Origin of the sequence: Arthrobacter sp. HMSC06H05 (assembly GCF_001807395.1) — a bacterium.
GTDB lineage: Bacteria > Actinomycetota > Actinomycetes > Actinomycetales > Micrococcaceae > Pseudoglutamicibacter > Pseudoglutamicibacter albus.
Window position 1 is genome coordinate 1 of sequence record NZ_KV788988.1, and the last position, 49,238, is coordinate 49,238.

At 60.7% G+C, this 49,238-nt stretch carries 52 protein-coding genes and 7 pseudogenes; 15 read left to right on the forward strand and 44 right to left on the reverse strand.

From position 1 onward, the window contains the following. Nucleotides 1–142: 142 nt before the first annotated feature. The 3 genes from HMPREF3160_RS06730 to HMPREF3160_RS06740 all read right to left on the reverse strand — a co-directional run bounded on the left by HMPREF3160_RS06730 (nucleotide 143) and on the right by HMPREF3160_RS06740 (nucleotide 5,668). The gene (locus HMPREF3160_RS06730) at nucleotides 143–1,975 is read right to left on the reverse strand and encodes an ABC transporter family substrate-binding protein (RefSeq protein ID WP_035755580.1); all 1,833 of its coding nucleotides are present in this window, start codon (nucleotides 1,973–1,975) and stop codon (nucleotides 143–145) included. A 243-nt stretch (nucleotides 1,976–2,218) separates the two neighbouring features. Further along, on the reverse strand, nucleotides 2,219–3,124 hold the full coding sequence (locus HMPREF3160_RS06735) for an alpha/beta fold hydrolase (protein WP_052048349.1): 906 nt from the start codon (nucleotides 3,122–3,124) through the stop codon (nucleotides 2,219–2,221). Between the two features lie 81 nt (nucleotides 3,125–3,205). Further along, nucleotides 3,206–5,668, reverse strand: coding sequence for a hypothetical protein (locus tag HMPREF3160_RS06740; protein WP_176744716.1), 2,463 nt, complete (start codon nucleotides 5,666–5,668; stop codon nucleotides 3,206–3,208). 445 nt (nucleotides 5,669–6,113) lie between these two features. Here HMPREF3160_RS06740 and HMPREF3160_RS06745 point away from each other — a divergent pair, with 445 nt between their 5' ends. Further along, a complete protein-coding gene (locus HMPREF3160_RS06745) occupies nucleotides 6,114–7,091 on the forward strand; it encodes a potassium channel beta subunit family protein (protein ID WP_232219256.1) in 978 nt (325 codons plus the stop codon). A 110-nt stretch (nucleotides 7,092–7,201) separates the two neighbouring features. After that, on the forward strand, nucleotides 7,202–8,872 hold the full coding sequence (locus HMPREF3160_RS06750; RefSeq protein WP_070507717.1) for an APC family permease: 1,671 nt from the start codon (nucleotides 7,202–7,204) through the stop codon (nucleotides 8,870–8,872). Nucleotides 8,873–8,935: 63 nt separating this feature from the next. Here the strand turns inward: HMPREF3160_RS06750 and HMPREF3160_RS06755 are convergent, their stop codons facing one another. Then, a complete protein-coding gene (locus HMPREF3160_RS06755) occupies nucleotides 8,936–9,739 on the reverse strand; it encodes a patatin-like phospholipase family protein (RefSeq protein ID WP_035755469.1) in 804 nt (267 codons plus the stop codon). 289 nt (nucleotides 9,740–10,028) lie between these two features. Between HMPREF3160_RS06755 and HMPREF3160_RS06760 the strand changes: the two genes are divergently transcribed. Further along, nucleotides 10,029–10,223 carry a ZIP family metal transporter gene (locus HMPREF3160_RS06760; RefSeq protein ID WP_141739867.1) on the forward strand — a complete coding sequence of 65 codons (195 nt, stop codon included), beginning with the start codon at nucleotides 10,029–10,031 and terminating at the stop codon, nucleotides 10,221–10,223. A gap of 46 nt (nucleotides 10,224–10,269) precedes the next feature. On the opposite strand, the gene HMPREF3160_RS06765 is transcribed toward HMPREF3160_RS06760, so the two are convergent. The 13 genes from HMPREF3160_RS06765 to HMPREF3160_RS06825 form a co-directional block, all read right to left on the reverse strand. Continuing rightward, a complete protein-coding gene (locus HMPREF3160_RS06765; protein WP_083285516.1) occupies nucleotides 10,270–11,484 on the reverse strand; it encodes a multidrug effflux MFS transporter in 1,215 nt (404 codons plus the stop codon). Nucleotides 11,485–11,553: 69 nt separating this feature from the next. Further along, the gene (locus HMPREF3160_RS06770) at nucleotides 11,554–12,558 is read right to left on the reverse strand and encodes a sensor histidine kinase (protein ID WP_083285517.1); all 1,005 of its coding nucleotides are present in this window, start codon (nucleotides 12,556–12,558) and stop codon (nucleotides 11,554–11,556) included. Continuing rightward, a complete protein-coding gene (locus HMPREF3160_RS06775) occupies nucleotides 12,555–13,277 on the reverse strand; it encodes a response regulator transcription factor (RefSeq protein WP_070507718.1) in 723 nt (240 codons plus the stop codon). The genes HMPREF3160_RS06770 and HMPREF3160_RS06775 overlap by 4 nt, the downstream gene beginning before the upstream one ends. 75 nt (nucleotides 13,278–13,352) lie before the next feature. Then, nucleotides 13,353–13,898 (reverse strand): OmpA family protein, encoded by a 546-nt coding sequence (locus HMPREF3160_RS06780; protein WP_070507721.1) that lies wholly within the window; start codon nucleotides 13,896–13,898, stop codon nucleotides 13,353–13,355. Then, nucleotides 13,895–14,572: a hypothetical protein gene (locus HMPREF3160_RS06785; protein WP_070507723.1), complete on the reverse strand. Its 678-nt coding sequence runs from the start codon at nucleotides 14,570–14,572 to the stop codon at nucleotides 13,895–13,897. The genes HMPREF3160_RS06780 and HMPREF3160_RS06785 overlap by 4 nt, the downstream gene beginning before the upstream one ends. 200 nt (nucleotides 14,573–14,772) lie before the next feature. Then, complete coding sequence (locus tag HMPREF3160_RS06790) at nucleotides 14,773–16,110, reverse strand: NAD(P)/FAD-dependent oxidoreductase (RefSeq protein WP_070507725.1); 1,338 nt, start codon at nucleotides 16,108–16,110, stop codon at nucleotides 14,773–14,775. Further along, nucleotides 16,110–16,454, reverse strand: a complete 345-nt coding sequence (locus HMPREF3160_RS06795; protein ID WP_070492347.1) for a bifunctional 3-phenylpropionate/cinnamic acid dioxygenase ferredoxin subunit — start codon at nucleotides 16,452–16,454, stop codon at nucleotides 16,110–16,112. The genes HMPREF3160_RS06790 and HMPREF3160_RS06795 overlap by 1 nt, the downstream gene beginning before the upstream one ends. A 139-nt stretch (nucleotides 16,455–16,593) precedes the next feature. Next, on the reverse strand, nucleotides 16,594–17,232 hold the full coding sequence (locus tag HMPREF3160_RS06800; RefSeq protein WP_070507727.1) for an ATP-binding cassette domain-containing protein: 639 nt from the start codon (nucleotides 17,230–17,232) through the stop codon (nucleotides 16,594–16,596). Nucleotides 17,233–17,240: 8 nt separating this feature from the next. Beyond that, complete coding sequence (locus tag HMPREF3160_RS06805; RefSeq protein ID WP_256174136.1) at nucleotides 17,241–18,545, reverse strand: ABC transporter permease; 1,305 nt, start codon at nucleotides 18,543–18,545, stop codon at nucleotides 17,241–17,243. Then, complete coding sequence (locus HMPREF3160_RS06810) at nucleotides 18,542–19,855, reverse strand: ABC transporter permease (RefSeq protein ID WP_256174137.1); 1,314 nt, start codon at nucleotides 19,853–19,855, stop codon at nucleotides 18,542–18,544. Before HMPREF3160_RS06810 ends, HMPREF3160_RS06805 begins: the two co-directional genes overlap by 4 nt. A 265-nt stretch (nucleotides 19,856–20,120) precedes the next feature. Further along, the gene (locus HMPREF3160_RS06815; RefSeq protein ID WP_070507730.1) at nucleotides 20,121–20,627 is read right to left on the reverse strand and encodes a 2'-5' RNA ligase family protein; all 507 of its coding nucleotides are present in this window, start codon (nucleotides 20,625–20,627) and stop codon (nucleotides 20,121–20,123) included. 102 nt (nucleotides 20,628–20,729) lie between these two features. Next, nucleotides 20,730–21,128: a GNAT family N-acetyltransferase gene (locus HMPREF3160_RS06820; RefSeq protein WP_070507732.1), complete on the reverse strand. Its 399-nt coding sequence runs from the start codon at nucleotides 21,126–21,128 to the stop codon at nucleotides 20,730–20,732. A 36-nt stretch (nucleotides 21,129–21,164) separates the two neighbouring features. Beyond that, a complete protein-coding gene (locus tag HMPREF3160_RS06825; RefSeq protein ID WP_035755491.1) occupies nucleotides 21,165–21,533 on the reverse strand; it encodes a DUF488 domain-containing protein in 369 nt (122 codons plus the stop codon). A 255-nt stretch (nucleotides 21,534–21,788) separates the two neighbouring features. Here HMPREF3160_RS06825 and HMPREF3160_RS06830 point away from each other — a divergent pair, with 255 nt between their 5' ends. Both HMPREF3160_RS06830 and HMPREF3160_RS06835 read left to right on the forward strand, forming a co-directional pair. Further along, nucleotides 21,789–22,145, forward strand: a complete 357-nt coding sequence (locus HMPREF3160_RS06830; RefSeq protein ID WP_070507733.1) for a hypothetical protein — start codon at nucleotides 21,789–21,791, stop codon at nucleotides 22,143–22,145. After that, nucleotides 22,129–22,425, forward strand: a complete 297-nt coding sequence (locus HMPREF3160_RS06835; RefSeq protein WP_070507735.1) for an aspartate dehydrogenase domain-containing protein — start codon at nucleotides 22,129–22,131, stop codon at nucleotides 22,423–22,425. Before HMPREF3160_RS06830 ends, HMPREF3160_RS06835 begins: the two co-directional genes overlap by 17 nt. Before the next feature lie 25 nt (nucleotides 22,426–22,450). On the opposite strand, the gene HMPREF3160_RS06840 is transcribed toward HMPREF3160_RS06835, so the two are convergent. From HMPREF3160_RS06840 to HMPREF3160_RS06885, 12 genes and pseudogenes are all read right to left on the reverse strand, one after another. Further along, complete coding sequence (locus HMPREF3160_RS06840) at nucleotides 22,451–24,412, reverse strand: heavy metal translocating P-type ATPase (protein WP_070507739.1); 1,962 nt, start codon at nucleotides 24,410–24,412, stop codon at nucleotides 22,451–22,453. A 249-nt stretch (nucleotides 24,413–24,661) separates the two neighbouring features. Next, nucleotides 24,662–24,928, reverse strand: a complete 267-nt coding sequence (locus tag HMPREF3160_RS06845) for a Txe/YoeB family addiction module toxin (protein WP_035755496.1) — start codon at nucleotides 24,926–24,928, stop codon at nucleotides 24,662–24,664. Continuing rightward, complete coding sequence (locus HMPREF3160_RS06850; protein WP_035755498.1) at nucleotides 24,925–25,167, reverse strand: type II toxin-antitoxin system Phd/YefM family antitoxin; 243 nt, start codon at nucleotides 25,165–25,167, stop codon at nucleotides 24,925–24,927. The genes HMPREF3160_RS06845 and HMPREF3160_RS06850 overlap by 4 nt, the downstream gene beginning before the upstream one ends. Before the next feature lie 366 nt (nucleotides 25,168–25,533). Beyond that, entirely contained in the window at nucleotides 25,534–26,076 is a 543-nt protein-coding gene (locus tag HMPREF3160_RS06855) for a hypothetical protein (protein WP_035755505.1), read from the reverse strand. Nucleotides 26,077–26,262: 186 nt separating this feature from the next. Further along, a pseudogene (locus HMPREF3160_RS10330) lies at nucleotides 26,263–26,436 on the reverse strand (transposase); the annotation flags it as partial. A gap of 39 nt (nucleotides 26,437–26,475) precedes the next feature. Then, nucleotides 26,476–26,625 (reverse strand): annotated as a pseudogene (locus HMPREF3160_RS10335) (transposase); the annotation flags it as partial. Beyond that, a complete protein-coding gene (locus HMPREF3160_RS09880) occupies nucleotides 26,626–26,778 on the reverse strand; it encodes a transposase (protein WP_141739868.1) in 153 nt (50 codons plus the stop codon). A 480-nt stretch (nucleotides 26,779–27,258) separates the two neighbouring features. Continuing rightward, entirely contained in the window at nucleotides 27,259–27,513 is a 255-nt protein-coding gene (locus tag HMPREF3160_RS06865; RefSeq protein WP_035755506.1) for a Txe/YoeB family addiction module toxin, read from the reverse strand. Next, entirely contained in the window at nucleotides 27,514–27,774 is a 261-nt protein-coding gene (locus tag HMPREF3160_RS06870) for a type II toxin-antitoxin system Phd/YefM family antitoxin (RefSeq protein ID WP_035755507.1), read from the reverse strand. It lies immediately after the preceding gene. 244 nt (nucleotides 27,775–28,018) lie between these two features. Next, a complete protein-coding gene (locus tag HMPREF3160_RS06875; protein WP_070507741.1) occupies nucleotides 28,019–28,336 on the reverse strand; it encodes an Abi family protein in 318 nt (105 codons plus the stop codon). Nucleotides 28,337–28,755: 419 nt separating this feature from the next. Next, nucleotides 28,756–29,307 (reverse strand): GNAT family N-acetyltransferase, encoded by a 552-nt coding sequence (locus HMPREF3160_RS06880; protein ID WP_070507743.1) that lies wholly within the window; start codon nucleotides 29,305–29,307, stop codon nucleotides 28,756–28,758. 49 nt (nucleotides 29,308–29,356) lie between these two features. Continuing rightward, nucleotides 29,357–29,590 (reverse strand): FitA-like ribbon-helix-helix domain-containing protein, encoded by a 234-nt coding sequence (locus HMPREF3160_RS06885; RefSeq protein ID WP_070507745.1) that lies wholly within the window; start codon nucleotides 29,588–29,590, stop codon nucleotides 29,357–29,359. 135 nt (nucleotides 29,591–29,725) lie between these two features. On the opposite strand from HMPREF3160_RS06885, the gene HMPREF3160_RS06890 reads away from it, so the two are divergent. After that, entirely contained in the window at nucleotides 29,726–29,971 is a 246-nt protein-coding gene (locus HMPREF3160_RS06890) for a ribbon-helix-helix domain-containing protein (protein ID WP_035755593.1), read from the forward strand. Nucleotides 29,972–30,076: 105 nt separating this feature from the next. Here the strand turns inward: HMPREF3160_RS06890 and HMPREF3160_RS06895 are convergent, their stop codons facing one another. The 8 genes and pseudogenes from HMPREF3160_RS06895 to HMPREF3160_RS06940 all read right to left on the reverse strand — a co-directional run bounded on the left by HMPREF3160_RS06895 (nucleotide 30,077) and on the right by HMPREF3160_RS06940 (nucleotide 36,313). Beyond that, nucleotides 30,077–30,364 carry a HigA family addiction module antitoxin gene (locus tag HMPREF3160_RS06895; RefSeq protein WP_070507747.1) on the reverse strand — a complete coding sequence of 96 codons (288 nt, stop codon included), beginning with the start codon at nucleotides 30,362–30,364 and terminating at the stop codon, nucleotides 30,077–30,079. Continuing rightward, nucleotides 30,361–30,660, reverse strand: a complete 300-nt coding sequence (locus HMPREF3160_RS06900; protein ID WP_070490990.1) for a HigA family addiction module antitoxin — start codon at nucleotides 30,658–30,660, stop codon at nucleotides 30,361–30,363. Before HMPREF3160_RS06900 ends, HMPREF3160_RS06895 begins: the two co-directional genes overlap by 4 nt. Nucleotides 30,661–30,668: 8 nt before the next feature. Continuing rightward, nucleotides 30,669–30,950: a type II toxin-antitoxin system RelE/ParE family toxin gene (locus HMPREF3160_RS06905; RefSeq protein WP_070490992.1), complete on the reverse strand. Its 282-nt coding sequence runs from the start codon at nucleotides 30,948–30,950 to the stop codon at nucleotides 30,669–30,671. A gap of 507 nt (nucleotides 30,951–31,457) precedes the next feature. Continuing rightward, nucleotides 31,458–32,111 (reverse strand): annotated as a pseudogene (locus HMPREF3160_RS09705) (DUF305 domain-containing protein). Nucleotides 32,112–32,158: 47 nt separating this feature from the next. Beyond that, entirely contained in the window at nucleotides 32,159–34,393 is a 2,235-nt protein-coding gene (locus tag HMPREF3160_RS06920; protein ID WP_083285521.1) for a copper-translocating P-type ATPase, read from the reverse strand. A gap of 51 nt (nucleotides 34,394–34,444) precedes the next feature. Next, nucleotides 34,445–34,771, reverse strand: coding sequence for a heavy-metal-associated domain-containing protein (locus tag HMPREF3160_RS06930; RefSeq protein WP_070507752.1), 327 nt, complete (start codon nucleotides 34,769–34,771; stop codon nucleotides 34,445–34,447). A gap of 114 nt (nucleotides 34,772–34,885) precedes the next feature. Continuing rightward, a pseudogene (locus tag HMPREF3160_RS06935) lies at nucleotides 34,886–35,595 on the reverse strand (sensor histidine kinase). Then, nucleotides 35,592–36,313, reverse strand: a pseudogene (locus tag HMPREF3160_RS06940) (response regulator transcription factor). Before HMPREF3160_RS06940 ends, HMPREF3160_RS06935 begins: the two co-directional pseudogenes overlap by 4 nt. Nucleotides 36,314–36,716: 403 nt before the next feature. Here HMPREF3160_RS06940 and HMPREF3160_RS06945 point away from each other — a divergent pair. The 3 genes and pseudogenes from HMPREF3160_RS06945 (at nucleotide 36,717) to HMPREF3160_RS10095 (ending at nucleotide 39,166) form a co-directional block, all read left to right on the forward strand. Then, nucleotides 36,717–37,292 carry a CueP family metal-binding protein gene (locus tag HMPREF3160_RS06945; RefSeq protein WP_070507754.1) on the forward strand — a complete coding sequence of 192 codons (576 nt, stop codon included), beginning with the start codon at nucleotides 36,717–36,719 and terminating at the stop codon, nucleotides 37,290–37,292. A gap of 31 nt (nucleotides 37,293–37,323) precedes the next feature. Then, nucleotides 37,324–38,394 (forward strand): annotated as a pseudogene (locus HMPREF3160_RS06950) (multicopper oxidase family protein); the annotation flags it as partial. A 397-nt stretch (nucleotides 38,395–38,791) separates the two neighbouring features. Continuing rightward, entirely contained in the window at nucleotides 38,792–39,166 is a 375-nt protein-coding gene (locus tag HMPREF3160_RS10095) for a type IIL restriction-modification enzyme MmeI (RefSeq protein ID WP_332253768.1), read from the forward strand. 102 nt (nucleotides 39,167–39,268) lie between these two features. Here HMPREF3160_RS10095 and erm read toward each other — a convergent pair whose 3' ends face one another. Together erm and HMPREF3160_RS10215 are read right to left on the reverse strand one after the other, a co-directional pair. Further along, nucleotides 39,269–40,123 carry a 23S ribosomal RNA methyltransferase Erm gene (gene erm, locus HMPREF3160_RS06960; RefSeq protein ID WP_065422277.1) on the reverse strand — a complete coding sequence of 285 codons (855 nt, stop codon included), beginning with the start codon at nucleotides 40,121–40,123 and terminating at the stop codon, nucleotides 39,269–39,271. A 349-nt stretch (nucleotides 40,124–40,472) separates the two neighbouring features. Continuing rightward, a complete protein-coding gene (locus tag HMPREF3160_RS10215; RefSeq protein ID WP_232219261.1) occupies nucleotides 40,473–40,685 on the reverse strand; it encodes a recombinase family protein in 213 nt (70 codons plus the stop codon). Nucleotides 40,686–41,029: 344 nt separating this feature from the next. On the opposite strand from HMPREF3160_RS10215, the gene HMPREF3160_RS06965 reads away from it, so the two are divergent. Both HMPREF3160_RS06965 and HMPREF3160_RS06970 read left to right on the forward strand, forming a co-directional pair. Further along, a complete protein-coding gene (locus HMPREF3160_RS06965; protein WP_070507756.1) occupies nucleotides 41,030–41,389 on the forward strand; it encodes a Cd(II)/Pb(II)-sensing metalloregulatory transcriptional regulator CmtR in 360 nt (119 codons plus the stop codon). Beyond that, nucleotides 41,386–43,278 carry a heavy metal translocating P-type ATPase gene (locus HMPREF3160_RS06970; protein WP_070507757.1) on the forward strand — a complete coding sequence of 631 codons (1,893 nt, stop codon included), beginning with the start codon at nucleotides 41,386–41,388 and terminating at the stop codon, nucleotides 43,276–43,278. Before HMPREF3160_RS06965 ends, HMPREF3160_RS06970 begins: the two co-directional genes overlap by 4 nt. Before the next feature lie 350 nt (nucleotides 43,279–43,628). On the opposite strand, the gene HMPREF3160_RS06975 is transcribed toward HMPREF3160_RS06970, so the two are convergent. Then, nucleotides 43,629–44,117, reverse strand: a complete 489-nt coding sequence (locus HMPREF3160_RS06975) for an HXXEE domain-containing protein (RefSeq protein ID WP_052048356.1) — start codon at nucleotides 44,115–44,117, stop codon at nucleotides 43,629–43,631. A 128-nt stretch (nucleotides 44,118–44,245) separates the two neighbouring features. Continuing rightward, nucleotides 44,246–44,695 (reverse strand): annotated as a pseudogene (locus tag HMPREF3160_RS06980) (DUF933 domain-containing protein); the annotation flags it as partial. 69 nt (nucleotides 44,696–44,764) lie between these two features. On the opposite strand from HMPREF3160_RS06980, the gene HMPREF3160_RS10340 reads away from it, so the two are divergent. Further along, entirely contained in the window at nucleotides 44,765–44,893 is a 129-nt protein-coding gene (locus HMPREF3160_RS10340; protein ID WP_232219314.1) for a monooxygenase, read from the forward strand. A gap of 42 nt (nucleotides 44,894–44,935) precedes the next feature. Here HMPREF3160_RS10340 and HMPREF3160_RS06985 read toward each other — a convergent pair whose 3' ends face one another. Further along, nucleotides 44,936–45,325 carry a heavy metal-responsive transcriptional regulator gene (locus HMPREF3160_RS06985; protein WP_070507759.1) on the reverse strand — a complete coding sequence of 130 codons (390 nt, stop codon included), beginning with the start codon at nucleotides 45,323–45,325 and terminating at the stop codon, nucleotides 44,936–44,938. A 98-nt stretch (nucleotides 45,326–45,423) separates the two neighbouring features. On the opposite strand from HMPREF3160_RS06985, the gene merA reads away from it, so the two are divergent. Then, a complete protein-coding gene (gene merA / locus HMPREF3160_RS06990) occupies nucleotides 45,424–46,845 on the forward strand; it encodes a mercury(II) reductase (RefSeq protein WP_070507762.1) in 1,422 nt (473 codons plus the stop codon). Then, entirely contained in the window at nucleotides 46,842–47,192 is a 351-nt protein-coding gene (locus HMPREF3160_RS06995) for a hypothetical protein (RefSeq protein WP_070507789.1), read from the forward strand. The genes merA and HMPREF3160_RS06995 overlap by 4 nt, the downstream gene beginning before the upstream one ends. Before the next feature lie 87 nt (nucleotides 47,193–47,279). On the opposite strand, the gene HMPREF3160_RS10220 is transcribed toward HMPREF3160_RS06995, so the two are convergent. Continuing rightward, the gene (locus HMPREF3160_RS10220; RefSeq protein ID WP_256174142.1) at nucleotides 47,280–47,594 is read right to left on the reverse strand and encodes a hypothetical protein; all 315 of its coding nucleotides are present in this window, start codon (nucleotides 47,592–47,594) and stop codon (nucleotides 47,280–47,282) included. A 401-nt stretch (nucleotides 47,595–47,995) separates the two neighbouring features. Further along, a complete protein-coding gene (locus HMPREF3160_RS07005; protein WP_141739869.1) occupies nucleotides 47,996–48,751 on the reverse strand; it encodes a TIGR02391 family protein in 756 nt (251 codons plus the stop codon). Nucleotides 48,752–48,835: 84 nt separating this feature from the next. On the opposite strand from HMPREF3160_RS07005, the gene HMPREF3160_RS07010 reads away from it, so the two are divergent. Beyond that, nucleotides 48,836–49,186, forward strand: a complete 351-nt coding sequence (locus HMPREF3160_RS07010) for a VOC family protein (RefSeq protein ID WP_035757359.1) — start codon at nucleotides 48,836–48,838, stop codon at nucleotides 49,184–49,186. The last annotated feature ends 52 nt before the right edge of the window (nucleotides 49,187–49,238 follow it).

Genomic DNA, 49,238 nt, shown 5'->3' on the forward strand with positions numbered 1-49,238 from the left:
CGGGCCCGGAGTCTTCCGACTCCGGGCCCGCTTACCCTTGGCTACACGTTACGCCATTCAAGTGCCGAGCGTGCGCTCAGCGTTCATCTTGAGTTATGGGTCGGGCACAACGCGTTGCGATGTAGTTATAGAAGCCAGTGACTTACTTAACGTACTGCCACTGGTCAGCGTTCCAGGTAATACCGGACTGGGTCACAGTGTGCGCGATGTTAGCGATCTTTGGATCAGCTGCACGCATGCCTGGATGCTGGAAGATCGGGATGCCGTAGAGGTTATCCCACAGAGCCTTCTCTGCTTCCTTGACTGCTTCAAGGTGTGCATCGTCAGCCGTCGCCTTCTTCATCTTGTCGAATGCGGCGTCAACATCGGCGTTCTTGAACTTACCGTAGTTCTGTGCACCCTTCGAGTGGTAGATGTTCCAGCCGGAGGTCTTCTGGCCGGAGCCTGCCCATGCGAAGAGTGCTACCTCGTACTTACCGGTATCTAGGGTGCCGCCTGGATCGAAGAAGTCCTTGGAGGAGACGTCTTCAACCTTGAAGCCGGCCTTCTCGCAGGAGTTCTTGATCAGCTGGAACTGCTGGCTACGGCGTGGGTTTGGTGCGGAGTAACCGATACGTACGGTTGCGCCTTCCTTGCCCTTGTCCTTCAGGAGCTTCTTGGCGCCTTCGATGTCGACCTCGTCGTATTCGCCCTTATATGCCTCAGAGACAACATTCTCGTAGTTCTCGTCATCGCTGAAGATCTCACGTGCGTTGAGCACGGTCGCGTCTGGGTTGATGGACTTGACCAGCTTGTCAACGATTTCCTGACGTGGAACACACATGGCGAACGCCTTGCGGACGTCAAGGTCCTCCATCACGTTGCCCTTGCGGAAGTTGAAGTCCAGGTGCTCCCAGGTGAGCTGGTTACCCGAGTAGAGCTTGGCCTCGTTGGAGCCTTCGAGGCCCTTGAGCTGGTCGGCGATGTCCGGGGTGATCTGAGGTGAGATGACCTGAAGGTCCTTGTTCTTCAAGCCCTGAACCATGGCGGAGTCATCGATAAAGCGGAAGGTGAGCTTCTCAACGCCTGGCTTCTCGCCCCAGTACTTAGGGTTGGCCTTGACGGTGACGGACTCTCCCTGCTGCCAAGAGTCGAGGATGTATGGGCCGCCGGAGACGTTATCTTCTTCCTTCGGCAACTTGCCTGCGCCGCGGTTCCAGCCCTTGTTCCAGAACTCTGCAGCCTTCTCGAGCTTCTTGCCGTCCTGGTCCTGGAGAGCCTTGATGTACTCTTCCTTGGACAAGCCGCCGTTCTTAGCGATGACGTGTGCTGGGAAGGACAACCAGGTCTGCAGCTCCCAGTCTGGGTTTGGTTCCTTGAAGGTCACAGTGAACTTCTTGCCCTTAGGGTCGCCCTGCGGGCCGTCTGGAACCTGGTCGACGAGGTCGTTAGAGACGTTGTCGAACAGCGGTGGGGCGTTACCGTCACCATCCTTCTCTGCGTCTGGGGAGGACAAGGTGGTCTGGGTACCCCATGCGGAGATTGCGTCAGCTACGGTGATCGGCGTGCCGTCGGACCATACAGCATCCTCGTGGATGGTGTATTCGACCTTCATCGGGTCCTCGGAGATGAGCTTGTAGGAGCCCATGTCCTTGTTCTGGTAGACCTTGCCATCCGTGCCGTAGTACCTGAAGCCTGGCATGTAGGTATCGGCAACAGCGGAGGTGTAAGTGGAGTAGGTATCTGGAGTCAGACCGTTGTAGCCACCGTATTCAATGGAACCTACCGTGATCTTGATTTCCTTGTTCTGGGTCTCTACGTCGCTGAGTTCAAAACGGCCCGAGCCTTCGAACTGCTTAGCATCGCCAACGGTCTGGCTATCGCCGCCCTTGTCGTCCTTCTTTTTATCCTGGCTACCGCCCGGGGAGCAAGCGGTCAGTGCCAGAGATGCAGCTGCGGTTGCCGCAACTGCCATGGAGATACGCTTCAGACGCATGTCCACTCCTGTCATTCTCAAATGGTGCATACAACTCGGCGGCGCCGGTTGCCGTGAGGATTCATGATCGTTGTTAGCTAGATCACGTGCTCAATACTATACAACCTGTTTTCAAAATGAATATCAAGGTAAATTTTCAGATTCTCCATGGTTACGCCCAGATGATGATTGAACGCGCGAATTGTGGTAAGACCACATGGATTTTTCTACGCCGCTGTGCCTTCTCATCGGCAGGAATCGCTTCTACTCAGCGGCTTCCTGTATGAGTCGCGACAGGATCTGTATAACCACGTCGGGGCGGTCCGCATGCACCCAGTGTCCGGCTCCTTTGACCATGACCTTGCGCATGCCCGGGAACAGTTCCCGCATCACTGGGGCATCCTCGTCCGTGATGTATCCGGAGTCGGAACCACCAACCCACACAACGGGACCCTCAAACGGGAGGTCCTCAGATGTGAGTGGGAAGTCACCGACCTTACTCAGCCAGCTGCGCAGGCTCGCTACGTTGGGCTGCCAGGACCAGCCATCGCCATCACGCTGAAGGTTCTGCAACAGGAAAGCCCGCACCCCAGGCTCCTCGACCTCTGATGCCAATGCCGCATCGGCATCAGTGCGCCTCTCAATACACGCAAAGTCTAAATCAAGCACGCTATCCAGCAGATGCTTGAAGGGTGCTTTGTTGGCTTCATAGTCCGCAGGGCGCGGCGATATATCGATGACCGCGAGCGCACGCACAAAAGGCGTGCCATCAGTGGCGGAAGCCCGGCCGCCCGATTCGCCGCCGTCTGCCGCACAGCTACCGTGACGCAACGCGACCTTCATGGCGACCTTGCCGCCCATCGAGTGCCCCACAACCACGGCAGAGTCAACGTCGCGGGCTTTGAGGGTTGCGACCACCGAATCAGCCATCTGGTCGTAGGAAAAATCCTCAGTCCATTCGGCAGCGCCGTGGTTCGGCAGATCAACTAGATAGGACGTCGCAACCTCAGATAGAGCTCTCGCAATCGAGATGAAGTTACGGCCCCGCCCCATCAGACCGTGCAGGAACACGACCGGGACGGGCCCCTCCCCCACAACCTGGACCGGGAGGTTAGCGTCAGGCAGGTTGGTATCGGTTAACTTCGCATCGGGTGCTTCAGACTCAGCCATAATGTCACCCTAGCTAACGCGGCTACCCTCCGGGCTCTGTTAGTGCCAGCGGCGCAACTGTGTTATAGCCTGCGGGCCCTATTAGAGCCCGCGGCGCATCACCATGAGGCCTACGCCGCCGAGCATCCCCAAACCGACCACAGCTACTACAACACCTGCAGTCTGGGTTCCACGGTGAACCCATGGGATACCCACGGCTTCTTCCGCATCCCATGCTTCGGCCTGCTCCTTGGTGCGCGGGGTCACCTTACCCAGCGGCCCTTGTGGGCGGTTTTGCTGGCCGTGATGTTCAACCCAGCCGAAGTCACTTGCAGCCGGAGGCTCGATGGGATTGCCGTGTTCGTCCAGGACGGGCGCTGGGCGTTCGCCATCACCAGCGGAGCCGTCACGGGACTCGGGGCTGCTGCCGTCCTGCCCCTGGCTTCCAGGGAAGAACGGTTCAAAGATGCTTGGCACATCGGAGCCTGTTGGATCGTTAGGCGATCCTGGAACGATGACGCCTTCCCCTGCACCCTGGTCAGTGCCGCGTTCGCCAGGCTGTTCACCTGGAAGAGGAGCCTCACCACTTGGCTGTGCATCCCCTGCACCGCCGCCGTTCTCCGTAGAGTCCTCCGGCGTTTGATCTTCCTGAGACGGTGCAGGAGCTTCCGATGGCTGTGGAGCCTCCGGTTCTCCAGGAGAAACATCTGCCGGACCCGGGGCGGCCGATGGTGCCGGCGCGACTGGTGGCGCCAATGGGACAGCTGGCAGAGGATCCAGTGGCCGGCCTGGCGCAGTTTCAGGCAATGGCATAGGAGCCGGTTCGGCCGGGAACCCTGGTGCTAGCGGAATCTGAATCTGTGGTGCAGACGGAACACGGCCCAGGGGTGCGGACGGGCGGTTACCCAGAGGCGCAGACGGGCGGTGGCCCTGCTGCACGTTTGGACGGTTGCCCAGAGGCGCCGAAGGGCGGTGGCCTTGCGGCACTGAAGGGCGGGCACCCCACGGGCCGGAGGAATGCGGAGGATCAAACAGTCCTGGCCTGAACCATTCAGGTACGTCCAGCAGATCTGGCGAGAGCCGTGGCGGCCGCTGGAAACCACCTGGCGAGAAAGGCTGCGGCGGATCGATCGGCCGCATTTCCGTCTCATCCACTGGCTCGTTTGCGTCCGATTCTTCCGGGAACGGGTCAGTTGGTGCTGGGAATGGTTCTGGTTCAGCTGGAGCTTCCTCGCCCGGTGCAGGCTCAGATGGAGCTTCCTCAGTTGGGTCTGCTTCGCTTGGAGCTGGCTCGGATGGAGCCGTTTCTTCGCTTGGCTCGTCCTCTGATGGCGATGGCTCAGCGGACTCAGACGTTGCAGGCTCGGTCGGCTCGGGGGTAGGCGCAACCTCGTCTGGCGTTTCCTCGGTTGTTTCTGCCTCGCCTGGTGCTTCCTCGGCCGTCTCAGGCTCGCTTGGAGCGAGTTCTTCGCCTGGCTCGTTCTCTCCCGGTGCTGCCTCACCTGGTTCAGGTACGCCAGATGGTTCAGCGATCGGGGCAGGCTCTTCCGCTGGCTGTTCAGGAGCAGGGAGTGTGAAATCTACCGTGTAGGAGCCATATGCGCCCCATGCAACGTTGGTCAACCCTGGGTTAGGGAGATCGTACTGCGGCAAGAGTGCTGGGCTAGACCACGTCAAGTTGGTGTTCTCTGCCTGCCCAACAAAAACCATCGAGTACTTGAAGTTGACGTGCTTGCGGCGCTCTTTGACCTTGCAGATGGAGTTACCCAACGCGCTCGTGAAGCAACCGTCATTGGCGCTCTCTGCGATCTCACCGATAAGTTTGTCTTCGGACGGCTTCTTATTAAACGTGCCGTTGAATGCCAAAACGTATTGCCCCTGGTCGTCAGTCCAGGTCATCTTGGTTTCAGCGAGGCCAGATTTGCCCGTGATCTCTTCATACTGCTTGAGCAGACGCACCTGCTCAGCTAGCGCGGCCTCGCGCCCAACACCAGGGTTGCGTAGCATGAAGCGGTCCATGCCCTTGGCAACCCAGTCATTGACATAGGCGCCAACCACCGTGACGCCGGCAGCAGGTGCCGCGTCCTGTTCAGAGACATCCCCTGAAGCCGGTTGAGTCACAACGCCCCTGAAGGTTCCTTGCACACGCTTATCAAACCTGCGCAACTGAACCCACTCGGTTGGCATGGAAGCCACCTGCTCAGACCAGTCTGCGTTATTAAACAACTGAGCAATGTAGGCAGAGTTTTCATCCAACCCGTCAAGCGGGATGGGGGTCAGCGCCGGCTTGACCGCTGGCTTAGCTGCAGACTGATATGCAGGAGCGACACCTGCCCTATCTGCACCCATTCCAGGAGCAGCATGTGCCGATTCGGAGCCGAAAGCCGGAGCAAAAGCCATGCCGGCAGCCAAAGCGAAAGCTGCAGACCCAACGGTGAACCGCTTGATGCGGCCAGCCGCCTTCCCCTCGCGCTGTAATTTAGTACCAGTCGCTTGCACACGGAGTTCTTCCTGGCCCGAATGCGAGCAAGGTCCTAGGGGCAACAACGGATGACTTTCACGCATACCCTTACCTCCTCGCCTCAGTCATTGGTGCGCAGACCAGTGTCACACATAGATCCTCTGTCAGTCATGAATCTTCGCGGTTTCGAGCACCACGAACCACACAGATCTCACACAGAGTTTCGCTTGGTAGTCAGGTTCTTCAGGCGCGCTTCGTTCATTTCTCTACAAGATTGCGTAGCGGCGCCTGAACTCGAACTGTGAAGTAACACCAGGTCTACTTCTATTGTACCGCGTCTATGGGGTCAAAAATAATTCGTCACAACACTGAGTTATTCGCATATCCGCATAATTAGCCACCATTGCCCCACAGATCGAATGTAAATGAGACATCATCCCGTAGGGGCGTATGTTTACTATGCATTTACGTACATATACGGCCATACAGTAGTTCTATAGCGGAGCCTGTGGGGGCATATATTTTCTCTGCTAAGAGTAGGCTTAAAACATGAGCGAGAACAGTATGGAATACAACCGTCTTGGACGTGCAGGCCTCAAAGTTTCCGAGCTTTCCTTCGGCTCATGGGTCACTTTCGGAGACACCATCGACACCGGGCTTGCTAAGGAATGCATGCAGGCAGCCGCCGATGCCGGCGTCAACTTCTTCGATAACGCTGAAGTGTATGCGGGCGGAAAGTCCGAAGAGATCATGGGGCAGGCCATCGAAGAACTTGGCTGGAGGCGCTCCGAGTACATCATCTCCACCAAACTGTTCTGGGGAATCTCAGATGGCAAGGTCAATCTGACCAACACCCTGAACCGCAAGTACCTCATGCAGGGTATCGACGGCTCACTCGAACGCCTAGGCCTGGATTTCGTGGACCTCATCTATTGCCACCGCCCCGACCCGGAAACCACGATTGAGGAAACCGTGTGGGCGATGAGCGACATCGTCGCTAGCGGCAAGGCACTGTATTGGGGCACATCGGAATGGTCAGCCGATGAGATTCGCGCGGCCTACGAGATCGCCGAACGCCACCATCTGCATAAGCCCTACATGGAGCAGCCCCAGTACAACCTCTTGGAACGTACCAAGGTCGAGAAAGAATACGCGCGCCTATATAAGGACATTGGCCTGGGCCTGACCACGTGGTCACCGTTGGCTGGCGGCATCCTGACTGGTAAATACCTAAACGACATCCCGGAAGGCTCCCGCGCCGCTGGCCGGTATGGGAAGATCCTCGAATCCGCTATCGCAGATGAGACGCAGAAGGATCGAGTGCGCAAACTCGTTGAGATGGCCGCGCAGCTCGATGTGACTCCCGCTCAGCTCTCGCTGGCATGGCTTTTGAAGAACCCGAACGTCTCCACCGTCATCACCGGCGCAACCTCGCTTGCTCAGCTCAACGAAAACCTCGGAGCGCTCGATGCGAAAGCCGCCCTCACCGAGGAGGCTAAAGCGGAACTCGACCAGATTTTCGCCTAGCCGCGTTGTCCGGTAACTCGCAAACCCTGCCCAACTCCTGTAGGGTGAATCACATTTTCATAAGAGAATGATGTCAACGCATGCTTTCAACGCATGTCTGAGGATTTGAGATGAGTACCGAAACTCACGGTGGCGCTGCCACCGCGGCGAGTGCAAATGCCCCGCAAGAAGGCGAACTTAAAAAGACGCAGAAACCTGCTTGGGTTTTCGCGGTAGCTGTTGGTTCCGCAGTTGGTTGGGGCGCGTTCGTGCTCCCCGTCGATTGGCTCCATCAAGGTGGTGTGGTCGGCGCGGCACTCGGTATGGCTATCGGCGGTAGCCTTATCGCGCTCATTGCGTTGAGCTACGGCATCGTTATCAAGGCCCTGCCTGTCACAGGTGGCGAGGTCGCTTATGCCCTGGTTGCTTTCGGACGGCGTCACGCGTTCATTGTCGGCTGGTTCCTCACCCTCGGTTACCTCTGTATCGTTGCGCTGAACGCCTCTGCGATGGCGCTTGTCGCCAGGCGTCTAGCGCCCGGGATCATGGAGCAAGTCCACTTGTGGACTATCGCAGAGTTCAACGTGTATCTGCCTGAGGTCATCTTCGCGTCCGCGTGCCTCATCCTGTTTGGCTGGCTCAACATTCGTGGTGCGGCTTTCGGTGGCCGTGTTCAGTTCGTCGCGGTTGTCGTGATGCTGATTGCTGTTGTGCTCATCGTGATCGGTGTAGTCGCTATGGCTGGCCGCAACGAGCTGAGCTTTGGCCCGGCTTTCCCAACCGATGTTCCTCCGATGGCCGCGATCATCACGCTCGTTGCGATCGCCCCGTGGGCGTTCATCGGTTTCGATAACGTCCCGCAGGTTGCAGGTGAGTTCAACTTCTCCCCACGTAAGGCCTTGGGGCTGATCATGTTCGCGATCTTCGCGGCTGTTGCGATCTACGTCCTCATGATCATGGCGGTATCGCTCTCTGCCGGTCCAGGCATCGAAAATATCGGTGACGACACGTGGGCACCTGCCGATGTGATCGCCGGTGTGCTCGGCCAGTTCGGCGTGGTCCTGCTGGTCATCGGTGTCTCTATGGGTATCTTCACCGGCCTCAACGGCTTCACGATGTCCGCATCCCGTGTAGTGCTTGCCCTCGGCCGCGCACGCATGCTGCCGGAAGCCACAGCAAAGATCAGCCCACGCTTCCACACCCCGCACGTTGCGCTCATCGTGGTGGTTGCGCTGTGCCTGATCACCCCATGGTTCGGGCGTGCCGCGCTCAGCTGGGTTGTGGACATGAGCTCGGTGGGTGTCACCATCGCGTACTTCTATACGTGCTTGTGCGCGTTCAAGGTCATGCACCGCGACCGCTCCCTCATGCGCGCTGCCGGGGAACGCGTACCTTTCTTGATTACGCTTTCCGGCCCGGTCGCACTACTGGGTGCCGCGATTTCCGTGGTGTTCCTCCTGCTGCTGTTCTTGCCGTTCTCCCCTGGCGCGCTCAGCACGCCATCGCTCATTGCGCTGATCGTGTGGCTCATTCTGGGTGTCGGGTTCTTCCTGGTGCGCCGGCCACGCTTCGAAGCCCTCACAGAAGAAGAAACCCGCGAGGTCATGCTGGGTGAACACCAGGACGTCTACCTGGACCAGGACCACATTGACGAAGAGGTAGAGCGCATCACCGGCGCCATCCCGATTGTGCCGATGCCTGGCGCGGACACCTCCAACATGGCTCCCCACACTGCAGCGGCTGCCGAGACACTGGCCGAGCAAGAACCGGATGACCCAGACCCTGCCAAGCCGATGAAGTAGCCGATGCATTAGCCTGCCACACACTACAACGTGGCAGGCTAATGCATGTGTCAACCTGTGGGACTATGGCGCGGGCTTAGAGACGAGCGCTTTCAGTTGTTCGGCTAGTTCCCGTGTTGCTTTCTCCCCCGCTTCAGCGGCACGCTGGAACTTGTTGAACGAGGTGAAGCCCACATCGTCCATTTGCGGGTCAATCAGCACATCCGGAGGGAACAGAGACAACCGAACTTTGATCAGTTGCGCCTGCATGATCTCGATGCCGCGCACCGCCTCCTTGAATGTGCCATTGATGAACCTGCCGGTCGGTACAGGCTGAGATTCCTTAGTCATATCGACCGCTTCCAGTGCGGTCGCATTCACCGCGACCACGTTCTTGGCGCCGAAGAAATGCGCCGCATCCACCGGAAGCTGGTTCAGCATCCCGCCATCCATCAACAGGTCACTACCGACCCGGACCGGCTCCAAGACCCCAGGGAACGCGGCCGAAGCGTGCACTGCAGCAAGCAGGTTCCCCGAATGCAGATAACGGGTGGTTCCGCTAGCGACATCCGTGGCCACAACAACCAGTGGAGTCTCGAGCTCCTCGAAGGTTTCGGGCAAATACTGGCCTAAGAAAGACCGCAGACGCTTAGTTGAGAGCACGCGGCCGCTGAGACCCCAGTTCAACACCTTCCACCAGTCCACGCTCTCACTGATCTCGCGGATCTTCGCCGCATCATGACCAGCGGCGATCAACGCGCCGATGATCCCGCCCATGCTCGTCCCGGCGATCACCTCCGGGCGCACTTCGAGCTGCTCCAGCTCATGCCACACCCCCACATGGCACAAACCTCGGGCACCACCGCCACCCAACGCTAAACCAAGCACACAAACCTCCAACAATCCTCGCTGTACACGAGACACGTTGCCGCACCGACAGCGACACATCTTCTTCTACAGTTCCGTATCAACACCAAAAACGCCAGCACCAATGAGAAATGCGACGCCGCCCCGCTGTGAACATGCGAAACTACACATATGCTGACCGCCACCATCTGGGGAATCATCGCCGCATCCTCGCTCACGATCGGCGCGGTCCTAGGGCTCGTCACCCCCCCTGGCCGCCGCGACTCATCGGCGTAAACAAGGCACCGGCAACGCAGGAATGGTGCTCGTCATGGGTGCCATCCTCGACGGCATTCCGGAACAAACCGTACTCGGTGTAGGAATGGGAGCCGGCAACGACGTCAGCATCGCATTGCTGATCGCGATCTGCCTAGCCAACATCCCCGAATCCGTCGGTTCAGCCTCCGACATGAAAACAGCCGGCGTCCCCACCCGACGAATCATGGGCAACTGCGTTGCGACCTAACTAAACTGCCGCCCAAGCTAGGTTCCCGACTTCTCGGCAAGGCCCCTCACGCATCGGGGTGGGTCCGCCGCACCCCCATCAACGCAACAAGCAACACGCACGAGGCCGTGACCATCGTGAGCGCCATCGGCAGTGCCGTAGCGCCATCACCGATGCCGGTCAACGGCGCGACCACCGCCGCCAGACCGAACTGAGCCGCACCCAACATCGCAGACCCCGCACCCGTGCGACCCGCTGAGGCTTCAAGCGAGAGCGCCACCAGATTCGGTAGCAAGAAACCGTTGCAACACACCACTACCGCGAAACCCGCCATGAGCGGCCACGCCGCCGCCTCGAGCAGCGTTACCGAAATGACGATCCACGCGACACCAGCCGCCTGTGTGCACCCCACGATAGTGACCCAGCGGCGCGCCGGAATCCGGTCAATAATCCGCGGATTCACGGCACTCGCCAACACCAGCGTGAGCGAGTTGAACGTGAACATGAGCGCATATTCACGCTCGCTAAACCCGTTCATGCGGATCATGATGAACGAACTAGCGGAAATATAGGCGAACATCACGGCAAAACCCGCAACGAACATGAGGGTCGGGAACACATAGGAGCCACGGGTCAGAAGCTCCCCCATGTTCGCAAACGCCTTCGCGATCCCTCCGGTATGCCGGTCCTCGCTACGTAGCGTTTCCAGGACAGCCCACCACACGCCTAGCGCAGCGAGCGCGAAAACACACGCCAACATCACGAACACTGCACGCCAGGACAACCACGGGATTAACACCCCACCCACCGCGGGCGCGATCACCGGTGCGATCGACTGAATCGCCATGATCGTGGACAACGCCTTCGCGATCCCCTTACCGCGCCCCACATCAGCGATGATCGCTTTCGAAAGCACCACCCCAGCAGCACCGCATACGCCTTGGAAGCATCGCGCGATAATCAGCACCACGATGCTTGGAGCCAGTGCCGAAACCAGAGAAGCAATCCCTGAGCCCACCAGGCCGAGCAGGAGCAACGTGCGCCGGCCACGCTGATCAGACAACGGCCCAATCACAAGCTGGCCTAGACCCATCGTGATCAGAAAGCCCGTGAGCGACAGCTGCGTCACTGACGCGCTCGCACCGAACTCGCGTGCAATCTGATCCAGACCGGGAACGTACGCATCGATCGCAAACGGCGCGAGCCCGCCGCACAACGCCAACACCGCAATCATGCGGCGCGGCAACAGGCGCGGGCGGCTCACAGAAGGTTCCTGACTCATCGGTGTCCATGCTACGACGCGGCGCAGCAGCGTAACGGCACAGCGGTGTAACGGTTCAGCGCCGGCGTGCTAAGCGACAGGTAGTCGCAACGTGACTTTAGAGCCCTGGCCGTGCCAAGACTCCAACGATGTGGATCCTCCGTGGCGTTCGATGATCGCCCGGACCATTGGCAGGCCTAAGCCGCTCCCCTCGGTTCCGCGCACCTCACGTGAGCGGCCAAGTTCCTCCCACACGGTCTCCAGCTCGTCCGCAGCGATACCGCGGCCCGTATCCGCGCAGTCGATATACACCGAACCGTCCGCTTCACGGCCGTGCATTTCGATGCGGGCGCCAGGGTCCGAATACTTCACGGCGTTACTGAGCACATTAGAAATGGCGAGGAACAGCAAGTCTGAGTCCCCTTGAATACGCGGCAACGGCCTCGGGGCGCGCGGGAGTGCGACCTCGATGTGGCGTTCGCGAGCACCCGGGATCTCCAACACGGTCTGGACAGCTTCTTCCACCAGCTCCGTCAAGTCCACGCTGCTCAGCTCAAGCTCGGCGTGCTCGACCTCGCTGATCTTACGCAGATCACTCAACAAGCTAGAGAGCCGCTGAGCCTGCGCACCAATGTTGTCCAGCTGCCGTTGCGAGGGCTCGTCCGCGAGAGCCGCACGGATCCCTTGAATAGGGTTCTTTAGTTCGTGATCCAGCCGCGCCATGAGCCGTTGCCTACGCTGCGTCTGCTCCTCGCGTTCGCGGCGAACCGCGCGCACCTCGCTGCGGCGCAACCAGGCCACGGCAAGCCAGCCGATCAGGAAAACAACGGTCACGGTGACGCCCAGAATCAACGGAACCCACGCCAACGTGGTTGCGACCGTTAAGACTTTCTTGCTGTCCACCGACGCCCAGATCAGGCTCGCCACCAGGCCCACCAGCACCGGCGCGAACACTACAACCAGCGTCCAGTTCAGTTTCCCGCGGCGACGCTGCGCGGGCTGAGAGTCCGGTGAGGACGGTCTGGAACGTTGACGCTGTACAGCTTTGGGCGCAGACGGGGACTCAGGCGCAGGTGGGTACGCTGGCTGGTTCATGCGCGCTCCACCTCAGCCACAAAACGGAACCCTTCACCGGAGACCGTCTCGATCATCGACTGCCCCGGAGCTACATCACCGAGAACCTTGCGGATCTCAGCCACGCGATGGTCCACGGCCCGCGTGGTCACGATCGCTTCGAAACCCCACACAGTTTCGAGTAGGCGTTGACGCGAGAACACCTCATCCGGGTGGCTCATCAAGAACTCGAGCAACGCGAACGCGCGCGGGGTCAGGGATTTCTCGCGGCCATCAACGAAGATGCGGCGTGCCGGTCGATCCAGCTTCAACGGGCCGGCAACCAGAGATTCGGCCGCACTGAGTGGAGCGCCGCCTTGCCCGCTGCGGCGTAGCACGGCACGGATCCGAGCCATCAGCTCGACCGGGTCGAACGGCTTGGTCAGGTAGTCGTCGGCGCCGTCATCAAGGGCTGCTGCGCGTTCGAAGGATTCGCCGACCTCGGTCAGCAGAATCACTGGCAACCATTCGTCATCGGCCCTGATGCGCCGCAAAACTTCACGGCCATCAACCCGCGGCATCAGAACATCGAGGATGACCAGGCTCGGGCGGCGGTGCTCAATCTTACGGAGCGCGTCAGCCCCGTCCACAGCGACATCCACGTCCAAGCCGTTCCGGCTTAAAACGGGAGCCAAGTGTTCCCTGATGGTGGCATCATCATCAACTAACAAGATCTGTGGACGAGGCGACACACCGCCCATAAAGTTCCTACCCTTCACAACAGCCAAGCGGGCCCACCACGCGGTACACACCACGCGATGAACCCAGCCTAGCCGCTAATAGCGGATCTCGACCCGCCGGTTCTTCTCACGGCCCTCGAAGTTTGGCTTCGACTTGGTGCCGTTATTTGCAACCGGTTTGGTGTCCGCGAAGCCTTTCGCCTCAACCTTGAGGTCCTTGCGTGCGGCCTTGATCGCATCGGCAACAGACTTGGCGCGTAGCTCAGAGAGCTTCTTGTTCCCGACCTTAGACGGCACGTTATCCGTGTGGCCGCCCACCGCGATCTTCGCATTCTTCGGCACGTCCTTGACAAGCTCACCGATCTTCTTCTTCGCGTTATCCGAAAGCTTGTGGGCGTCAATCTTGAAGAGGATGTCAGAAGACAAGCTCACAATGTCCTTGCCGTCTTCCTTCCGCTCAGTTTCAAGCTTCTTGATACCCATATCCATCTTCTCGATCTTGGGATCGATGGGCTTGATCGATTTCGCTATTTCTTTATCGCTGAGCTTTTCGTGTTTATTGTCATCGGCGAGCGCCGGCTGTGCTCCCACCACCAGGGCGAGAGCCACCAGCGAAGCCGTTACACCTGTTACGCGTTTCAATCGATTTCAACCCCCTGAGCCATCTCCGTGTTGTTCCACATGTTGAAGTCCATGGTGTGAACGTCCTCAGGTGGAGCCGCGAACACGGATGTTGAATAGGTGCGCTTGCCCGGGGTCAAATGCACACCCTGGTTGGTGACCGCGCGAGTGCTGAGCCGCTCATGCTTGTTGAGGTTCTTCTGGTCGATCGCATACTCAGTCACGATGTGCTGATTCCCCGCGACTTTCCACAGGTTGAATTTGCCCTCGTCTTCCGCGGTGGTGTGCAGCGTGTACCCATAGACGACCTTGACGAACTTACCTTCACGCTTAGCTTCAAGCATGTCGATGGTCAGCTTGGCGTCCTTATCCCCTTCCACGGTCACTCCCGTGGTGACCGAGAGGATCGGTTCTCGATTGTCTTGCTGACCATCCTGGTTACCCTCGCCAGAATCGTTGCCCTGTTCGGCGCCGTTGTCTGATGCGTTCGTGTTGTTCGAGGTGGAGTCGCCAGAGGTGGCGTGGGCTTGCTCCGCCGAGTTCGTATTGTCGCCCTGGGCGCTCTGCTGCGCTGAGGCCTGGTTCGCGTTCTGGTCCTGGCCCTCATCGCTCACACCCACCGAGCAGCCTGCCAAACCAATGGACGAAGCGAGCGCCAGGCCCAGAACCATCTTGCTTGCAGTTGACTTGTTCATGGCTAAACCTTTCGCCTCTATAGAACCTGCACGGAAAGCTGTGTGCCTCCGTCTTGTTTACAACGCTACGGCGAAGGACCCTTCAACCTATCGCAGATCTGTCGCCAACAACCCGGATCTTGTACCGAATTAGCGACAACGACGCAAAACTTCAGAATTCGTTTACTTGAGGATCGTTTGAGTCAGGTGTGGGGCGTCCCCTACGTTTTCAGAGGTGGGCGGGCAAGTTTCCGGAGCGGAACAGACGGATCGGCCAGCGCATCGGGCGGTACAACAAGCCCTTGATCAATGATCCGGCGAGCCGCACGCACCGTGACCCCGCCATCGACCGCTGCACACCCAGCCATGGTCCCGTCCGGGTTGAGGAGGAACGTCGCCTGCGGAGAACCGTCCTCATTGAAACGGTGAACAAACTGGGTTTCGCTCTCATGCCCGGCGACCAGCGAACCCACGCCTTCGACGTGAACCCCGTGGCGGTCCGACCAGAACCACGCGGCTGCGTGCACGGATTCGGCCGGGCTAGGCTCTTGCCCCAGGATCGCGGCGGCGGCTCTCGATCCGCTGTTCATCGCGTTCTCCCAATGCTCCGCGCGCGGCAACAGTTCACCCTCAGGGGTGCGGATGCGCGCGGCATCCCCCACCGCGAAGATCGCGGGGTTCGAGGTGCGTTGGCACTCATCGACGAGCACGCCGTCGTTGACTTCCAAGCCGAGGCGTTCGGCGAGCGCGGTGTTCGGGGTGATCCCGATACCCACCAGAACCTGATCCGCCCTCACCTGCGTGCCATCTATGAGGGTCACAACGCGTTCGGGGCCATCCAGCTCGATACGAGCCGGAGCGTCATGGATGACGTCGATCCCCTTCCCGGCATGCATCGCGTGCAGATGCTCGGCCAACACCGCCCCAACAGCGGACAGCAGCGGAGGGTTCGCCGGTTCCACGAGCGTCACATCAGCGCCGAGTTCCAGCAGTGTCGATGCTATTTCCGCACCAATCAACCCCGCACCCACAATGACCACACGTGTGCCTGGGGTGATGCTTTCACGCAAGAGGTCAGCGTCCGTGCGGGTACGCAGCTGAAGGACCTCTTCCAACTCACCGCCAGGGACCGGGAGCTTGCGGGCGCTACCGCCGGTACCCAGAACCACACGGTCAGCGGTGAGAGTTTCGCCATTGTTCAGCCGGACGGTGATCTGCGAGTTGCCAGGTGAGGCGGCTGAGTGTGCAACCGCCCCGGCAGAGTCTTCAGCCGCTTCGGCGGAGAGCCCTAGCGCTTCAGCGGAGTCCTCTACCGCCACGGCTTCAGCTTCGATGAGCTTCACGCGGTTCTCGTCGAACCACTCTCGTGGCTCGAACTGGATCTGTTCCAGCGTCTGTGTGCCTAGCAGGTAGCCCTTCGACAGCGGCGGCCGGTCATACGGCAGGCCACCTGGCTCCACCATCGTGATCTCACCATCAAAGCCACGGGAGCGCAGCTGGCGCGCCACGGTGAAGCCGGCGACACCACCGCCGATGATCGCAACAGAATTCACTGGCATCAGTCAGCGTCAATAGCAGGCACACCCGGGTACAGGACCACGGTGTCGCCCTCAACCTCGACCTTGTGCGTCCGGGCATCCACAGTGGCCGGCAGACACAACGCCTTACCGTTCTTGAGGCAGAACCTGGCCGCATGCGCCGGGCACTCGACCTCCGTGCCCTCGACCCAGCCGTCGGCGAGGCTCGCTACCTCGTGCGTGCACTCATCATTGAGGGCATAAAACGAGCCATCTTCGGCATGGAACACCGCGATGTCCTCGCCGGTTACGTTCTCATCCCCCGGAACCAGGAACGCCTCTCCCTCAGGGATCTCGCTGACAGGGATTTTGACGGTATCGCTCATAAGTGCCTCTCCTCTGTACTCGATGGACTCAAGTTTGGTGCGGTTCTCTATTCGGTGCGGCGGCGAACGATGCGGTAGCGGGCCACTCGGTGGTCGCTGCGGTGCCGGGCCACCGGCGACCCGGCACCGGCCTCCAGAGTTAGTTGCGGTGCTCCACGAGGTTGCGGCGTTCAAGACGCAACGTGACATCCGCAGCCTTCGCAAGCTGTTTGGAGTGAGTCACCACGATCACGCATTTATTTTGCTGATGCGCGGCATCACGCAGAATCTCGATCACACCTTCCGCGGTTTCTTCATCCAGGTTACCTGTCGGCTCATCAGCGAGGATCACAGGTGCAGAGGAAACCAGCGCTCGTCCGATCGCGACACGCTGTTGCTGCCCACCGGACAAAGCCAACACGTTCCGCTGAGCTGCGGCCGCATCGACCCCAAGGCGGGTCAGGTCCTCGACCGTGGCTTTCGAGTTCACCAACCGCAGGTTCTCAATAGGGGTGAGGTAGTCAATCAAGTTGTAGTTCTGGAACACCAACGCGATCTGGTCGCGCCGGTGACGTGTGTAGCCTGTGGTGGCGATGTCTGTGCCGTTGAAACGCACAACACCGTCAGTGGGCGCATCGAGACCTGCGAGCAGGCTCAGCATCGTTGTCTTACCCGCGCCGGAAGAGCCGACGATCGCATAGAACGTGCCGAGATCGAAGTCATAGGTGACCTTGTTGAGCACCCGCTGGGCGGTGCTGCCGTACGTGTAACCGACGTGGTCTAGTTGCATGATGGACATGATTTTTCCTAACTACGTTTTGAAAGAATGCGTTTGGGGCGTTGGGTGATGAGAGGCAGAACGCCTACCGAAACGCCGATCAGCACGATGACGAAACCCCACGCAAGCGCGGCAACCGTGCCGCTTGCACTGGCTGTGAGGTGGATTGAGGCCAGCGCGTCATCCCCCGCCTGAGCGATGATTGCCCGCCCGAGATAGCCGGACAGAACCGTCCCAGCTACGGTTGAGATGACTGCGGCGACGGCGGCGAAAATGCTTGCCTCAATCCCGAACTGTGAGAGCACATTGCCCTTCGATTTCCCGAGCGACAGCAAGATGCCTACCTCGTGGATGCGGCCCCGTGCCCAGAACGTACTCACGAGCGTGAGCACGCACGCACCCGCGATGCTCAAGCCCAGCAACAGGACCGCCAATAGTTTGTCCACTCCGGCGATCGCCTGGAGAACCGGGGCGAACTGCGCAGAATTGTCCTCCAATGTAAGGTCTGGCGCGGCCTGATGAGCCGCTTTGAGAGCTTCCGGGAGTTCCTGGGCGTTATGGGTGAAATACCGGCCGGTGGTCAGCGGTGCTCCGAGCTTCCGTGCTGAGGCGAGGTCCACGAACACCTGGTTCTCTGAAGCACCCGCCGGCAGCCCGCTTGGGTTTTCTGTTTTCCCGTCAAAGATCCCCGCAACCTTCACGGTGACTTTCGTTGTGCCTTGAGCGAGGGTGAGGGTGGATCCCGGCTTGAGATTGTTGAGCTGGGCGAACTCCCGGTGGATCAGCGCTTGCGATGTGCCCTCACCCACGTGCGTTCCCTCAACCAGCTGATACAGCTTGCCCTGAAACCCCGGGTTCAACTCCGAATCACTGACTCCAGTCGCAGTCACTGCGCTAGCGAATTCAGGGTCCAATTGGACCCCACGCCCACCAGCGACCGGTTTAGCACCCTCAAGTTGCGGCATCGTCACCGCTTCCACACTGTGCTTAGCGATCTGCGGCAAACCAGCCAAACGTTTGAGCACCGACTCATCGATACCGGCCTGCTGGGCAGGCGGTTGGGAAGGCGGCTGTGCAGGCGGCTGGCCAGTACCGTTACCAGTATCAGTGGCATTACCAGTATCAGGGTTAGTGCCGGGTACAGCGCCGGCGGTTGCAGTGAAGCCGGCGCCAACGTTGGTGCTGATCGCGTCCTTGACGTCCGCCATCGAGGACCGAACGCCGGACTGGGCGACGAGCGCGGTGAACACGACCGCCATGATGAGTGTCATGAGGATGCTGCGCCGCGGTTTGCGGATCACGCTGCGGATCGCTCGGGGCCAAGGACTGCTCATTTGGTGTCCACGAGGATCGCGCGTGGGCTTTTACGCAGCATCGGTAGCGAGGTAACCGCGACAACCACCGCGACCACAGCCACACAGATGATCACCGCTTGGATCACCGAAGCCGTCGAGAGTCCCACCGCGAGGCTGTCGAGTGTTTGAACGGAGGCGGAGGATTCCATGTCCGCACCGAACTGACCAGCTTGAGCCATCTCTTGTTCAGCGGACTTATTGACGCTCGCGAGCGTCGTGTTCCCCATCCATTGAGCGAAACTGTTCGCCGCGAAATAGGCGACGATGAACGCTGGAATAGCGATCAGGATGAGCTCTGCGAAATACTGGGCGGTGATGTTGGCTTTATTGACGCCGATGGCGAGCAAGGTCCCGGTTTCTTTCTTGCGTTCGTTGAGCCATAGGAACAACACGAGCGCTACAACGGCGGCGGCGAAGATCGTCGCACCCACCGTCGTGTTGTTCATGATGCTCGTGACACCGTCCACTGCCCCAGTGATACCAGCAAGGTATTGGGTGGAACGTGAAAGCTGGTAGTTGTTCCAGTCGATCCCCTGAGCTGCGGCGGCCTTGACGACGTCCTCGAAGTTGGCGTCCTTGGCCACAAAGAAGTTCGCGTCCTGATAAATCTCAGTCTGAGGTGTGAACTGATACAGCGTCCGCGTTGTATCCAAGTCAGTGAAAACCGTGTTAGCGTACAGTTCGCTACGCACCGCGACTGGACGGGTGTTCTTGCCGGATACGATGCCGACAACCTCAGTCTTCACTTCTTTGGTGGATTGTTGCTGGTTATCTACGTCGTATTTGTTGCCCTTCAACGTGAGCGTGCTACCAAGTTTGAGGTTGTTCGCTTTCGCGAGATCTTCATGGATCACGGACTTGTGTTTGTCTTCAGACGTCAAGTGCCTGCCCTCGACGAGCTTCAACGAACCACTACGGAACGCGTTAGCGATCTCAGATTCGTTGACGCCCCACACGTTCACGGCATTACCGAACTGGGCTTCGCGCTGCTGGTCATAGTCAGCGTGGTCAGGCTTGAGAACCTTCGCACCCACAAGATCAGCAGTGACGTTCTGGCGGGCGACATGGGAGACCACACCATCCAAGCTCGCAAGCTTTTCAATATCGGCAGGCTTCACGTTGCCCGCCCCACGCGGGGTACCCATGTTGTAGTGAGGGTTATTCTCCAACACGAAGCCACTACCGGTCTTCGCGTCAATCTCTTGTGCGACCTGGTCCGCGGAGCGGGTCACAGCGCCCGCGGACATCACCACGGTCCCCATCGCCGCGAGAACAGCAAGGATAATCACGGTCTTGACTGGTTTTCGGGCACAGTAGCGCCACGCTCTTCCTAGAAACGACACAGTTTCCCTTTCAAGGTGAAAATGGTTGGCGCGTCCATGGCGCTGATCGCAAGACTAACCGCGAGGCTACCCACAGTGGGATGCATAGTGGTGAGCGAAATCTGGTTCGCAGAATGCAGCGCGCCGATAAGGTCCGAAAGAAACTTATAATTCGATTCTGAAACGAGTCTGAAGGTCCTCTGCACCCAAGCTGAGGGAACGCGAGGAAGTTTCAGTGAGCCCCGGCGAGCGCCCGATATTCCCGGGTTACTGGTTTCCAGAAGCCCGCCCGGTGCGCTAGCAGTTCTTTGAAATGCCGCGGGGTCACCTCATCCAGTGCCGCAACATATTCGGGCACGGTTTCGCGCGGCAGCCGCAGGCCCATCGTGAGGTGTGGGATCCAGTCCGTGCGGTGATCCTCCGGGTTAAGCACGCTGATCTCGCGGACTGCTTGCCGCATCGGCTCCCCCGTTTCCAAAAGCCATGCGACCGTCTGTTTGCGGCGCGTACCGAATATCACGGTGCCGACTCGTTGAAACTCCGCGGGGATCACGGCTGGTAAAACCTCGGCGGCGCGTTCCACGGCTGCCGGCGCCATATCGTGTGAAAAAGAGATAGTGATGTGTGGGGTCTGGTTTTGGCGCGGGAAACCGCGGGCTTCGAGGGCATCGAGAATCTCGCGCACCTGCCGCTCCTGCTCAGGCGGTAAATACAACAGAATGTTCTGCGGTGACGCCACGAAAAACCCCTCACGCATGCATTTTTGAGAAACTAGCTAATGTTGAGGATCTAGCAACTGTTGACGCCGAGCAACTGTTGGTGCTTACCCGCCGGCGCCGATCTAGCCGCGCAACACGCGTCGGTTGCGCATCACCATCGCGGTCCCTTTGAAGAAACCAAGCCGCTCATAGTAGCCAATCAGGTGATCGTCGCAGGCCAGATCGATCGAATACATGCCCTCGAGGCCGGCTACGATGCGGCGCACCAGCTCCTGCCCGATCCCCTGATTCTGATACTCCGGCAGCACCTCAAGCCACGGGATGAACGCGGTGAGAACACCGTCGCTAATCGCGTTGATGTAACCGACCACGCGCTCGCCATCGAGCGCCCACACGCGTCGGAACGAGCCATCCATGACATCCACGAGCTGTTGAGCACTCGGCGGGGTGGGCCAGCCGACGAAGAACCCCTCAAGCTGCTCGGCTTGAACCGCGCCTGGCTCATCACGATACGTAATCATGCGGTCGCTCTGCCTTCCTCATGCGTTGCGGTTTCCCTACGCATGCTCTTGCAACCAGGCCGCCAGAACCGGGACGTGAGAATGCTCAACATCCTTAGCCGCCGTCAGTAACGTCACGTGAGCGCTATGTGACAGTTCCTCCGCTAGTTCAGCGGCCGCATCGTTCTCATCAAGTTCGGCACTGTAGCGGCTCTTGAACTCATCCCAACGCTCTTCCGGCGCCTCATGAAACCAGGTGCGTAAGGCACTGCTCGGGGCCGCGTCCTTAGCCCATACGTCATAGTCGAGGGCCTCCTTCTTGATCCCGCGAGGCCACAGTCTGTCAGTCAAAACGCGGGTACCCTTAGTCGGCTCTGACTCCTCATAGACACGACGAAACGTCCACTTAGCACTCAGTGAGCTCATGGTCACCCTCCCGCAGTGTTGTTGTTTACGCCGGCACAGTCTTGTTGACTCTGGCGCCGGTTTGTATCGGCGCTGGCATGGACCGACGCTGGCTTGTACCCGCACTGGCTTGTACCGGCGTTCTGCCGGCCACTATCTACCTTAGTAGCCGCTCACTGCGTCAAGGGGGTGGCGCGGCACAGCATAGGATCGAACCAGCTATACCCCGCGCGAGGAAACCCGCGAGCAAGGAGTGCAAATGGACAAGGAGGCCACATGGCGCTGAACATCGCTTTGATCGGATACGGCGGGATCGCCTCCCGTGTTGCCACAGCGGTCCTGGCTATGGATGGTGTCCAGCTCGTGGGGGCGATCGTGCGCACACCAGGGCCAGCAGCCGACGACGGTGTAGCCGAGCTCAACCTGGAGGATGCGTTGGCGGAGGATGTGCAGGCGGACAGTGTGCCAGCGGACGGCGCACCTGGGCGGCCCGTGGACTTGTTCGTTGAGGCCGCCGGGGTTCCTGCCGTGGCTGAGTATGGTCCGCGCATCGTCGCGGCCGGTAGAGACCTACTGATAACCAGCGTTGACGCGCTGGCTGACCCGCAGCTGCGGCGTGCTCTACGAGGGTGACGTAGCCGGGGCTATCGACAAGTTCCCAGCCAACCTCAACGTGGCTGTCGCGCTCGCGCACACAACGGGGATGTGGGATGAGACAGTCGTGAAACTCATCGCCGACCCAGCCACACACCAAACCAAACACACCATCACAGCTAGCGGCGCATCGGGCTCCTACCGGTTCGAGATCACCAACAATCCCCTACCGGATTCCCCGGCAACCAGCGGGATCGTCGTGAACTCGGTGATCACCGGGATCCGGACCATCGCAGGCACGTCCGGAGTCACCGTCTAGACCGTACCGCCTGCGCCGGGACCGGCTATGCAGCGCCGACCTCGTGGCTGTCAGCCCGTGACGAGTGAGTGTGCCCCGTGTGAACGTTCCCCGCATGAATGTGGATGTGCGGCTGGCGTGATGCCCGCAGGCCGTTGAGGATCACGAGGACCTCGGTGAGTTCGTGCGCGAGCACCACGGCGGCGAGGCTCATGACCCCGAAGAACGAAAGCGGCAGCAACAGCACGATCAGCGCGAGCGATACCGCGAGGTTCTGGTTCATGATGCGCCGGCCGCGGCGTGCGTGAGCGAAGGCCCGCGGAAGCAGGCGAATGTCCGTGCCGGTGAAGGCGATGTCAGCGGACTCGATCGCGACATCGGCTCCACCCACGCCCATTGCAATACCGATGTCAGCCACGGCGAGCGCTGGCGCGTCGTTGATGCCGTCGCCGATCATCGCGACGTGGTTGAGCGCTTGGACCGCGGCGACTTTGTCTTCGGGGCGCAGCTCGGCGCGGACATCCGTGATGTCGGCTTGGGCCGCGATCGCGTTCGCGGTGCGTGCGTTGTCGCCGGTCAGCATCGTGATCCCGATGCCCTGTTTCTTCAACGCAGCCACCGCATCGGCCGCTCCTTCGCGGAGCTCATCGCGCACACCGATCACCGCGGTTGGTTCGTCGTTGACGTGCAGAACCACGGTGGTCATGCCGTTTTCTTCAAGCTCGGTGGTGTCTGCGCTGAGCGGGCCGGGGCTGAGCCATCGTGGGCTTCCGATCGCGATGCGGTCGCCGTCGACCCAGCCTTCGATGCCGTGGCCGGCCTGTTCCGTGACGTCGGTTGCGGTGGGGACCACGGGTGCGGCGGTGGTGATCGCGGCGGCGATCGGGTGGGAGCTGTGTTGTTCGAGGGCGGCGGCCCATTCCAGGGCGACGTCCATGCTGACGTTCGGGACGGAGCGGACGGCGGCGACCTGTGGTTTGCCGCGGGTGAGGGTCCCGGTCTTGTCGATCGCGATGTGGCGGATGGTTCCGAACCGTTCGAATGCGGCACCGGATTTGATGATCACGCCGTATTTGCTGGCTCCGCCGACTGCGGCGATCACGGTGAGTGGGACAGCGATGGCGAGTGCACATGGGGACGCTGCCACGAGCACGGTGAGGGCGCGGGTGATCCACAGTTCTGGGTCGCCCACCAGCGAACCGATCACCGCGATGAGTGCCGCTAGGACGAGGACGCCCGGCACGAGCGGTGTAGCGATGCGGTCAGCGATGCGCGCACGTTCCCCGCGTTCGTTTTGCGCTCCTTGCACGAGCGAGACGATGGTCGTGAGCGAGTTATCGGTTCCTGGCGCGGTGGCCTGGATTTCCAGTGGCGTTGTGGTTGCGATGGAGCCGGCGCTGATGTGTTCGCCTTGTTCTATGATGAACGGCATGGATTCGCCGGTGATGGCGCTGGTGTCGATGTCGGTGCGGCTGGTGATCAGGGTGCCGTCGGTGGGGACGCGTTCGCCTGGGCGGATGAGGATGTGGTCCCCTACCGTGAGTTCGGAGGTGGGGATGGTGATGGTGGTGTCGCCGCGGCGGATGGTCGCTTGGTCTGGTGTGAGGTCGAGGAGGGCGCGTAGGCTACCTTGCGCTTTGGCCATCGCTTTTTCTTCGAGGGCTTCAGCGATGGAGAACAGGAACGCGAGTGCTGCGGCTTCCCCGACGTAGCCGAGGATGACGGCGCCGACGGCGCTGATGGTCATGAGGAGTGCGACACCGATTTTGCCTTTGGTGAGGCGCTTGAGGGCATCAGGTACGAAGGTTGCCGCGCCGATGATGAGGCTGGCCCAGTAGAGGACCTGTTCGGCCGTTTCGTAGCCGAGTAGGCCGGTGATGAACCCGGCGACGAGGAGCAGGCCCGAGGTGAGTGGCACGAGGATTTCGATGTCCCGCCACCACGGGACTGTTTTGACGTCGATGCCTTCCATGACGATGTCGCCGCCGCAACCGCACGCTGAGCTCATATGACCCTTCTCCTTGTCGAGACCGGCTGATGAAACCGAACGGGGATCTGGTTCATGAATGGCCGGTTAACCTGTTTCCAGGCTAGCCCCGCAGAGGCGGGAAACGGGCATTTTTACGTGATGCGGGCCACAGTGTAAGAAACATGTGTAACTTACTTTTTCGGGCGCTTGGTAGCTGAAAATGACAGTGATTTTCAGGAGGGTTTTTGAGGGTGCGGTGCTGGAGTTTTGGTGCCTAGTGGGGCTTGCTTATTCGTAGTGAGTCCACATCCGCAAAACGTGGACGGTGCGAGCCTCGGCATTGACCTCATAAACGAGGCGATGCTGAATATTGATCCGCCGCGAATAGCAACCGGCTAAGTCGCCGATAAGTTTTTCGAAACGGGGTGGACTGGCGAATGGGTCTTCGGAGAGCAAGTCCAACAACATTCGCGCTTTAGGCTTTAGCCCCGACGACGCTAATTTCTTTGCGTCTTTCTGAGCCTGCTTCGAGTAAACCAAGCGCCAGTTGGTCACCAGTCAAGCTCCTCAGAGCCCGACGCGATCCCTTCCTCCCGGGCAGCAAGGATGGACTCAGTCATTCCTGGGATCGAGGCCAGAAACAGTGTTTCCTGAATCGCACGCCAGTCTTCTTCGCCCACTAGGACTGCATTGCCGCGTTGCCCTGTTATGGTCACCGGCTCAGACTCGTCATTCACTTGATCGATTAAACGGTACAGATTATTGCGTGCCGATGTTGCGTTTACAGCAGTCATTCGTCGATCACCTCAAGACCAACCGTACGCCTTTACGTACGGGAAGGCAATAGGCGCTTCTTGCAGGCAACACTGTCAACTCAGCACATCACTGCCACATCAGCACATCAGGTCCACTAGCCTTCCGCGATGCAGGGCGCGAGATCATTTTCTTTGACCGATATCAAGCGGCTAGGAAAATGAGACTGGACGCCGCACTCACAATACTGATGAGCGCGTTGAGCACTGGATAAGACACCATAAACCCTGCCGCAAATTCAGCCCAGCCGGGTGCGGAGCAGATGTGAGCGAGAGATTTCCTGCCTTCCGAACGTCTGCGTGGACGCGTTCATCAGGCTGTTGCCAACAGGTGCCGGCGCGCTTGACTCACCCCTGGAGCGAGGTGTTCTTCTCCTCCAGTTTCGTGCCGCCGCTGAGGCACCACTCCTTCCCAGCCGAATCTACGAACGCAACTTCTGTAATCATCTTCCGACCTTTGCCCTTAACAAGGAAGTCTGGGGCCTCGTTCGACCGGTCAAGATCAATGAGGGCTCCCCAGTGGTACTTGGGGTGGCTTGGCACGACGAACCTACCGGGAGGAAGCGCTCCTAGCTCAAGAGGCCGGTTCTGGACACTGCCGTCCAATCGCTGGCTATAGACCTTGACATCGTAAATTGGCTTGGTCGAGCCGTTGTACAGGAAGATGGCCCAACTCTCTTCATTCTCGCGTTGAGACAGCCTCGCCCCGAGCGCGAAGACAAGTTCTGCCTGCTCGCGTTCAATTGCTTTCTTCCTATCTTCATCACGTTTTTGCTCAACCGCCAGCAACCGCGAGCTCACACGCCACGCGACAAACGCAGCAATCACGGCCAAGATGCCCCCGATTGATCCGACCCACTCAGCAAGCGACCCTATGTTCAATGCTTTCACCACCTTGATCCAAACCGCCCGACTAGCACTCTGCCAATAGTGTCAAACTAGGAAGGTTGGCAGGCAACACGCCTCGAATAGCGACTGGTGCCTGCTGACCCTCCCCTCACTTTACCCACTCTTCCGGTTTTAGAGTGCGTTGAGTCGGGCTGATAGGTGCCCGGAGTGGAGCAGGCAGCGCAGCGCTTAGTGCCCGAAGTTCCTGAACCCCAGCCCGATACCGCGCAGGTGCTCGAAGCGTCCGTTGATCGCTTCGACCGAACCGTTCGACGCGCCACCGCGATCGAAGTACGCCAGCACGTGAGCCCGTTTCCGCCACAACGTCCGCCCCAACTGAGCAAGCTCGTCCAGCCCTGCCGGCAGATCTCTGCGCAACAGGTTGACCACTGCCTGCGTGAGCTTCCGCCTGGCGAGCTGGACGACATGGAACGGATCCATCACCGGTACCGCGTCCGGTAGCGCCTTCGTGGTGGCGGTGTGGTAGCCGGCGAATCCGCCCATCGTGACGACCCTGACCTCGGTACGGAATGCTTGGGAGCGTTCCTGCAGTCACGTGGTCACGACATTCGTGGAACGTCCGCCTTTCACATCCAACAGACGGGCTCGACCGGTCCCATCGATCAGTGGAGTCAGGTCGAGGAAGATCGTCGCGAAGGAGTCCTCACCGTGTCCGCGCACGTGTTTCCAGCTGTGCTCATCCATACCCAGGACACGGACCCCGGCCAGATGCGCGGGATCGGCGTAGACGGGGGATCGTGCGGCATCGAGCTGGTGCTGGAAGATCGAGCGCCGACACGGGGGCGGACACACTGGTAGCGGGGCAGGCGGGTCGAGTGGCCGGTGATCGGGACATCCGTCAGGCGACGGATGACATCGTCACGCAGGCGGCCTTCAGTGCCGTAGTCGGGACAGTAGTCTAGGGGTTCGCGTAGTGTGGCTTCGATGACAACTGTCACCGGTTTGTTCTCGATGTCAGTCATGGGGCATCTGCCTTGAGTCTTGTGCCTGCACGGCGCGCTCCCTGGTGCAACCGCACCGGCTTATTGGAACGCAACATGATTTTCCCACGGAACCATCAGTAAAGACGTTCCGATGGGCGCAAAGTTCGGTCCGGTGTGGGCATGGTGTCGGTACTCGGCAATCGCCACTCTGGCTGTGTAGGCATTCCAAGTGGCCGGCCGATCAGTAGTGATATCGGGCCTGAAGGATGATAAGTTCCTCGCCATCCACAAGGTAGACCAGTCGCTGCTCGCTGGTTATGCGACGCGACCATGAACCCTGCGCTCCGTACTTCAGCTGTTCGGGCTTGCCAATCCCGGTGAATGGGGCACGCAGGCAAGCGTCAATAAGTTTATTGATGCGTTTCAAGATCTGCCGGTCGGCTATCTGCCAGTGTTTGTAGTCCTCCCACGCCGATTCGTCCCAGACCAGACGCACTCAGTGCTCCTCGTCTGTACGATCCAGTTCATGAACTTCGACTTTTCCACTGCGGGCTCGTTCATATGCATCAAGCAATCGGCGAGCATTGGCCGGTGAACGGAACAGGTAGGCAGTTTCTTGCCAGGCTGCATACTCGTCGGCTGGCATCAGGATGGCGTTCCCTTTGCGGGAAACAATTTCTATAGCGTCGCGGTCTTCATTGACCTGCTCGATCAAGGGAAAAAGTCTCTTGCGTGCCTCGCTTGCACTGATAGACATATTGAGGACCTCCCTCGATGGAATGAATGGTACAGCTTAACGGTACCAGTCACTGCCGGTGTGCGTAGCGTGCCGCCGTACCGTACAGAGTTCGACAGCATGAGCATTCCTTTTGCAGGATCCCGTGAGAGATGTCTGCCCGGCCATGGATCTTGCACCGCACCTAGTGCTTCCGGTTTGCCGTGCCCGGACTTATCTACCCTGCCGAGCCGGTGATCAATAAAGAATCGGAATGCATTCACGATCATGCTGAGAACGTCACCGAGCCGGGTGCGCAGTTCGTGGTCGAATTCGTATAGCGCAATACATGTGCGAGGCTGGTTCCGGGAGCGAAGGTATCTAAGCGGATCTCACGGCCATCATCACTGAATTGCCACGCAGGTGGCACAGGACGATCACGGTAAATATGCCGATAGCCCGAGAGCCGATAGTATCCGTATCGCTCCAGGATCTGTGCCGCATACGCATCGTCACCGCAGTCCATGCCGCGCTCGCGTAGCCGGCGTACCTGTTCAGGGACTATCAAGAACGGTTTCGCATAGGTGCTGTGCGGATCTGTCATGTACCCACCATCCTGGTGTTCCCCGAGTTCAACGACTCCGGGCAGGAGTAGAAAAGAGAACAGACTTGCCTCTCATCGCGAGAAACAAGTCTGTCGTATTGATCCGAGTGTACACTTCGCACATGTTTCAGATCAAGCCCCCCGAACAGCTGGAACCCAGCGACGGCGGAGCGTCTGGCGTCGGGTTGACTACGACATCGTGCTCCGCTTGATACAGGCAGCTGTAAACCTGCTCTCCTCCCTTGTTCGCCGTATTACCTGACCTACCTGACGCAGGAAGGCCACACACGCCGCAAAACTTGTTATGTGACTCCGGTCGATGGCACTAAGAACCACAGTTCATCTCTTGCCTCCAGCAACTACACGTTAAACCGGAAGTCCACCGTGCTCCGGCACTGAGAACCACCTGCAGTCAGCGGCTACCAAGCCCGTCCGCGCAGGTCGATGTCTCCATCGGGCCACATCTCGAATGGGGCGATGGGCAGGACAAGGATCGGCGGGCCTGGCTCTTGCTCGACGGGTTCGCCATCACACCCGACCGACCTCTCGCGCGCACGGATCTTTTTCCACCCGCATGACGCGTAGAACGGGACGACCTGCTCTCGACACCCCAAGTAACCGAACGCGACGCGGCCGCCATCGCGCATCGACTGCGCTGCCCAGCTCATGAGTTCGCTCCCGAGACGCGTCCCTCGTGCGTCAGCGGAGATCAGAACACCGCCGACTCCCGCGATCGCGAGGATCTGGGTGCCGACAGCGATCTCGCGGCGCGCCCATCCCACGTGGCCGATGACGCGACCTTCGTTCCACGCCATGATGTGGACATCGTGTGGCGCATAGCCGTAGGGCTGCTGTGGATCCCACTCCCCGAACTCCTCGAGATATTCGCTGTCGAAGAGTTGCCGAAGCCCACGCAGATCGGCTTCAGTGAGCTCTTGGTGGGCGATGATCTCGATCGAATGACGCTTCACACTTCCACCTTCCACAGGTCTACGAGTTTGCCGCTGGTGTCGAGGACGATCATTCGAAGTCCACAGCTCGTGCGATACCATCTCGCGCAGGAACCGGAAGCTCATCCACTCCACCTACGTCCCGCGCCATGCTCAGAAGGGCCATGTCGATGGTGGGCCTCAGCGCCGCTTTGGTCAGAATGTCACGAACCTCGGCTTCCATGGAGCGTCCGTTCGCTTTCGCCTGAGAGGCGAGCTGTTGCTTCACGTGGTCATCGAGACCACGCCCGATAATAGATGCCATCAGTGCCACCCCCTTTTACTATCAACAGTCCTGGCGTGAATGGGGCACCATGGAAAGAAAGAAGCGAGGCGACTGATGCTGAAGAAGCGACGTCTCGCTGGCCGCCACACTCAATTCCGTATTACGATTAAGGGTATGAGGACGATTAATGGGCAACAGGTTAGCGAAGAACAAATCGATGAGTGGGTAGCGGAAGCCGAGGACGGCTACGATGTGGAGACGCTTCGCCGTCGAGGCAGGAAACCTCGCCACGAAAATGCGGCTAAAGTTATCTCCATTCGCCTTTCACCCAGCGAAATTTCAGACCTGGATAAATACGCGGCCACTCACGGATGGTCGAGGTCCCAGGCAATCCGAGAAGCTTTACGGAATGCCGTCTAAATGGAAGTTCGCTCAAGCGCCACAAAACACGGGATCAAACCAGAACTGAACCAAGGTCAGCTACCACGCTCGAGATACCATCGGGGCAATGGACCCTGCGGTTGGTCACGCAACCTGCAACGGAGAAATACTAGCGACAGTGTTCTTCAGAGCGCGACGCTGCAACCGTAGCTCGTAGTTCGACTGAAGATTCATCCAAAACTCCTCGGACGTCCCGAAATACCGCGCCAGCCGTATCGCCATATCTGCAGTGATACCTCGCTTGCCATGCACGATCTCGTTGATCCGCCTCGGAGGAACACCGATAGACACAGCGACCTTATGCTGCGTGATCCCGAAACCTTGGATGAAGTCCTCCATCAGGATCTCTCCTGGGTGGATCGGCTTGATCACGCGACTTGCAGGGGCGTGATCTTAGTTATCTGATCGGCCACACGCTCCTGCGCCATCTCAAGCTCATAACGGCTCTGAAGATTGAGCCAGAACTGCGGTTCCACTCCGAAATAACGCCCCAGACGCAATGCCGTATCAGCAGTGATGGCGCGCTTGCCGTGCACGATCTCGTTGATCCGTCTCGGAGGAACATCGATAGACACAGCGAGCTTATGCTGCGTGATCCCGAAGCCCTCAATGAAGTCCTCCTTCAGAACCTCGCCAGGGTGAATCGGAGCGTAAAGCTTCTCAGTCATAATGCTCCTCAGTGATAGTCCTCGATGATCACATTCTCCGGGCCAGCCTCGGTCCACACGAAGCAGATCCGCCACTGACTGTTGATACGAATGCTGTACTGACCCTTACGGTCACCCTTCAACGCTTCAAGCCGGTTCCCCGGCGGAACGCGAAGCGAGTTAAGAGACACCGCAGCATCGAGCAGATGTAGCTTCCTGTTCGCGGACTTATGAATCCGCGGATCTATCCGAGGCGCCGCTTCACGCAACCACACAAGCTCCGTGTCACGGTCACCGAAAGATCTGATCACGAAGTCAGTTTATAACGCAAAGCGTCAATAACGCTACACGTTAAACCGGAAGTCCACGACGTGTCGTTGCTAAATACCCTTACCCTATGGACATACAGCAGAAGCTGCTAGAGATTGAGTAGATACAAGAAGTAAAAAGCGATAGCTAGGATCACAGTACGGCCTTCGAGACCGCGACGACGGCTGCTACCGCAGGCCTCGTTGCCTAACTGACACCAACGCCGTGTCCACTACTCGGGGAACGCCCCCACCCCCAACATTAATGCTGCCCTGCCGGCAAACCAGGGCGGCCATGTGAGTATCGGACAATAATGCGTAGTCCTCCAAGGGTCTGGACACAGGAGCTTTCCCCTTTCCTCAGTGGTGCGACCAGAGGGAGAAGAAACATCCATCCCGGTGCACCCGCTGCGGTGATAACGACCCATCGCCCGCAGCAGGTGGCAATCGTCACGGTTATCCCTCTTTTTCAGATTCCTGTCCTCGGGATCAGAAAAAGACGGGGACCTGTCATAGGTCAGTGAGCATCTGCTGCATCTGGGCGATCTCGGCCTCCTGATCTTCAATGACCTGCTCAGCCAAAGCGATGGCCTGCGGGTTCTGGCCATCAGTGACCTCATCGCGGGCCATATCGACCGCACCCTCATGGTGGGCGGTCATCTGCTCAAGGTAGAGCCGGGCAGCCTCGGTGCCCTTGGCGTCCTCGAGGGCTGTCATGTCCTCCTCGCTCATCATTCCACTCATCCCGCCATGGTCCATCTCACCCATATCACCGGTGACCGGATCTTCTTCCTAGGTCTCGAGCATGTAATTCATCCGGTCGATCTCCGGGCCCTGGGCATCGATAACACCCTGGGCGAACTCGATGACCTCGGCCGGGATATCGTCCTTGGCCAGGAGGATTTCACTCATCTCCACGGCCTGCTGGTGATGAGGGATCATCATCTGGGCAAACATGATGTCCGCGTCGTTGTGATCGGCGGAGATCTCCCTGTCCGCCTCAGTCGTCGCCGTGGTGGTCTCGGTCGTCTCAGCGGTAGTCGTCGCAGTGCTGGTGGCCGAGGTGGTGGCGTCGGTGTTGCCTGACTCGGTGGCCTCACCGCAGGCGGCCAGCGCCAGGGTGGAGGCCACGGCGAGAGCGGAAAGAACAAGGGTGCGCTTCATCGTGGAGCCTTTCAGGGTATATGGGGGCAGTGGAGAGAAGTAGTGGATCAGTGGACGGCGGTGGATGCCGGAGTGGGCGTGGTGTGTTCCTCCTTCGACTCGGTCGGAGCCAGGTGAGCCGGATCCAGATCAATGCGGCGCAACAGTTGGGCGTTCAGGGCCACCACGATGGTCGAGGCAGACATCAAGATCGCGCCCACGGCCGGGGACAGCACGAACCCGATCGAGGCGAGCACTCCGGCGGCCAGCGGCACGGCGAGGATGTTGTAGCCAGAGGCCCAGATCAGGTTCTGGATCATCTTGCGGTAGCTGGCCTGGGACAGCTCAATCATCGACAGCACTGCCCGCGGGTCATCACTGGCTAGGACCACCCCGGCAGATTCCATGGCCACATCCGTGCCGGCACCGATGGCGATACCGACCTCCGCGCGGGTCAGAGCGGGTGCGTCATTGACACCGTCGCCGACCATGGCCACGCTCAAACCTCGGTCCTGCAACTGCGTGACCTTGGTGTCTTTGTCCTGTGGCAGGACCTCGGCGAAGACCTCATCAATGCCTAAGACCTGACCGACCGCGTGGGCCACCTGCTGGGCGTCGCCGGTGATCATTGCAACTTTCACCCCGCGGTCCTGCAAGGCTTTCACGGCGGCGTGGGATTCGGGGCGGATCTTGTCCTCGACGGCCACCGCACCGATGATCTGACCGTCGCGGACAATATGGAGCACACCAGCCCCACGCCCGGTCCAGGCGCTGGTGGTGTCGGTGAGCTCGGCCGGGATGGTGAGGTTGAACTCGCGCAGCATGTTCGGCCCTCCCACGAGGATCTCAGCGCCATCGACAGTGGCCCGGACCCCTCGACCGGAGGCGGCGCTGAAACCAGTTGCACGGATTCGCCGACGGGAGGCCTCGGGGTGGGCGGCCGCGGCCTCCACGATGGCGCGGGCCACGGGGTGCTCGCTGTCGGCCTCCGCGGCGGCGGCCAGGGCCAGCAACTCGCCCTCGGTGACGCCGACAGCTGCCGCGACACCGGTGACCGCGTGCGCACCCTCGGTCAGGGTGCCGGTTTTGTCGAAGAGCACCACGTCGATGGTGCGCATCCGCTCGAGCGTCATTCGGTCCTTGATGAGCACCCCGGCTTTCGCGGCCCGCTCGCTGGAGATCGCAATGACCAGCGGAATCGCCAGGCCCAGGGCGTGCGGACAAGCGATGACCAGCACCGTGACCGTGCGCACCACGGCATCGTCCGGGCTGCCGATGATGGTCCACACCACCGCGGTGATCAGAGCGGAGATCAGCGCGAACCAGAACAACAACGCCGCCGCCCGATCCGCCAGGGCCTGGGCCCGGGAGGAGGACTCCTGGGCATCGGCAACCATGCGTTGGATCCCGGCCAGGGCGGTGTCCCCGCCGGTAGCCTCCACCCGGATGCGGACGGTGTTGTCGGTGGCCACGGTACCGGCGACCACCTTGTCACCGGTGTCGCGGAAGACGGGACGGGATTCGCCGGTGATCATCGCCTCATCGAATTCGGCGGCTCCGTCGAGGATGGTTCCGTCGGCCGGCACCCGGGCACCGGCCCTCACCAACACGACGTCGTCGACGACCAGCTCGGAGATGGCCACGGTGCGGGTGGTCCCGTCGATGACTTTCTCGGCCTCATCCGGCAGCAGAGCAGCCAGCGCGTCAAGCGCTGAGGACGCGGCCCCGAGAGCGCGCATCTCCAGCCAGTGGCCCAGTAGCATGATGGTCACCAGCAGAGCCAGCTCCCACCAGAAGTCCAGCTCAAAACCGCCCAGCCCCAGAGTGGTGACCCAGGAGGCAACAAACGCCACGGTGATGGCCATGGCGATCAGAAGCATCATCCCGGGTTGGCGGGATTTCAGTTCTTTCCATCCGCCCTTGAGGAAAGGCGTTCCGCCGTAGACGAAGATGATCGTGCCCAGCACCGGGGGGATCCAAATGGATCCAGGGAATGCCGGGAGGTGGTAGCCGAGCAGGTGGGCGACCATGGGGCTGAAAATAACGACGGGAATGGACAGAAACAGCGACCACCAGAAGCGGTCCCGAAACATTGCGGTGCTGTGTCCGGCGTGTTCGCCGTGACCATGAACGTGGTGGTCTTCATCCAGGGCGGAGTGCGGGTGATCGTGGGGCATCGCCTGGCTGTGGGTGTCGGCATCTGCGTGGTGTTCGTGCCTGGCATGATCCGGGTGGTGGGTGTGGTCTATTTCCGGAGCGGGGTGATCACCATGGTGATCACCGGAATGGTGGGGAGTGCTCATGACGTTCCTTCCGCTCAACCCGGTCAGGGTCGAGATGATGGGTAAAACCGATCAGGATAAGACGGTGTAGCCGGCCTCCTCGATGGTCCGGCGAACCATCTCCGGAGGTACGACACCGGTGACCGTGACGGTGGAAACACCACCAGCAGCGAGATCAACCTGGACGTCGTCAACCTGGGGGAGGGCCTGAAGGGCCTGGGTCACGCTTTTCGCGCAGTGCCCGCAGGTCAGGCCAGTGACCTGGTAGCTAGGGGAGGCCCCTCCTGCTGACGAGTCGCTGGCGGCAGGGATGGAGGCGGTGCCGGCGTCTGAGGCAGGTCCGCAACAGCTGCAGCCGTGGTTGGCCATCGGCAAGAGGCGGGGCGGGGAGGTGATCATGGGAAAGCTCCTACGGGTCGGTGGGATGCGGCGATGCCACTCCCTAGCGTATACCCCCCTGGGGTATTTTTTCAAGGAGTGGAGGGCACGGCCCTAAGGCGGGGCAGGGTGTGGTCACCGAGCATCCTCCTCACTGTCGGGAGGGGACAGCGGGAGGCGGAGGGCAAACACCGCTCCGCGACCGGGTCCGGGGGAGGTGGCGGTGAGAGTGCCGCCGTGGGCCTCGATCAATGCCTTGGAGATGGTCAGACCGATACCGGACCCGCCGTTGTCCCGGCTGCGGGCGGCATCCCCCCGGTAGAAGCGTTCGAAGATGTGTCCGAGCTGGCCAGGTGGGATGCCCTCGCCGTCATCGGCGACGTGGATGAGCGCGGTGGACGCCCCCTGACGGTGGACGCTGATCCGGACCTGCCCGCCGGCCGGGGTGTGCCGTAGCGCGTTCGACAGGAGATTGCTCATCACCTGGCCGAAGCGTTGCCGGTCCACGACCCCGTCCTGGAGACCATCGAGGTAGACCGTGAGCACCGATAAGGGGGTGCCCATTTCGTGGGCCAGATCAGAGAGCATCTGGCGGCGGACCTGTTCGGTGTGTTCCAGCCGGTCGGCCATGGTGTTGAAGGCATGCGCCAGGGTGGCGACCTCGGGGCCTGCTCGGCATGGAATAGCTCCAGCGAGGGGTCCTCCCGGCCGGCCATCAACATATGATCATGGAACAGGGTCGGGCCCACCGTCGTGGCCACGGCCGCGGCCACCAGCAGGCTAATCACCACGACCAACACCTGGGCGACCAGGAAGCGGAAGGTCAGGCCGGGTCCGTGATTCATGCCTGCCCCACCCGGTAGCCCACGCCACGCACGGTGTCGATAAACCCCCGACCCCGGGTGTCGGTGCCGAGCTTGCGACGCAAGTTGCCGATGTGGACATCGACGATGCGTTCATCACCGACCCAGGTGGTGTCCCAGACCTCGGTGACCAGATCGTGGCGGGTCAGCGCCTGGCCGGGGCGCAGGGCCAGGGCAACCAGCAGCTCGAACTCCGTGCGGGTGAGCTCCACGGTCCTCTCCCCCACCCGCACCTGATGGGCAACGGGGTCAAGGATGAGGTCACCAACGATCAAGGGGGTGGTCACCTGCGGTGGGGTGGTGCTGGTGCGCGGGCGGCGCTACACCGCATGCACCCGGGTGACCAGTTCCCGGATGCTAAAAGGTTTGGTGATGTAGTCATCCGCCCCCAGGGTCAAAGCGCTGATCTTGTCGTCCTCGCTGCCACGCGCGATGAGCATGAGGATGTAGCAGTCCGAGAAGGTGCGGATCCGTCGGCATACCTCCAGACCGTCGAGTTCGGGCAGCCCCAGATCCAGCACCACAACATCGGGGGAAAGCGACGGGCCTCGTCCACGGCCTGGGTGCCGGTGTGCGCCTGGCGGGTATCGAAGCCGGCCCGGATGAGGTAGGAGGCCACCATCTGAGCCAGGGGTTGTTCATCATCGACGACCAGCACCCGCCCCAGGGGCGTGGCGGTGGTCGGTGTGCGGTCAGCCATAGACCCCAGTATCGCTCGGGGCAGGGGAATACCACCCTCGCTCAGTGCCCGGCGGGGAAATCTTCAATCAAATCTTCAAACATCACCCTTCAACCGCCGTCACCCCTGTGCCCCACCCCGGGCCGGCGGCATCGCCTCTCCTCGTCGGTTCAGCAGGCGCCACCAGGGATTTCATTGCCTGCACCGCATACCTGAGGCGGGTAGAAGGACATCGCCCACGGCTGTGGAGTGGTGTCCCGGTGGTGACCCAGCCCACCGAACTCATCCCCTTTTCACCCTGTTATAAGGCTGTGAGCAGGGTTTTTGATTTCTACTCCGTCAGGCGCCCGTGCAAGATAAAGGTATGGCACCGACCTTGAGGCGGTGTCTTCTCACAGAGTTACCACGGTCCAAGGAGATTGACGTGAAACGAGCAGCGATCGCAGCCGCCGCCCTTGCCCTCGCCCTCACGGGGTGTTCGGCCGCCGACCCGGAACCCACGGCCGACGGGACGGTGTCCCAAGATACATTCCTGACTACCCATGGCCTGGCCGACATGGACGCGGTGGAGATCATTGATCGCCTCGACCGGCAGAAGGTCACTGAGCGTCCCACAGATCTGATCGCCTCAGTACGTGCCGATGAACTGCTGCTCTCGAGCGGTGACCAGGAAGTCGTGGTCGATCTTCCCGACAATCAGACGTATGTCTCGATCGCACCCTATCTCAACTCCACCCACGACTGCTTCTACCACAGCCTCACGACCTGCCAGGGGGAACTCGACAATAAGGATATCCAGGTCACGATCACCGATGAGGCGACCGGTGAGGTGCTGGTGGACGAGGCGACAACCACCTTCGACAACGGGTTTATTGGCTTCTGGCTTCCCGATGATGTCACCGGCCTGATTGAGGTCAGCTACCAGGGGCGTACCGGCACCACGGAGTTTTCCACCACCGACGACGGTGCTACCTGTTACACAGACCTGCGCCTGACGTGATAGCTCAGCAGGGTCCTCGCCTGCGCCTGTCTCCCGTGTCACTGAAGTCCCCCACGGTGGCACCTACTTCTACCATTCCCACACCGGCCTGCAGCTTGATCGCGGCCTCCACGCCCCACTGATCATCCGTGACCCGCAAGACGCTGAAGACCAGGACGTCGAGTGGGCCATCGTGCTCGACGACTGGGTCAATTGCATTCAGGGCACTCCCGACGATGAGCTCGACAAGCTCACCGGAATGGGTTCGGGCGACCATAACGGGGGTATGGGAATGGGAGGTCACGGCCAGATGATGCACGGCACCCCGGACCGGGTACTGGGCGGGGATGTCGGCGATGTGATGTATCCGCACTACCTCATCAACGGACGTATCCCCCGTGCTCACCGGACCTTCGAGGCTCGCCCGGGCGACAAGGCCCGCCTGCGGTTTATCAACTCCGGCGGTGACACCATCTTCAAGGTGGCCCTCGGTGGTCACCGCATGACCGTCACCCACACCGACGGCTTCCCCGTCCAGCCCCGGGAGACCGAATCGATCTACCTGTCGATGGGCGAGCGTGTCGACGTCGAGGTCATCCTCGGCGACGGCATCTTCCCGCTCACGGCTTTGGCGGTGGGTAAGGACGACCGCGCCTTCGCCGTCATCCGCACCGCCGGCGGCCAGGCCCCCCACCCCGATGTCGACTTCCCCGAGTTGTCGTCCACCGGACTGCTCCTGTCCTCCCTGAAGCCAGCAGACCGTGCACTCCTACCCGAGGACACACCAGACCGAGAAGTCAGCATCGACCTGGGCGGGCAGATGATGCCGTATGAATGGAGCATTCTCACCGACGGCCAATCCTCCTCCGCGACCGTGCAGGAGGGCCAGCGCCTGCGGATGGTCATGCGCAACAGGACCATGATGCCCCACCCCATGCACATCCACGGCCACACGTGGGCGCTGCCCGGCAGCGGCGGACTACGCAAGGACACCGTCCTTCTCCGCCACGGTGAAACCATGATCGCCGACCTGATCGCTGACAACCCCGGTGAGTGGGCATTTCACTGCCATAACGCCTATCACATGGAAACCGGGATGCTCAGCTCGCTTCGCTACGAGTAACCCCCACAGCAGGGTATCGAGCGAGATGCGAAGGTAAATGGCAGCACGTGTTGTTATACGACTAACACTAGCGCGCCTTAGGTTACGTTGAACTTGAACTCCACGGAGTGTCGGCGATAACTAACCATTTGATGCGCGCGTGCGGAATTAACAACGAAATACCGCTAAAACAGACAACATATGGGGTGCACAGAAACACATATAGGTTCTGCGGAAAACCTATAGGGCGCGTCGCTAAAAACCGCTGTGCGCGGAAAACATAAAGGGTTTACGGACCCGGTCCCAGACCCCTCAATACTCTGAGCCGGAAGAATGGAAAGTGGAAGGTTGATGTATCCCCGCTATTTATTTTTTCCGTTTTTCGGAGTACATCGGGAGCTACAACTGCGGACCAGCTCTGTGTGAACTAGATGAGAAGGCGCAGCAGCGAATCATCGACGCTGGACAGTTGGTGCTGCGGGCACGCGAGCGGCACCCCCGGCGGTCACTCGCGGAGCACTACAACCCGTTATCGATGGACCCAATTCTGCTCAAGGCTCACAACAACTTGGACCAGGAAGTCGATAAGGCTTTCGGTGCGGCACGCAAACTCACCAACGAGCGCCACCGCCAGGAGCTACTGTTCGCCAGCTACGGGGAGTTGGCGAGGGGCTATGTCTCCTCGCTTTCATCAAAATCGAAACCACCAGCAGGGTCGTTCCCCGTGCGGGTGATTTTGATCGGCCCGCTGCCGGGTGTAGAACCCTGTCGCTGGCAACGCCGGGAACTATGACTGTGCCCGACGAGAACACGTCACTGTCATAACGCGGCTCACGGTAGACGAGCATGGGTCGTTCACTACTACTGGTGGATTTCGGTTTTGGTGGTGGGGGGATTACCGCCGCCGGCCTCGTTTTTTCCGTTGAGGAGGGCGTTGACTACTTCCCGATTGTGAAATGGGCCGATGGCGCGGTGGAGAGAAACCAGTCACCTGGAAGAGATCGATCCAGTCGCTGGTGCGCAATCTGGGAGGTAGGGTTGCGGGGTCGATTCCTCGCGAGCGCAACCATGATTGTGTCTCTGAACGTGATGAAAACAACCCTGCCCTTCGGAGAATTTCCCCTATCCCGCGTCCCCGGGCGGTGAAAACGGTGTGCACCATCGCCTGAAAGGCTTTGCGCTGCTCTATCGGGATCTTCGGGTCACCCACCCGGCGGATCACTAAGATCCCCCCGTCAACGTTTGGCTGTGGCCGGAAAGCAGACCTTGGTACTCGGGAACCAAGGTGAAATGTGAACCATGGGGACCACTGAGCCGTCATCATTGTGCTTGCGCCTACCCCGGCCCGGCGGCGAGCGACTTCCCACTGCATGAGGAGTACAGCGTCAGTCCATGCCGGCGCATGCAACAACTTTCGAAGAATGGCAGTAGTGAGGTGAAAGGGAATGTTTCCCACAATGACGCAGGGAGTGGCGGGTAACGGGAAGTTAAGGAAATCATCATGGACCACTTCGACCGACGCCGAGGCGGTCTTTTTTGTGAGTTTGGCAGCTAGTTTTGCGTCTACCTCAACTGCCGTTATTGGCCTCCCCAAGCGGGATAGCGGGTGAGTGAGGGCACCGCTTCCTGGCCCGATCTCAATGATGGGGCCAGAGGATTGTTTTACAAGATCGACGATGGAGTTGATGATCTTGTGGTCTGTGAGAAAATTTTGGCCATGTTCGTGACGGCCGTATCCGTATGTAGACATCAGGTGTGCTCCGTGGAGTTGAAACGAAGCCGGGCATGGCAAATGGCCGCCCGGCTAAAGGACCGGAGCGGTTTCTAACCTGCGGGAGGGAGAAAACCGCCTTAGCGGCTGGTGAGCGGCCGCATGAAAACGGAACCTGAAATCAACATGGGCCTATCGTATCCAATTAATTTCGCAGGGTCCAATACGGTGAGAAAGAAGACAACCGCACCGCAACAGTGCAAGACCTCTCTGGATTGGAATTTGTCCTACTTTCGGCTCGTCGTACAGACGCCACTGGCGTATTTTGTCTCTGGGCAACGAGGGGGAGTTACCCCCACCTCCGGATGTTTTTAAGGTGCACCCCTGATTACGCTGTGGTGCGGGAGTAATTTTGTCCGACCGATCGGACTATCCACCGACGTGGGGCGGGTAGTTCGAGGTCCCAGCAGATGATCGCGTCGATTTCGCCGCGTTCAAAGGACGCCACCATGGCGTCGTAGTCGGGGCGAGCCACATTCTTCTTTGACGCGGAAATGGACTGATCGACGTAGTTATGTCCTATGTCCAACGTGCAAGCCACGCTGCTTTGCAATGGCTTCACAGTCCTGACGCTGCCGGTCGATGGTGAGGCCATCCACGTCAGCGTCTCGTGAGATACGAAGGTAAATAGGAGCGCGTGTTGTCAAACGCTATTAATAAGGCCCTTAGCTACACATTGAACTTAAACTCGACGGTATGTAGTTGCAAAGTTACTTTCTCGAGAACCTCGCCGCCCACGTCGCTCCCGCGTTGGGTGGCAGCCGAACCACAAAGGATCAGTCATCTGCTATCCCATCGACTAATTCTTGCAGGTCGCAGGACCTTCGCGTAACTGTCAGTTCAGCGCATTTTGAATAGTTCAGCACACGATGTATTGTTCAGCACATGCTGACCATTGTTTCACGCCTCGACGTCATGAACCGGCTCGGCCGGGCTATGGCCGATCCGACGCGCTCCCGAATCCTGATGACCCTACTCGACGGCCCGAGCTACCCAGCTGTGCTTGCGCGCGACCTGGACCTGACCCGCTCGAACGTATCGAACCATCTGACCTGCTTGCGCGACTGCGGCATCATCGTCGCCGAACCAGAGGGCCGCAAGACTCGCTACGAAATCGCCGATCCGCACCTCGCGGCAGCGCTCGACGCGCTGGTGAACGCGACGTTGGCTGTCGACGAAAACGCCCGGTGCATCGACCCTGAGTGCTCGGTGCCCGGATGCGGCGTGAAAGGAGCGGACGCATGAGCTCGGCATGTGGATGTGAATACGAAACCGCCAAGGAGATCGAAGAGCTCGATCGGCCATGGTGGAAGGACCCCGAGCTGCTGCTACCGATCTTCTCCGGCGTAGCCCTCGGCATAGGCCTAGCGCTGGACTGGTCCGGGCTGGAGACACCCGCGACGATACTGTTCTGGCTCGGCCTGTTGCTGGGCGCATACACGTTCGCACCTGGAGCGATCCGGAACCTTGTCACGAAGCGCAAGCTCGGCATTGGTTTGCTGATGACGATCAGCGCGGTTGGCGCGGTAATCCTCGGCTTCGTCGGAGAGGCCACGGCGCTAGCGTTCCTGTACTCAATCGCCGAGGCACTGGAAGACAAGGCAATGGACCGGGCCCAGGGCGGACTGCGGGCATTGTTGAAGTTGGTACCGCAGACCGCGACGGTGCTGCGCGACGGCACGACGGTCGAGGTCGCAGCGAAGGACCTCGTGGTTGGCGAGCTGATGCTCGTGCGCCCCGGGGAGCGGATCGCCACGGACGGCATCATTCGGTCTGGACGTTCCAGCCTTGACACCTCAGCGATCACCGGAGAATCCATTCCGGAGGAGGTCGCACCCGGCGACGAGGTGCCCGCGGGAGCGATCAACTCAGCCGGTTCGCTGGAGGTCGAGACGACCGCAGCTGGAACGGACAATTCACTGACCACACTCGTGGAGCTGGTCGAGCAGGCGCAGGCGGAAAAGGGCGACCGCGCCCGGATCGCCGACCGGATTGCCCGACCCCTCGTGCCCGGAGTGATGATCCTGGCTGTGCTGGTCGGCGTGATCGGCTCGCTGCTGAGCGACCCCGAGACGTGGATCACCCGAGCGCTGGTGGTCCTGGTCGCAGCGTCGCCGTGCGCGCTGGCAATCTCCGTGCCGCTGACGGTCGTGGCCGCGATCGGCGCGGCCAGCCAGTTTGGCGTGGTCATCAAGTCCGGCGCGGCGTTCGAGCGGCTCGGCGGCATCCGTCACCTGGCGGTGGACAAGACCGGAACCCTCACCCGCAACCAGCCTGAGGTTACCGGCGTGGTCCCGGCAGACGGATTCAATCGGGCGCAGGTGCTTGCTTTCGCCGCGGCAGTTGAGCAACAATCAACGCACCCCCTCGCCGCGGCGATCGCGGCGGCGGGACCCGAAGCGCCCGCCGCCCAGGACATCAGCGAGGAAGCCGGACATGGCATCAGCGGCACCGTCGAAGGTCGACGGGTCCTGGTGGGCAGCCCCCGGTGGGTCGACGCCGGGCCACTAAAGGCAGACGTTGAGCGCATGGAGTCCGAGGGCCAGACCTGCGTCCTTGTCACCGTCGATGACGCCCTTGCCGGGGCGATCGGGGTCCGCGACGAGCTGCGGCCCGAGGTGCCCGAGGCCGTGCAGACCCTGCACGCCAACGACGTGGAAGTAAGCATGCTCACCGGTGACAACACTCGCACCGCCCGGGCGCTGGCTGAAATCGCCGGAATCGACGACGTGCGCGCCGAGCTTCGCCCGGAGGACAAGGCAAGCATCGTCGCCGAACTCTCATCCAAGACGCCGACGGCGATGATCGGCGACGGCATCAACGACGCGCCGGCACTGGCGGGCGCTACGGTGGGCATCGCGATGGGAGCGTCCGGCTCCGACGCCGCGATCGAGTCCGCTGACGTCGCCTTCACCGGCCACGACCTCCGGCTGATCCCGCAGGCGCTGCAGCACGCCCGCCGAGGCAGCAGGATCATCAACCAGAACATCGTGCTGTCTCTGGTCATCATCATCGTGTTGATGCCACTGGCGATCAGTGGTGTGCTGGGCCTGGCCGCCGTCGTGTTGGTTCACGAGGTCGCCGAAGTCATCGTGATCTTGAACGGCCTGCGGGCTGCACGAGCGAAACGCTGAGGCTGTGACCGGCAAGTCTTATAAGGGTTAAACCACGCGCCGAGCACACACACGTTGGACCAGGCGAGTCATTCGAGTTCACCACCTGGTCCTTCTCGATGCGTGCAGGCACGGAAACTGTGGGTGAACCTAATAGTTCAACGGCCCGATACCACTTGCAGATTCTTCACACGAGGTAGCGGAATGGGCCGAGGCCGAACGAAAACCGGAGTTAGAGACAGCGCTCTTCAACCTCCTCCCCCCAATAACGCGAAACGTCATTAACGCCTCGCGTTAAACGTTGAACTTGAACTCGACCACGTCGCCGTGGATACCAACCTCGCACGACATGCCGTTTTTTGCTTTTCCGGTCAGTTCTTGACCGCGGACACCCGACGGATCAGTCGTGCTACCACCTGGCATACTAGGGCGGCGGGCAGGAGCAATGCGACGCCGTTGACCGTGTCACGGAACCGCAGCTCGCACCCGTCCCGCTGAAGTTCTCGACGCGCCATGAGTGCCCCGGGGAGCATGATCGGCAACGCCGTCGCAACACCGGCGGTGTAACCACGCTGCGCGACTGAACCGCCGAGGTGAGTCACGACGTGGGCTTCCAGCCCGGCGACGACTGCCCGATAGGTCGCCGACTTACCGGTAGAGCGCACGCCGCGGCCACACGCCGCCGCCACCAGCATTCCCATCAGCCCCACGGCGATCCACGATTGCTGCGGCGTGATTCTGAGTTGTTCTATACCAGTTCGATCCGCGAGACGATCGCAGGATGCAGGAAACGCGAACGCCTCTTCGAGGTCGTGGATTACCCACGCCGCAAAAAGCGCAGTCGGCCCCTTCCAACTCACAATTCAGCCTTTCCCTCACGAATGCAACTACGATGAATCTGCTGGCAGACGCACACGCCCACCAGCATCATTTCACAGCCGACAGAGTGTTTGAGGCCATGCAACCGTGAGGTCCAACCGGAACTCGACTAAACGTTAAATCTAAATTCGACGACGTCGCCGTCCTGCATAATGTATTCCTTGCCTTCAAGACGCACACGGCCCGCGGCCTTCGCGGCCTGCATCGAGCCCGCCGCGACCAGGTCGTCGAACGAAACAACCTCGGCACGGATGAATCCACGCTGGAAATCCGTGTGAATCACGCCAGCTGCCTCAGGCGCGGTAGCACCCTGCTTGATCGTCCACGCACGCGTCTCCTTCGGGCCCGCCGTCAAATACGACTGCAAACCAAGCGCCTCATAGCCAGCCTTCGCAAGCTACTCCAGACCAGACTCCTCAATGCCAGCGTCAGCGAGCATCTCTGCCGCATCATCCTCATCAACCTCAATGAGTTCAGCTTCGAACTTCACATCGAGGAAAATCGCCTCGGCTGGCGCTACGAGTTCGCGCATCTTCGCCTGCATGGCTCCGTCGGCCAGCGCGGGCCATCTGCGGAAAAGATCGCCAAGACTCATCTGGAGGTCGCCCAGGCCGCGGACGAAATCGGCGTGAACAACGCGCCCTTCCGTGTCCACCACTTCGTGCCGCGGGCCTCCGCCCCGATGCCGCTGCTGGGTGCTGTCGCGGCCACCACCAATCACATCGAGGTGGGCACCGGGGTCATCGACATGCGCTAGCGCATGTCGGGGTCGTGGCGTTGGCGCGAACGGCTCTGCCGTTTACAGGTACCGGCAGACCTGGTCCGCGCTGCACGAGTCGGGGTCGGGCTGCGCGGCGTCGTGCCTGAGCTCGGCGATGGTGTCTCGGAGCGCTGTGAGCTGGGCGATCTGCTGCTTGATCTCGGCGAGGCGCGCGTCGAGGAGGTCGCGCACGTGCTCGCAGGGAGCAGCGCCGCCGTCGCGGATTTCGAGGATCTGGCGGATCTGGGCGAGGGTGAGGCCCGCGGCCTGGCCGCGGTGGACGAAGTCGATCCGGGCGGCCGTCTCGGGCGCGTAGTCGCGGTATCCGGACGGCGTGCGCTCGGCCGGCGGCAACAGGCCCTGCTCCTCGTAGAACCGCAGCGTCTTCGCCGTCGTTCCCGCCCGCTCGGCGAGTTCTCCGATCCGCAATGCTGTCTCCCTCCGTGGCCGCGCTTGACCTTCCCCTGCACTGGAAGGTCCAGTATGGCTGAGACAGCGCAGAAAGCCAAGAATTGACAGGAGCAGCGATGCCTACGAAGTACGATCTCGCCATCATCGGATCGGGAGGCGGCGCGTTCGCCGCTGCGATCCGCGCCAGCACGCTCGGGAAGTCGGTGGTGATGATCGAGCGCGGGACGCTCGGCGGCACCTGCGTGAACACGGGCTGCGTCCCGTCGAAGGCGCTCATCGCCGCGTCCGGCGCGCGGCACGTCGCCGTCGACGCCGCAACCCGGTTCCCCGGGATCGCGACGACGGCGGATCCCGTCGACATGCCCGCGCTGATCGCTGGGAAGCAAGCGTTGGTGGAGTCGCTGCGCGGCGAGAAGTACGCCGACGTCGCCGACTCCTACGGCTGGCAGGTCCTCCGCGGCGACGCCTCGTTCGTGGGCACCCCTGATGCGCCGGTTCTCGATGTTGCCGGAGCCGACGGAAGCGTCGAGACCATCGAGGCCGCGCACTACCTGGTCGCGACTGGTTCTCGCCCGTGGGCACCGCCGATCGACGGCCTGGACGAGACCGGATACCTGACCTCGACCACGGCGATGGAGCTGACGGAGGTCCCCGAGTCGCTGCTGGTGCTCGGCGGCGGCTACGTCGCCCTGGAGCAGGCGCAGCTGTTCGCCCGCCTCGGCTCGCAGGTCACGCTGCTCGTGCGGTCCCGGCTCGCCTCGAAGGAGGAGCCGGAGGTGTCGAAGGCGCTCCAGGAGGTGCTCGCCGACGAGGGCATCCGCGTCGTCAGCCGCGCAGTGCCCACCCGGGTCTCCCGCGGCACGGGAGGCGAGGCCGTCGTGACCGCCGCCGTGTCCGGCGGCTCGCAGGAGTTCCGCGCCGACCAGGTGCTCCTCGCCCTCGGACGCCGTCCCGTCACCGATGGCCTGAACCTCGATGCGGTCGGGGTGAATACCGGAGACTCCGGCGAGGTGGTCGTCTCCGACCGGCTGCAGTCCTCGAACCCGCGGGTCTGGGCCGCGGGCGACGTGACCGGGCACCCCGAGTTCGTCTACGTCGCCGCCCACCACGGCACCCTCGTCGCTGAGAACGCGTTCGCCGACGCCGACCGGTCCGTCGACTACGCCCGCCTGCCGCGGGTGACGTTCACCGGGCCCGCGATCGGCGCGGTCGGGATGACCGAGAAGGACGTCCTCGCCGCCGGGATCCGCTGCGACTGCCGCGTCCTGCCGCTGCACCACGTGCCCCGCGCACTGGTCAACCGCGACACCCGCGGGTTCATCAAGATCGTCGTGGACGCCGACACCGGGAAGATTCTCGGCATCACCGCCGTCGCCAAGGACGCCGGCGAGCTCGCCGCCGCAGGCGTCCACGTGCTCGGCAGGACCGTCGCCGAGGTCGCCAACGCCTGGGCCCCCTACCTGACCATGGCCGAGGGCATCCGGATCGCCGCGAAGGCCTTCACCACCGACCCGTCGCTGCTGTCGTGCTGCGCATGAACGGCAACGCAGGCAATCGGGGAGATCTCATCCTGAAGCAGACGATGAGCGCCGATCAGGACCGCGACGAACGGCGCGCCAGTCCCGTCGTCGCTGCAGTGACCGGGCTGCTCTTGCTGGCATGCTGCGCACTTCCGTCGCTGCTCTGCTGCGGCCTGCCGTTCATCGCGGCGGGCGGAGCACTCGCAGGCGTCGGTGGGCTCCTCGGTAATCCCTGGATCATCGGTGCCGGGACCGCCGTCGTGATGGCCGTCATGGCGGGGATGCTCGTCAGGCTACGGCGGCGGCACCGGCGCCGCAGGTCCGGCTGCTGCGAAAATCCTTCGACCGCTGATCGGAACCGGTAGTTCGAGCGGATCCAGCGATCACTGCCACCTGCGGAGGCCGCTGAAATCGAAGCCCGACGGGAGAAGGAGGAGCAAAAAGCGTTCGAATCAACCGGTGACGAGGATAATACTGAGGCTGGATCCCGGCCGTCGCGACGCGGTCTCCGCTTCCGCCGAGACGAGAAAGGGTTGTGGGCACCTAGGCTGGGCGGCATGAACGACATGACCATAGCGCCCGGCCCGGGGATCCCCGACAGTGCGGTCATCGCCGCCGATCTCGCGGAGCGTTTCGCGAAATCGTCGACTCCAGGCGGCCAGGGCGTCAACACGACGGACGGCAAAGTCCAGCTTTCCATCGATGTCGCCGAATGCGCATCGCTTACCGACGCCCAGCGTCACCGTATCTCGCGCAACCTCGAGCACCGCCTAGACGGCTCCGTCTTTACCGTGACTGCGTCGACTCAGCGGTCTGTGTTTCGCTCCTGGTCCTCTCGCTTGCACCTGCGACACAGCCTCGTGCCCCCGGGCCGTAGCGTTCGGGGGAGCACAATAGCCCCAGTCCTCATCACGTCCCGGGATCAAAGAGTTCATCGCAGAGGTTAAGCACTACACGTTGAACTTGAACTCGACGGAGTGTCGTCGCTGTTTAACGTGTGCGAGATTCATTCTTGGACCCAGCCCAGTCGCTGGCGTTAACCTTGCACACAACTATGGCGATGGTCCTGGACGGCCTTGCCGACTGAGCACCCGGCACCCTCATCACAGACGTTCGTGCTCCCCACATCCTTCGCTCAAGCGGACTGCTATTCCGTAAACCGATGTAGTCACCCCTCCAGGACGGTAGCCCCATCAACCCAGCGAGCCAATAGACTGAAAGCCGCGAACTGCTCCAACGCGACTTGCTCCTCACCACCGTCGTGTGGAACATGCATCCCGGGATTGCGGATAGCCGCGTACAAGCCCTCTGCAAAGGCGCGGGCGCCCCGATGCAGGTTCTCAAACGTCCTACTGCCATCATTTTCCATAAGCCGAAGGCGCGGCACATTACGCTTCGGATCGTGGAGTGAAAACGCCTCGTTGAAAAGTGCTGTTTCAGATATGTCTAGGCGGTTCAGTTTCGCTTGGGTCTCTGCATTGACGCGGATGGCAGCCTGCATCACTCCTTGATGGTAGTGCCCATGATTCCAGTAACCCTTGCCATTTTCCCACGCCCACGGATGCAGATTGGCTGCGTCTAAGTCTGGTGTGTTCTCTCCGAGCTTTTCAGCGAGTTCAGACCGACGTTCAAGCGCTGTCTTGGCCCGAGCCGCTTGACTCCTCAGCCAGCTATACTCCTTGTCCTGGACCGGGAGTCCTTGTCTCCACCCGGGAAGCACTCGGTCAAGGATCACTTCAACGACATGGGCGCGTGCCGCAGCCTCAGTCGGCGATCCGCTCATAACGGTTCCAAGGTAGGCGATGCCCGGGCCCATGTCGGGGACTACCTTCGCTGTGACTTGCAGGAACGTGTCTATCTCATTGATCGCCCCACTCGGGGTCCAGCTCGGCCATGCCTCCATTATGACGTATGGGGCTGACACGGCCGGAGAGAACTGGTCTGATACCCCAACCAGAAACACCCCGCATTGTTGCAGGCGCGCTGTCGCGCGCCCACAATGGAAACCATGAGCGATCCCAACTTCACGATCCGCCAGATCACCTTCGACTGCCACGATCCCTCAAAGCTCGCCAAGTTTTGGTCCGCCGCAACCGGCTGCGAAATCGTCGCGGATTACGGCGATTTCGTGATGGTTGATTCGACCCCGGCGCTAGGGTTTCAGCGCGTCGAGGATCCCACGCCTGGCAAGAACCGCATGCATATCGACGTTGGCACGTCGGAGCGAGAAACCTTAGTAGAGCGTCTCAAAGGCTTGGGCGCTGCCGAACTAGACACCCACGAAGCACCGGGATTGGTGTGGACCATCATGCAGGACCCAGAGGGCAACGAGTTCTGTGTGGGCAGACCCAAGGCCTAGCTACACATTGAACCTAAATTCAACGACGTCGCCGTCCTGCATAATGTATTCC

Coding starts and splice junctions, on each gene's coding strand:
- HMPREF3160_RS06730 (WP_035755580.1), bottom strand. CDS start 1,975: ATGCGTCTGAAGCGTATCTCCATGGCAGTTGCGGCAACCGCAGCTGCA.
- HMPREF3160_RS06735 (WP_052048349.1), bottom strand. CDS start 3,124: ATGGCTGAGTCTGAAGCACCCGATGCGAAGTTAACCGATACCAACCTG.
- HMPREF3160_RS06740 (WP_176744716.1), bottom strand. CDS start 5,668: ATGCGTGAAAGTCATCCGTTGTTGCCCCTAGGACCTTGCTCGCATTCG.
- HMPREF3160_RS06745 (WP_232219256.1), top strand. CDS start 6,114: ATGAGCGAGAACAGTATGGAATACAACCGTCTTGGACGTGCAGGCCTC.
- HMPREF3160_RS06750 (WP_070507717.1), top strand. CDS start 7,202: ATGAGTACCGAAACTCACGGTGGCGCTGCCACCGCGGCGAGTGCAAAT.
- HMPREF3160_RS06760 (WP_141739867.1), top strand. CDS start 10,029: ATGGGTGCCATCCTCGACGGCATTCCGGAACAAACCGTACTCGGTGTA.
- HMPREF3160_RS06765 (WP_083285516.1), bottom strand. CDS start 11,484: ATGAGTCAGGAACCTTCTGTGAGCCGCCCGCGCCTGTTGCCGCGCCGC.
- HMPREF3160_RS06770 (WP_083285517.1), bottom strand. CDS start 12,558: ATGAACCAGCCAGCGTACCCACCTGCGCCTGAGTCCCCGTCTGCGCCC.
- HMPREF3160_RS06775 (WP_070507718.1), bottom strand. CDS start 13,277: ATGGGCGGTGTGTCGCCTCGTCCACAGATCTTGTTAGTTGATGATGAT.
- HMPREF3160_RS06785 (WP_070507723.1), bottom strand. CDS start 14,572: ATGAACAAGTCAACTGCAAGCAAGATGGTTCTGGGCCTGGCGCTCGCT.
- HMPREF3160_RS06790 (WP_070507725.1), bottom strand. CDS start 16,110: ATGCCAGTGAATTCTGTTGCGATCATCGGCGGTGGTGTCGCCGGCTTC.
- HMPREF3160_RS06795 (WP_070492347.1), bottom strand. CDS start 16,454: ATGAGCGATACCGTCAAAATCCCTGTCAGCGAGATCCCTGAGGGAGAG.
- HMPREF3160_RS06800 (WP_070507727.1), bottom strand. CDS start 17,232: ATGTCCATCATGCAACTAGACCACGTCGGTTACACGTACGGCAGCACC.
- HMPREF3160_RS06805 (WP_256174136.1), bottom strand. CDS start 18,545: ATGAGCAGTCCTTGGCCCCGAGCGATCCGCAGCGTGATCCGCAAACCG.
- HMPREF3160_RS06820 (WP_070507732.1), bottom strand. CDS start 21,128: ATGATTACGTATCGTGATGAGCCAGGCGCGGTTCAAGCCGAGCAGCTT.
- HMPREF3160_RS06825 (WP_035755491.1), bottom strand. CDS start 21,533: ATGAGCTCACTGAGTGCTAAGTGGACGTTTCGTCGTGTCTATGAGGAG.
- HMPREF3160_RS06830 (WP_070507733.1), top strand. CDS start 21,789: ATGGCGCTGAACATCGCTTTGATCGGATACGGCGGGATCGCCTCCCGT.
- HMPREF3160_RS06840 (WP_070507739.1), bottom strand. CDS start 24,412: ATGAGCTCAGCGTGCGGTTGCGGCGGCGACATCGTCATGGAAGGCATC.
- HMPREF3160_RS06850 (WP_035755498.1), bottom strand. CDS start 25,167: ATGACTGCTGTAAACGCAACATCGGCACGCAATAATCTGTACCGTTTA.
- HMPREF3160_RS09880 (WP_141739868.1), bottom strand. CDS start 26,778: ATGGATGAGCACAGCTGGAAACACGTGCGCGGACACGGTGAGGACTCC.
- HMPREF3160_RS06870 (WP_035755507.1), bottom strand. CDS start 27,774: ATGTCTATCAGTGCAAGCGAGGCACGCAAGAGACTTTTTCCCTTGATC.
- HMPREF3160_RS06875 (WP_070507741.1), bottom strand. CDS start 28,336: ATGACAGATCCGCACAGCACCTATGCGAAACCGTTCTTGATAGTCCCT.
- HMPREF3160_RS06885 (WP_070507745.1), bottom strand. CDS start 29,590: ATGGCATCTATTATCGGGCGTGGTCTCGATGACCACGTGAAGCAACAG.
- HMPREF3160_RS06890 (WP_035755593.1), top strand. CDS start 29,726: ATGAGGACGATTAATGGGCAACAGGTTAGCGAAGAACAAATCGATGAG.
- HMPREF3160_RS06900 (WP_070490990.1), bottom strand. CDS start 30,660: ATGACTGAGAAGCTTTACGCTCCGATTCACCCTGGCGAGGTTCTGAAG.
- HMPREF3160_RS06920 (WP_083285521.1), bottom strand. CDS start 34,393: ATGAGCACTCCCCACCATTCCGGTGATCACCATGGTGATCACCCCGCT.
- HMPREF3160_RS06930 (WP_070507752.1), bottom strand. CDS start 34,771: ATGATCACCTCCCCGCCCCGCCTCTTGCCGATGGCCAACCACGGCTGC.
- erm (WP_065422277.1), bottom strand. CDS start 40,123: ATGTCTACATACGGATACGGCCGTCACGAACATGGCCAAAATTTTCTC.
- HMPREF3160_RS06965 (WP_070507756.1), top strand. CDS start 41,030: ATGCTGACCATTGTTTCACGCCTCGACGTCATGAACCGGCTCGGCCGG.
- HMPREF3160_RS06970 (WP_070507757.1), top strand. CDS start 41,386: ATGAGCTCGGCATGTGGATGTGAATACGAAACCGCCAAGGAGATCGAA.
- merA (WP_070507762.1), top strand. CDS start 45,424: ATGCCTACGAAGTACGATCTCGCCATCATCGGATCGGGAGGCGGCGCG.
- HMPREF3160_RS06995 (WP_070507789.1), top strand. CDS start 46,842: ATGAACGGCAACGCAGGCAATCGGGGAGATCTCATCCTGAAGCAGACG.
- HMPREF3160_RS07010 (WP_035757359.1), top strand. CDS start 48,836: ATGAGCGATCCCAACTTCACGATCCGCCAGATCACCTTCGACTGCCAC.